The following is a 57,671-nucleotide window of genomic DNA, read 5'->3' on the forward strand; positions in this document are numbered from 1 at the left end:
GCCGATCCCTTCCTCACATTTTTTACGACAGTCCAATCTGGGTTAGTTTCATCACCGATGTTCTGTACTGTAAAGTTGCCATCACCATATTTCCGGTGACCTTCTGCCAACTTCTCCGTTAAATCATTCTCATTTGATCTCGCCATTTTTGCGCCATCTCCCTTTTTTATACAACCTTCTTAAACTGTCCAGCCAATCACACGTCCAGTCAATTGGAGATTCTCACTTTCCGCTTCTATTAATTGTAACACACTGCCGGGGATAAGTTCCGATAACGGCTGCTCAATCGTACTAGAATGGTAAAAAGTTTTATACCATTCTAAGTGATTAATTAGGGGAATCTGGATATGGATTTGAGTTCCATCATAAACCTATTGATTCTTTAAATTAAATAAGAGGAATAGGGCGCATAAATGGCGCTCTTTTCTTAATGTACTTCAATCTGTAATATATAATAATTATCATATATTACGTTATATTTTACACCTCTTGCACATACATCAATTTATAGACAAACAAAAAACCTTGTTATCAAAAGATAACAAGGTTTTTTTAGCGTCCCAGGAGAGATTCGAACTCCCGACCGTACGCTTAGAAGGCGTATGCTCTATCCGGCTGAGCTACTGGGACATGGAGCGGGTGAAGAGAATCGAACTCTCGACCAGAGCTTGGAAGGCTCTTGTTTTACCACTAAACTACACCCGCATATGTTATTTTATTTTTCTTCGTTAGCGCTGTTGCCCTATCGACAATATTTATTATATGTATAACCATACATAAAGTCAACACCTTTTTTAAAAGAGGATAATTTTTCTTATCCTCTTTTAAAAAGTGCTTGTTCAACTAGTTGTCCGTCTAATGTTTCAAAACGAACTTCCATTTGCTTTTCATCCATTTCTAATAAAGCAAATGTCTTTTCTACACGCTGACGTGGCAATAAAATACTGCCTGGATTAATAAATAATACGCCGTCGATTAATTCCGCACCTAATACGTGAGAGTGTCCGAAGCATGCAACTTGCGCCCCTACCTCTTCTGCATGGTACGCTAATGTTTGTAATGTCATTTTCACGTTATGACGATGTCCGTGCACAACTACGAAACGAATGCCATCTACATCAGTTACAATTTCATCTTGAAAGTTAGCATAATCACAGTTCCCTTTTACAACATGGAAACCTTGCAGCTCTTCATGAGCAGGCGTTAGCTCTGAATCACCGCAATGAATCATGACATCTACTTTTCCTTCATATTTCTCTTTCAACTGCTGTAATTCCTTCACAGAGCTATGACTATCGCTTACGATTAAAGCTTTCATCAATCTCTCTCCCTTATTCTCCTAAAAACCATTCAGGGATTTTTTCTTCTAGCTTACGAAGAGCACGTCCGCGGTGACTAATGGCATTTTTCTCATCTGAACTTAGTTCCGCCATTGCTTTTTTATATTCTTCCACATAAAAAATCGGATCATATCCAAAGCCGTTTTCTCCGCGGCGCTGTTCTAAAATATACCCTTCGCACGTCCCGTTTACAATGACAGGCTTTTTATCACCTTCAGGGAAAGCCACTGCTAATGCACAGTAGAAGCGAGCTTTACGCTTTTCAAACGCTACTTCATTTAATTCTTGTAATACTTTATCAATATTCGCTTGATCGTCTTTCGGCTCTCCAGCAAAACGAGCTGAATACACGCCTGGTTTTCCATTTAAAGCATCTACAATAAGACCTGAATCATCTGCAATTACGATTGCATTCAACTGTTTGCTCAGACTATCCGCTTTTAAAATCGCATTTTCTTCAAATGTTTCACCAGTTTCTTCGACTTCTTCAATATGAGGAAAATCATGTAATGATTTTACTTCTAAATCAAATCGCTCAAATAACTCAGCAAATTCTCGTACTTTCCCCATATTTTTCGTCGCTACAACAACTTGTTTCATACTTTCCACCTCTACTCTATATGAGATACGATGTCACCTAACGCTTCTTTTTGCATGTCAATCAGTTGGAAAATACCTTTTTCTGCAGCATCAAGTAATTCATTTAACTGCGCTCTGCTAAACGTCGCTTCTTCTCCAGTTCCTTGCACTTCAACAAACTGACCTTTTCCAGTCATAATTACGTTCATATCAACGTCTGCTTTAGAATCTTCTGCGTAGTTTAAATCTAAAACAACACCTTGCTCTTCAACAATCCCTACTGAAGTTGCGGCTAAATAATCTTTCACTGGAATTTTAGATACTTTTTCTGCTTGTAATAACTTCTCAAACGCTAATACCATTGCTACATATGCACCTGTAATAGAAGCAGTTCTCGTTCCACCATCCGCTTGAATAACATCACAATCAATCCAAACTGTTCTTTCACCAAGTGCTTCTAGGTCAACTACCGCACGTAATGCTCGTCCAATTAAACGCTGGATTTCCATTGTACGTCCTGTTACTTTCCCTTTACTTGATTCCCTTATTGTACGTTGTTCTGTTGCACGTGGAATCATCGCATATTCAGCTGTTACCCAGCCCTTTCCTTCTCCACGCATAAAGGGCGGGACACGCTCTTCAATTGTCGCTGAGCAAATTACCTTTGTATCCCCAACTTCAATTAATACTGATCCTTCTGGATTTTTTAAATAATTCGTATGAATATGTATACGGCGTAATTCTGTTTTCTCTCTACCATCTACTCGCATAAAAATAACCTCCTCATAACTACTTGTTAGTATAGCCAAATTTAAATGTATGATATGTATACAATAAAAGAAGAGGAACCCAAAAAGCAATTCCCCTTTCTTACTTAAGTATATCAAATTATTGACGATTAAAAACTACCTGTATTCACGTTTTCTGGACGATCGACAGGTTTTATTAACTTTCCGCCCTTTTCATCTATAAGATTTGCTTTACCATTTACTTCAATAGAAACACTTTTCACGCCTTTCTTTTCTGTTAAAGATAAAACTAACGACTTCAATACGTAATTTGAAACCATATTTTTATCTGGGTTTATAAATATATTTTCGTTAAAGTTTAATGTAAGATTTCCATCTTGTAATTTCGGGTTCGTAATAAGCTTAACTCCTGGATTAAAATCATTTAGAAGCGACTGATGAATCGGTCCTTTTACAAGCTCATCTATAATTGCTGCATAATCATTTTCTTTTCCTTCTACAACGCGGCGTGTTACCGGTACGTAGTATTGCTGTTTATTATTATTTTGTGCCATAAAATAAAGTGTAACCGGTTTTGTATTTGTTACATCCGCTACTTGCTCGTCATCGAAGTTGATACCGTTAGCACGGCTCACTCCTTCACCAAGCGGCGTACCCCCAACAGGCATCTTCGCCAATTTCTCACCATTTATTTGGAACTGCACTTGTTTTATTTCTTTAAATTGCGTCAACGTCCACGCTATTGACTCAACAATTTGACGTTCTTCTTCTTTTGCATAGTTTTTCATTTCATTAGAGAAATCAATGACTGCCGTCCCATCTTTTTTCAAATTTAGGGTCATCGATGTATTCGCTGGAATGACTGCACGGAACCCATTCGGTAATAAATTCGTTACCGGTCCATCTTTCACAAGGTACTCTAACGTTTGCTGAATAACCTCATTGACTTTTGGAGTAGGTACAGCTAACGTTTGCGGTACAACATAACCATTTTTATCAACAAGGTATAGTTCTCTATTTACCATTTGTCCTTGCTTATCTTTCTTAGCTACTTCTTTCTTTCCACCCTCTGTATACGTAACTTGTTTTGGCGGATCAATTTGTTCCGTTGCTTTCTCCTGATTTATAAAGCCACACCCTGTTAGTAAAACAGCGCTCACAGTAGCACCAACAACCCATTTAAAAGTGGATTTAGGCATGCCATTCCCCCCTAAAATCTAAGTTTGTACTATTATGTATACGAGCTGTTTCATGTTTTAGAACTAGCTGTCCGGCAAATAGCGGGATAAAGTGAAACTTTAATCAGTGGGGGTTTTCTCCATCCCCCACTGATTATTAGCCCTCACCAATCGGACTTTTATGGGCAGCCCGACCCCCACCTAAATTCTTTGCTTTCGCTGAATTTTGAGGTGGGGGTCTTACTGCCCATTAAAGCGTGATAAACAAAAAACTCCTGATTTCTCAGGAGCTCACTTATATAAATTCTACTATTATTCTTTTTCTAAATAAATATGTTTCACATTTTCAATCGGTTGACCGAACCATTTTGATGCAATTTCTTTAAATAGGCCTATTTTCCCTGTTGTTAAGAAGAGATGATCACTTTGTTCCTCTCCCTCATTCAACATTTTACTATGGTATAAAATTGTACTTACTTCGCGCGCCGTTTCATCACCTGAACTAATAAGTTGTACTTTATCTCCCATTACTTTTTTAATAACAGGGCCTAAAATTGGATAATGTGTACAACCTAAAATAAGTGTATCAATATCAGTATTTTTCAGTGGTTGCAACGTTTCTCTTACAACTTCATACGCCATTTCACTTTCAAAATTCCCACTCTCTACAAGCTCAACAAAAGGCGGACACGCTAAACTTTCTACCATAACACGGTTATTAATAGACTTTAACGCTTCTTCGTATGCACCACTTTTCACCGTTCCAATCGTTCCAATAATCCCAACATGATATGTGTTTGTCACTTTTAAAGCTGTACGCGATCCTGGGTGAATAACTCCTACCACTGGAATTGGTAATTGTTTCTGCATCTCTTCTAATACAACCGCAGTTGCTGTATTACACGCAATAACTAACATTTTGATATTTAAATCTAGTAAATGCTCCGTCATTTCCCACGTAAATTGACGCACTTCTTCTCGAGAACGCGGACCATAAGGGCAACGCGCTGTATCCCCTAAATATATAATACGCTCTTTCGGCAACTGACGAATTAATTCCTTCGCTACTGTTAAACCGCCAACTCCTGAATCGATAACACCGATTGCTCTATTCAACTTCATCACCCGTTTTCTCATTCATCATGTTATTTTATCATTATATTTTACACACTTTACGTTCGCTCACTTAAACTGCTTCTGTATGAAAATTTTCATTTGTACCTGTATAGACTAGGACCTTTTTTATTTTGCTCCTTTTTTTCAGAATTTGCAAGACAGAAAAATAACCGACCTTCTATACGAAAGTCGGTTTCTTCTATATAAAGTGAAACTTTAATCAGTGGGGGTTTTCTTCATCCCCACTGATTATTAGTTGAACCAATCGGACTTTTATGGGCAGTTGATCCCCCACCTAACTTCTTTGCTTTCGCTGAATTTTGAGGTGGGGGTCTTACTGCCCATTAAAGTGGGATAAAGTGCATATTTATTGCTCCATCTTTTTTTGGAAAGAAGACATTCCTATTAATAAGAAGAAATGAGCAGAAATTAACATGACGATTAAAATAAAATTCAAACGATAACTATTTGTAGATTCCATAATTTTGCTCGCTACAGCTGGTCCAAATGCCATACCGAAAAAGTTAATTAAATTATATAAACCAAGACCGACTCCAACTTTAGCTGGATGTAATGTTTTCGGTATAAATGTGTTTACTGATACTTGAATGGCTGAATAACTCATAAATGTTAAAATAATCGCCACTAAAATAACAATTAAGTTCCCATTCGGAACAAGCCCTAAAATTAAAAAGCCAACAATCATAATGACAGACGCTACATAAATCATATTCACATTTCCAAACGAAGGGACAATTTTCCCAGTAATAAAACTAGATACAATACCAAAGAGTGATGCAATAAACAATGCAACTCCGATAACGAATGGAGACAATCCGTGCTCTCTTCCTAACAGTAATGGTAATAATAATAAACTAGCACATAGCGCCACATTCATTATAAATCCGACCGCTATTAAACGAAGAAATGGTTTATTTGTAAACAACTCAATATCAATAAATGGATGCTCTGCGTTCTTCATACGAACCGTGAATAAAAATAAGAAAGCTACCGATAACACAAATAGCCAACTATTAATATTTACGCCTAATAAAACAGTCGTAATGAATGCAAATAATAACGCCGCTCCAATGTAATCAAAATGAAACGCTTCATCCGTATGCTGCGCTTCTTCTGGCATAAATTTTATAAGCAAGAAAATCCCAACTACTGAAATAACCATAAATAAAAATAAATATGGCCACCCCAGTGTATTTGTAATAGCCCCGCCAACTAAAGGACCAATACCTATTGCTAATGCAATAGAAGAACTAATCATCGCTAACGCACCAGGCTTCTTATCAGGAACAACTAATTTTGCCACTGCAATCATACTAAGCGCAATAAACGCCGCGCCCCCACTTGCCTGCACTAATCTTGCAAGAATGGTAATCGCATAAGAGTGATTCATAAATCCAATAATAGAACCCGCTACAAATATGATAATTGAAATAATTAATAGTTTTTTTACACTATAACGATCAGCCAGCTTCCCATAGATCATCGAACCAATACCGACAACTAAGGAATACCCTACTACAACCCAACTTACTTTCGATTGACTAATGGATAAATCGTTAGCCATATCTTCTAACGCTACATTAAATAAAACCGCATTCATTGGTCCTAATAAAACGATAAAACATAGTGTAAGAACAAACCATTTTGAATGGTTACTTATATCTTTCCCCATGTGTAACACCTCTCCTGATTATAGTAACTGTAAATGAAATATAAAGTTGTTTAGCTCCGCTATCACCACTAAACAACTTCATCAAATGTATACATTCATCGCGCGACAAACTGAATTCGAAACGAAGCATGTATGTTGTTCGATATTCATGGAACTATCATAGTTTTAGCATTACAGTTTGTCAACGAAAAATATACAAAGTAAACTAATTTAGTGTTTTTAGTTTACTTTGTCCAAAAATTGTTATACACTAATTTCGAATCCGATATAAGGAGGACTGACATGGTTATTCAAGTTTGCAATTTCTAACTTAATAAAGTGAAACTTTAATCAGTGTGGGTTTTGTTCATCCCCCACTGATTATTAGTTGAACCAATCGGACGTTTACGGACAGTTGATCTCCCATCTAACTTCTTTGTTCCAACTGAATTTTGAGGTGGGAGTTTACTGTCCGTTAACGCGGGATAAAACCAAATAAATAAAGAACTTTTATATAGAAGAAATATTACAGGAGGATTATGATGAAGAAAAAAATGTTAGTCGTATTAACGGGCGTAGAAAAATATCCAAATTTAAATCGAGCTACTGGTCTTTGGCTTGGTGAAGCTGTCCATTTCGTTAAAAAAGTTGAAGAAGCTGGTTATGAAGTAGATTATGTTAGCCCACAAGGTGGTTATACACCGATTGATCCGCATAGTTTAGCAATGGCGGAGAGCATCGATTGGGAATGGTATCAAAAGAAAGAATTTATGAATCGTCTCGGTTCTACAATGAAACCGAGTGAGGTGAATCCAGAAGACTACGCTGCGATTTATTACGCAGGCGGTCACGGTGTAATTTGGGACTTCCCAGAAAATAGAGAACTTCAAATGATTAGCCGCAACATTTATGAAAATGGCGGAATTGTTTCCTCTGTTTGTCACGGAGCTGCTGGTTTATTTCACATCACATTAAGTAATGGGAAACGTTTAATTAGCGGTAAAAAAGTCACAGGATTTTCAAACGAAGAAGAGAAGCTAGCCGAACTAGATCAATTCGTCCCATTTTTAACAGAAGATGAACTCATTAAAAATGGAGGCCTTTACGAAAAAGCTCCGCAGCCTTGGGAAGCTTTTGCTATAGAGGATAATCGTGTTATCACTGGTCAAAACCCAGCTTCAGGTGGTCCAGTAGCTGAATTAGTATTACAACACATAAAAAATAACAGGTAATAAAAAAGCAGGTTTTCCATTACTATAGGAAAACCTGCTTTTTTACGAAATCATTTGCAAAATAGCAATGACTTCTTTTTCAACTTCAGAATCATCAATTGCTTCTATATACTCTGGTTTAAACAGTTGATACTTCTTTAATTGATAAAAATCAAGTATCGCTTTCTTTAACGTAATATCGTACTGAATACAAAAAGAATGATCTATAATACGTCTTAACATCACATCATCTTGTACCATAAATAATTGTGCGTTCATTTTATTAAAGTAGCCTTGTTCCATACCAGCTTCAAAAAACATTTGCAAATTATGATTACGATTTTGTTGTGCAGCGACTAACTGATCAGATAAGTGCGGATATGCCTCTTTCAAATCTTGTAAAAAGACATCAGAAATATATGTCACACATTTTAATGAGTGAATAAACGTCTTTTGGAAGCGTTCTGTAAAAGACATACTTTCATCTTGATTATCCGCATCTCCTTCAAGAAGATAGTTTATAAAATCTTCTACCACCGCTTCAATAATCTCATCTTTCGAAGAAAAACGTTTATATAAAGTAGCCTTACTAATATCCATATATTTCGCAATTTCATCTATTTTCAATTGGCTAAAACTCGTTTTTCTAATAACGGGCTTTATTTTATTAATATAAGTATTTGCACACGCAACTTTTCTCATTAAAAGAGCCTCCCCTTTTGTCCATACAAAATAGTATAGCAAATTCACGATTAATTATAAATGAAGTCATTATACTCAATATATCTTTTTAGTTTAAGGGACTTTTCATTTACACTATAGCAAAATGCCCGCTATCTTTGTGAGTAGCGAGCACTTTTTCTATAATGTATTAACAGCTCTTCTTATAGCTTTACCTATTTCCATACTAGACTGCGGGTTTTGCCCTGTAATTAAACGCCCATCTACTACTACATGCGGCGTGAAATTTGGAGCAACATAAAACAAAGCCCCTTCTTCTTTCAATTTACTTTCTAATAAAAACGGCACTCGCTTTTCTAAACGTACAGCTTTTTCCTCATCATTTGTATAACCTGTTATACGCTTACCGGCAACAAAAAACGATCCGTCCTTATTTTTCACACCGACTAAAGAACTTACTCCGTGACAAACAGCCGCTACAATCCGGTTATTGTTGTACATATTCACAATTAAATTTGCAACATATGGATTACCTGGAAAATCTACAATTGCCCCGTGCCCACCACCCAATAAAACCGCATCATAATCCGAAAAATGAACATTTGAGATCGGCTTCGTATTTTGCAATAAAGAAGCAACATGCTTAAATTCACGAGGTATACCGTTCGGAATAGACACTCTGTCAATAGGGACTCTACCGCCCTTTATCGATACAATATCAACATCGAACTTAGCCTTTTTAAACACATGATAAGGAGCTGCGAGCTCTTCCAGCCACAAACCAGTCGAGTGTCCATTCATATCATGAGCGCTTGTTGAAACTAACAATATCCTTTTCAACATATCCCCTCCTTACTACCTATCTATGTATGGAGTGTTCTTATCATTCTTATAGAACATGAAACAGGCAGAAAAATAGCCGACTCTTCATATAAAAGTCGGCTTTCTTTTTATAGTTCGAGCTCTCCCATGCGAAGAAGCTCAACAACTGCTTGTGAACGTCCTTTAACTCCTAGCTTTTGCATTGCGTTTGATATGTGATTGCGTACTGTTTTTTCACTGATAAAAAGTTCACCTGCAATTTCCTTCGTTGTTTTATCTTGAACCAGCAATTCAAATACTTCTCTCTCTCTCTTTGTGAGTAACGGTTTAGATTGATACGCTTTTTCCTTCAACTGGTATAACCCTCCTTGCTTAAGCCAGAGCCGTGTATGTGTAAGTTGGGTGTTTATTTAGTCAAGATATTGTATGAACGAAATGTGCGGGTGGTGAATGAAAATGGGCTTTATTTCACATGTTATTTTAGACTTTTATACAGTGCGCACACTCTTTGTATCCACTCACTTCTCAGTACGCCATATTTGTTCTAGTAATATACTGATAACTGTACCTACGAACAATCCATTTCCGAATATATATTGCATAACAGACGGCAGTGATTGGAGTGCTCCAGACGGTAAAAACATAACACCGCTTCCAAATAATACAGCAACTCCTAAAACCGTTACATTCCGTTCGCTCATTGACACTTGTTTGATATTATGAAAACCAATTCCAATTAGCTGTACGAACGAAGCCATTAAAACCGCAGATGCGACTGCAGATGGTAACGATGCTAAGTAACGAATAATATTTGGAAACAGCGACATTATGACTAGTAACAGACATGCTAGTAAGAACGATCGTATATATTTTTGTTTCGTTAAACGTATAAATCCTGCCGTTGCTGGTAACGGCACGACACCTACAGTTGAAAATATAGAAGAAATGATATGTGAAATCCCTCCAACCCACGTACCATCCTTCAACTGCTTCTGTTCAATAGTCCCTTTTTGAATAGTAGCTTGATTGATCGCTATAATAGCTGCCACTGTATTTGAAACTAAAATACATACCATAACGAAACTGGATACAGCCATACCTTCATTCCACTTTGGAAGTCCCCAAGCAAATATTTGCGGAAATTGCACAAAATGAGTTACTTGAGATGGAATCGTCACTTTTCCTGCAATTAGAAAAAGAATCCAGCCACTAATTAATCCTATTAAAACTGCATAACTTTTGACAAAACCTTTCCCGAAGTTAGATAGTATAATAACGAAAAGAAATATACTAAACGCAATTATCGCTGTAAATCCATCGATTTGAGCAACAGTAGTTGTAATTCCTAACATTCCTTTTAGGAATACACCGCTTAATTGTAAACATAATAAAAGTAAAAACGTCCCTGTCACAAGCGGCGTAAATAAAAATAAAATACGCCCGATAAAACCAGTGACTCCTAACCCTATTAAAATAACACCAGAAATTATCATTCCTAATTCTAAAATTTGCAACGTACTATGTAATTGATCTTGCCCGGCAGTTGCGTATGCGAGTACGGTAAATACTCCAACCCAAGATCCAGCTGGTCCATCCGCAATTGGTAGTCTATGTCCAAGCCACCCTTGTAAAAAAGAAGATATACCAACTACAAAAAATGTACGCTGCATTAAATAAAATATTTCTTCCGTCGTAAGATGAAATAATCCGCCAACGACAATTGGTAGTGCGATTGAATTCGCTAATAAAAATATAAACCATTGCAAAGTTCCCATAATATGATTTTGATTATGTTGATTGTCCAAATTTTTCATCCCTTCTAGCTTTCCTAAAAAAATATGTTGTAAGCATAAAAAAGAAAGGTTCTACACTCACAATTAGAACCCTCCTCAAAACAGTCAAACGATTCTTTTACACAAGATTATTTAATCCCACCTCATTTAAACTGCCAACAACAATATTTCCTTTATGCACGACTAAACACTTCTCTGTTTGACGCGCTACCGCTTCAGCAGTACATGTTGCATTCGTCAAAACAAAACTCGCTTCATCTCCTACATTCGGCCATGTTCGCTTCCCTTCATTGTTTAACGTTTCTTTTCCTCCCGTAATAAAGCGAAGAGCTTTTCCTAAAGACCTTTCGTCACTCCATCCAAAACGTTCCGCTAATCGATTTGCCTTTTGCAGCATATCCCCCGTTCCAAACGGTGACCAATGATCAGTAATACTATCATTTCCTAACGAGACTTTCACACCTTTCTTATCTAATAACGGAATTGGGATTACTTGTTTCCCAATTGGAACGGTTGAAGTAATATCAATGTTTAAAGCAGCTAGTCTTTCCGCCACTTCTTCAGCTTCTTTATCCGTAACACCACCGAGTCCAAGCGCATGACTAATCGTTACGCGACCTTGCCATCCCGCTTCTTCTGTTAGACTTGCCAATCTCTTCATTGTAAACGTTCCAAGATTATTCGCATCATGCAGGTGAATATCAACATCTGCATTAAATTCTACTGCGATATCCATAATAGTATGTAATGATTTTTCAATATCGTTATCCACTGTAGCTGGATCCACACCACCGACTAGATGCGCTCCCATACGCATCGCATCTTTCACAAGTTGCACAGAATTACTGCGCAATAATCCATGTTGCGGAAAAGCAACGATTGTACCAGAAACCTGATTTTTATATGTTTCCAACGCTGCTAACGTCGCCTCCAAATTACCAAGTCCAATAATTGGATCAACATTACAATGCGTTCTTATATTCGTTGCACCATTTCGAAGCAATAACGCTAGCATATTTTCCGCCCTATCTTGAGCAGTCGCTAATTGCTTCGGCAAAATTTCCTCTTCTTCATGAAAACGTGTGAAAATATTCTCTGCTGGCATACAAGCTTTCCAAGGACCACTATAATACGTCTTATCAATGTGAATATGCATCTCTTCGAAAGCAGGCAAAATCAATAAACGATTAGCATCAAGAATTAGTACCCCTTCCTCTTGAACAGCTCCTCCTATCATTTTTTTAATTCGTCCATCTTCAATGAGTAAACTACATAACTCTGTTTCTGTTTGGGAAATCCTTCCCTCTTCATACGTATAGCCTGATTCAAGCATTACATTAGTCAACCAATATGCTGTCATCTCTATTCCCCCACCCTTTATTAAAAGTTACCTCTTACTATAAGTTTAATATCCACTGAAAATTAAGACAATTAATACGACTGTTCTCTAAAAAAAATGTAATACAACCTCATAGTCTTCTCATAAATTTCCATATAGAATAGAAGTATATAGCTTGTCATAAAAAGGAGTGGATTGGAAGATGTCAAAAAGATTATATAAATCCGAAACTGATAAAATGCTATTTGGTATATGCGGTGGTTTAGGAGAATATTTTGATATTAGCTCTACTCTCATTCGCATACTTTGGGTCATTGCTATTTTATGTTTTGGGACGGGGTTTTTAGTTTATTTCATTTGTTTATTACTTATGCCACGCTCTTACTAATAACATTCTTTCATTTATTTGAGCATAGCGCACAAAAAATCTCCTATAGAAAATCTATAGGAGATTTTTTCATGAAGAGTATTTCATCGTTAAATGTAATACTGCTACTTCATCTTCTTCATTTTTATAACTATGTTTCTTATTTGCTTCAAATTGAATAGAGTCAAACTCATTCAATTCGTATACATCGCTTTCTACTTGAATCGATACTTTCCCTTTCATCACTGTTACAAGCTCAATCGCACCTTCATGATGAGCTTCTGGTTCATATATACTATTCGATCTTAAACAAGCACGGTGCATCTCCATCCCTGTTTCTTTCGTATAACGGAACATCGTTTCTAAGTGCCATGCTTGTCCTGCATCTACTGCAAATCCTTCACCGCAGCGCGCCACAGCTACAGGTTCTCCAACAACCATCAATCTCGATAAAGGAATCGATAAGCCTTTCGTTATTTTCCAAATGACAGCTAACGTCGGATTCGTTTCGCCTCTTTCAATCTTTCCTAATGTTAATTTACTAACCCCTGTTTTTTGAGCTAATTCTTCTAAACTTAATTTTTGTTCATTTCGAATTTGTCTTAATAGCTGACCTACTTGCTGAATGACTTCTTTCGTTTGCATATCTTCATGTTCTTTCATCTATAAAACCACCTTAAAGTATAAAATAGTTTACTTTTATTATTTTTAAGTATATTATACTATACATAATTATCAAATTCCGAAAGGAGTGCTATACTTCATGCGCGCAATTTTATTAGGCCTTTTATCATCAGCCTTTTTTTCCGCAACCTTTATTATTAATAGAGCGATGAATGTATCTGGAACGAGCTGGGCCTGGACAGCTTCCTTCCGCTTTTTATTTGCTCTCCCTATTTTATTCCTTATCGTTTTATTTCGCAAAAACTTAAGGGGTTTATGGGAAGAATTAAAGAAACATCCATTAGCTTGGATCGGATGGGGTTCCGTTGCTGGTATTGGTTTCTATTCTTTATTAAGTTTCGCAGCTGTCTTTTCTCCGGCTTGGCTCGTTGCTGGAACTTGGCAAGTTACTATATTAGCAGGTTTACTTTTATCACCATTATTCTTCATTAAAATAGAAACGAAATCAGGCACAAAACTTGTACGTGGAAAAATTCCACTTCGTAGTTTATATGTCGCATTATTTATTTTACTTGGTGTAATTTGTATGCAAGCGACTGCAGCAGGTCATATTACAATGACTCAGTTCATTTCAGGTTTTTTACCTGTCGTAGTAGCAGCCTTCTTATATCCGTTTGGCAACCGAAAAATGATGGAACTTGTTGGCGGACGTCTCGATACGTTCCAACGTGTATTAGGAATGGCAATAGGAAGTCTACCTATAACAATTTTACTTGGTATATACGGATTTTCTACTACTGGTATTCCAACATCCAGCCAAATGTTGCAAGGATTTTTGTTAGCATTATGTTCTGGCGTGATTGCGACGATGACATTTTTCTTTGCTACTGACTTAGCAAAAGATAACTTCGCTCTACTTGGAGCTGTTGAAGCAACACAAGCTGGCACGATGGTCTTTACCGTACTTGGCGAAATTGTTTTCTTAAATGGTTCATTCCCCGGTGGCCTTTCCCTACTTGGAATGATTATTATTATGTTGGGAATGGTTGCAAATAGCATTTTTAATCGTTCTGTTCCAGTCGTTAAACAGAAAAAAACAGCATAAAAAAGAGTATGGTTCTATACAAAAGAACCATACTCTTTTTTTATTGCCCCCCTATTCCGCCTTATCAGAATAGTATTTCATTAGCTATTTATACTAAAACCTATGTTATAATACGTTTCATGTGCAATAATAGGAGGTAAATTATGTTAAAAAAAGCAATCGCTGAATTTATTGGTACATTTGTACTTGTATTATTCGGAACTGGAGTAGCTGTCATTGGCGGCGGAATTGAAGGAATTGGAACATTAGGAATCGCTATGGCTTTCGGTCTATCTATTGTGGCTATGGCATATAGCATTGGAACAATTTCTGGATGTCACATTAACCCAGCAGTATCAGTAGCTATGTTCATCAACAAAAGAATGAACGCTATGGAACTTTGTTATTATGTATTAGCTCAAGTTTTAGGTGGTTTATTAGGAACTGCAACATTGGTGACAATTTTACAATCTGCTAAAACACCTTTAGATAATTTAGGACAAAACGGTTTTGGAACTCTTGGTTTATCTGGAGCATTTCTAGTTGAATTTATTTTAACTTTCGTATTCATTTTAGTTATCGTTGCTGTAACAGGTAAAAAAGGAAGTTCTTCTCTAGCAGGATTAGTAATTGGTTTCACATTAGTTTTAGTTCACTTATTAGGTATTCCGTTAACTGGAACTTCTGTTAACCCAGCTCGTAGTATCGCACCAGCTTTATTCGCTGGCGGAGAAGCACTTTCTCAACTATGGGTATTCATCGTTGCACCAATTCTTGGTGGTATCGTAGCAGCTATCGTAAGTAAATTCATTTTAAATACTGAAAAATAGAATTTTCAATATTTCTGAATAAAAAAAGGCGAGCCCTCATTATGAGGATGCTCGCTTTTTTACTCTTTCATTTTAGACTTTAAGTTTGTAACTAATTGATCTACCGTTACATTTGCAAGTACGTTTTCCATCGCTTCTTGCGCTTGCATTAAAATAATTTCTAATACTGATTGAATATTAGCTCCTACTGGACATTCAATGTTGGGATTTTCATGGAAAGAAAATAGCTGTCCTTCTTCTACAACTTCCACTGCTTTATATACATCAAGTAATGTAATTTCTTCTAAATCACGAGCAAGTGTCGTACCACCTTTACCAGCTTGTACATCAACAAGTCCTGCTCTCTTCAACATTCCTGTAATGCGACGAATCACAACCGGATTTGTATTCACACTACCAGCAATCCATTCAGAGGTACAGCGAGAGTTTCGATCAATCGCAAGTAACGTTAACATATGAACACCTACTGTAAAACGACTACTAATTCCCATCTGCACACCCTCCTTTGCATTCATTCTATTAAAAGACGACTCTTATTATTATATACTATTTTTAATTTATACATAAAGAAAAAGCATGATTTCAATAGGAAATCATGCTTTCTCTCATTATTGACGCTTTATAAATTTCGCTAAGTCTTTAAATTTCACTTTGTCTGAGTAATTCATTACGCCGTTTACATAAATGCGGCTTGCAAGCATATTGATGATAACGATAGTCACCAATAAAATTACTAACGTCACACCAATTTCTACAGCCCCAGCTTCACCAGCTACAAGTCTTGAAAATGTAACCATAGGTGTAAAGAATGGAATATATGAACTAACTACAGCTAATGTACTATTAGGATCAAATAATGATTTAATACTAATGAAAAATGCTGCTACACCTAACATTGTAATTGGGAACGAAAGAGATTGCACATCCTCAATTTTTGATACAACAGCCCCAACCGCTGCATATAACATTGCATATAGTAAGTAGCCCGTAACAAAATATACAACGAACATACTAATTACTACCGCATCCAATTTAGAAAAGTCTAGTGTAAGTCCTATTAAAGATGCGTTTTCTAAATCTACCCAACCTAATAAATATGGTACAAGAAAGCCGAAGGAAGCAATAACTAGTAATAGTAAAGCACTAGAAACAATTGCTAAAATTTTAGCATGTAGCATTGTTAATGGTTTTACTTTCGGAAGCATTAACTCCATAACACGAGATGACTTTTCAGATGCTATCGTCATCCCAATTGCAGTTCCAAACACAATAATAAACATATATAAGGCAAACGAGAAAACATAACCAATTCCAAAGGAAGATGCATGATCCTTTACTGCCTCTTGCTTTAACGGAATTTCCATCTGTAACTGTTTGGCTACTTCTGCAGATACATTATTTTTTTCAATCATTACCGCTGTATACTGTTCCTTTAAATAACTTGCCATAAGTGTAGCCGTTGATTGGCTCGGAAAACCACTATACATATACGTCACTTCTGGAATACCATTCTTTTCTGTAATATGGAATAAACCGTCTAAATCCCCATCTTCCACTTGCTTACGTAGCTCATTAAATTTATCCTTATTTTCTACAGTTACTTTAGCAGACGGAAGTAACTTTGTTACATCACTTTCTTGCACTTTATAAGTATCGCTTTCAGTTACTACCGCAAATTTATCTTTTCCTTTATCGTTATCAGCAGTGAAATGATTAAATGCAAAAATCCCAAACACTACTAAAAATAAAATCGCACTCGTAATTAATGATTTTTTAGATAAAAATGCTTCTCTAAAATAAAATGAAAATACGTGAGAAAATTTACGCATCGTTATTTCGCCCTCTCTACAAAGATTTCGTTTAACGTCGGCTCTAACATTTTAAATTGTCGTAGGGTAACACCTTGTTCTTGCAATTTTTGTAAAATCTTTAGAGCTTCTGCATCATCTTGTACTTGCACATAAAGAAGGCCTTGTTGCTTTTCATACGATACATGTATAGCTTCTAATCCCTTCTCATTCTCTTCTGTATCTTCAATCGTTAAATTACGGAAACCGTATTCTTTTTTAATATCGCTTAACTGACCTTTTACAACTGCTTCACCTTTTTTCAAAATACATACATGTTGGCAAAAAGCCTCTACTTGTTCCATACGATGACTTGATAAAATAATTGTCTTTCCGCTCTGTACTTGTTCTTCAATAATGCTAGCTAACATCCCCGCATTGACTGGGTCAAGTCCGCTAAACGGTTCATCTAAAATGAGAAGTTCAGGATTATGAAGAAGAGCAGCAATTAATTGGATTTTTTGCTGGTTTCCTTTCGAAAGCTCTCCTGCCGTTTTAAATTTATATTCCGGTATTGCTAATCGCCCTAACCAGTGATCAATAGCAAGATCTACTTCTTTTTTCGTCATCCCTTCTAATCTACCAAAATATCGCAGCTGGTCTATTACTCTACTTTTTGTATATAAACCTCTTTCTTCTGGTAAATATCCAATCGTTACTCCGCTAGTCCCAAATGATTTTCCATCCCATGTAATAGAGCCTTCATTAGGCGTTAATAATCCGAGCAGCATTTTGATTGTCGTTGTTTTCCCTGCACCATTTCGTCCAAGTAATCCTAGCACTTCACCTTTTGGTAACGAAATTTGCAAGCTGTTAACTGCTTTTGATTCCCCAAATACTTTTGTTAAGTTTTGAATTTGTAAACTCAAAGTGTAAAGCCTCCCCTTTAGTATCATTCATACTCTCTTTCAAAGACTATGTTTATGCAGGATAAAATATAGCACTACGCTTCATCCTCTTAATCCATCATTTGTTCTATTTAGTTAAAATTGTAAATAATATCATAGTATTTGTCAATTATAATTGTCATTCCGACAATTAAACTTGTCAAAATAATTCCCATCATTTTTTCTCATCTTTCTAATATAGGACATACTACTATATATACAAAAGACAATATGCAAATGTTCATAAAAAAATTTTATATTTTAATATATAATATAAAATGATTTTCTAACATCAAGGAGGATACATATGAAAATGAAGAGGGGTATTACCACTTTATTATCTGTAGCGGTTCTATCTACATCGCTTGTAGCATGTTCAGGAACACAAGAGAAAACTGTGGTGAAAGAAGAGAAGGCAAAATTAACAGACCAGCAATTAATGGCTGATTTATGGTATCAAACAGCTGGTGAGACGAAAGCACTTTACTACCAAGGATACAATATCGGTCAATTAAAGCTCGATGCAATTCTTGCAAAAGGGACAGAGAAAAAACCTGCTATCGTACTGGATTTAGATGAAACTGTTTTAGATAACAGTCCTCATCAAGCAATGAGCGTAAAGACAGGAAAAGGCTATCCTTACAAATGGGATGATTGGATTAATAAGGCTGAAGCTGAAGCCCTTCCAGGCGCAATTGATTTCTTAAAATATACGGAGTCTAAAGGTGTAGATATTTACTACATCTCAAATCGTAAAACGAACCAACTAGATGCAACAATTAAAAATCTTGAGCGTGTAGGTGCTCCTCAAGCAACGAAAGAACACATATTACTACAAGATCCGAAAGAAAAAGGAAAAGAAAAACGCCGTGAACTCATTTCTCAAACACATGATATCGTCTTATTCTTCGGTGATAACTTATCTGATTTCACTGGTTTTGATGGAAAATCTGTAAAAGATCGAAATCAAGCAGTAGCAGATTCAAAAGCACAATTTGGTGAGAAATTTATTATTTTCCCTAATCCAATGTATGGCGATTGGGAAGGCGCGTTATATGATTATGATTTCAAAAAATCAGATGCAGAAAAAGATACAATCCGTCGTGACAACTTAAAATCATTTGATGCAAAATAAAGAGGATGGCATTCGCCATCCTCTTTATTGCATATTTCTCGTTAAAGGTAAAATAAACACTTCTACACGTCTATTTTTCGCCTTTCCTTCTTGTGTATCGTTTGGAGCAATCGAACGGTATTCTCCGTAACCAATCGTACTAAATTTTTCTGGTTGTAATTCTTTATTTTGCAGTAATACTTGCATAAAATTAACTGCCCGCTGCGTACTTAATTCCCAGTTTGACGCAAACTGCGCATTGGCAATAGGGACATTATCCGTATGACCCGATACTGTAATTTCACGAGGTGACGCTGAAACAAGTAAGCTAGACATCTCTTTTGCAATCCCTAAAGATTCTAATTTCACATCTGCTTTCCCCGAATCAAACAGTATATTCTCTAATATTGTCACCATTAATCCCTTTTCAGTTAATTTAGTTTGAAAAGAAGAGGATAATTGTTTTTCATTAATATATTGATCAATCTTTTTTTGTAATGCTTTCAATTCATCCATCTCTTTTTTTTCTTTCGCTCTAGCTTCTTCTTGTTTTTTTGCTTGTTCTGCCTCAAGACTACTTGCCGATAACTCTTTCTCTTCATTCGGCTTTTGATCACTCAAAAATTCTTTATTTCCTGTTCCACCGGCTAATTCACTTCGAAAAGCTACTGCCATCTGTTTGAACTTCGCAGCATCTATACTACTCATCGCAAATAACACGATGAACAATGCAAATAACAACGTTAACATATCAGAATAAGGGATTAACCAAGTTTCATCGATATGTTCTTCGTGTTTTTTCTTTTTACGTCTTCTATTTTTTTTACTCCGCATTTTTTTCTGCTCCTTTTTCTAACTTTTTACGTTCAGTTGCAGAAAGTGCACCTAAAATGCGGTTCTTCATAATAAACGGGTATGTACCCTCTTGTAACATTAATAAACAATCAATAATTAAACGTTTTTTCTCTAATTCAGCTGCCGATTTTTGCTTCAATTTATTTGCAAATGGATGCCATAGTATATAACCTGAGAAAATACCAAAAATCGTTGCAATAAACGCACCCGAAATAGCGTGACCTAACTTTTCAATATCAGTTAAATTGCCAAGTGCAGCTACAAGACCAATAACAGCACCTAAAACCCCTAATGTCGGTGCATATGTACCAGCTTGAGAAAAAATTGCAGCTCCTTTTGCATGCCTTTCTTCAATTGCTTCTAATTCAGCTTCTAAAATCTGTTCTAAATCTTCGGCAGATACGCCATCAATCACAAATTTCATACCACGTAAAAGAAATTCATCTTGAATTTTGTCTAACTGTTGCTCTAAAGACAAAATACCGTATTTTCTACTTTCAGATGTCCAATGAACAAACAACTCTAGCAACTTTTCATAACTTAAATCTTTTTTATTAGAACCAAAAAGAATTTTAAATAATTTGGGAATCTTTTTTAGTTGATTCATTGGAAATGCTATACATACTGCAGCAAATGTACCAACGAAAATAATTAATGCTGCGGCAGGATTAACTAAGGCCATTACGTCAGCGCCCTTGACGACCATCCCTACTACTACCGCTAATACTCCTAAAATGATTCCAATAAGTGTTGCAAAATCCATTCCCATTCACTCCTAGTCTATACAAGAAGTTCTTTATTCTCGATAATCGCTACATCTTCTTATGTATATATATTACATAAAAAATGAATTTCATGAAAGATAAGAAATGAATTATATGAAAAAATACTACATTTTCACACATTTTCTGACATTTTCTTTGCATTTCTATTACGTTACGACTCTTATATTTCTTTTTCAGTAAACTAGACTTATAATAAAAAACGATACATATTTTATTAAGAAAGGACTGTGATTACAAGGCATCATGAAAAAGATAATTATTATTTCTGCCACTACTATTGTAATCGGTATCACTTCTTTCGCTTACTTTGATTCTAAATCACCACTACAAAACAATGCGAAAGCTGTCGAAAGTCAACAGCATAGTAATCACCAAAAAGAAGAGATTCCAGCTTTTCCAAAAGCTGATCATAATGCAAAGAAGCTAGACAATGATTTCTCCGTTGTAACAAATCCAGAGTCTAATCTTGTTTTAGTTAATAAACATCGTAAACTACCAGACGGATACACACCTGAAGACTTAACAAGACCAAACGTACCATTTACTAGTCCAAAAGATAAAGAAAAAACGTTGCTGCGCAAAGATGCTGCAAATGCCCTTGAAAATATGTTTGAAGCGGCAAAGAAAGAAGGACTTGAACTTACAGCTGTATCTGGTTATCGTTCATACAAACGCCAAAAATCATTACATGATACATATGTTAGACGTCAAGGAAAAGCTGAGGCTGATTCAGTAAGTGCCATTCCTGGTACGAGTGAACATCAAACTGGTTTAGCAATGGATATTAGTTCAAAATCTGCTAAATTCCAATTAGAGCCTATTTTTGGAGAGACAGCCGAAGGAAAATGGGTTGCAGAACATGCTCATGAATTTGGCTTTGTCATTCGTTATTTAGAGGATAAAACAAAAACAACAGAATATTCATATGAACCGTGGCATTTACGCTACGTTGGTAACCCATACGCTACATACATATATAAACATCATTTAACATTAGAAGAAGCGATGGAAGACAAAAAATAAGAGAGCAATTTGCTCTCTTATTTTTCTTTCACTCTATCATTGTAGTAATTTTTTCTTCCACTCTTCAGGCCACGGTTCGCCTCTTCCCGTTTTCTTCGATGCTTGAACCATCATTCCACGACCGACTAAACAAACTTTCCCTTCTGCATTCTTCACCATGTAATGCAAATCTAAAGAAGAATTCCCAACCGATCCCGCTTTTACATATACCTTCAACTGTTCATCAAAATATATTTGCTTAATAAAATTACATTGTAAATCTGCAACAACGATCATCGTTTCTGAAGATTCATGCGTCCATTCTTGCATAAATCCAAGTTCTTTAAACAATGCGATACGTGCTTCTTCAAAATAGGTAAAGGCAACGACATTATTTACATGCCCAAACATATCTACTTCACCAAAACGAACTTTTACAGGATTGTAAAATGAAAAACCACTTTCCCATTGCTCAAAGTCTTCAATATAAGAAATCCTCTTCATTGTTTCCTCTCCTTTTCGCCTTCAAAATAAACAGAATAAACAGAAAAATAAAGTTATAAATATTGCCTCTTCAACATGAAGAGGCAATATTTATTAATAGTTATTGTCGCTACCAAAGAAATCTTTAAACGATTGAATTGTTGTATCACGGTTTAATGCCGCAATTGAAGTTGTTAATGGAATACCCTTTGGACATGATTGCACACAGTTTTGAGAGTTACCACAGTTTGCAAGTCCTCCATCTCCCATAATTGCACGTAGGCGATCTGCTTTATGCATTTCGCCCGTTGGATGTGAGTTGAATAAACGAGCTTGTGATAACGGTGCTGGTCCAATAAAGTCAGATTTACTATTTACGTTTGGACATGATTCTAAGCAAACACCACATGTCATACATTTTGAAAGCTCATAAGCCCATTGACGTTTCTTCTCAGGCATTCTTGGCCCTGGTCCTAAGTCATACGTACCATCAATTGGAATCCAAGCTTTAACACGTTTTAGAGCGTTAAACATGCGACTACGGTCAACTTGTAAGTCACGTACAACTGGGAATGTCTTCATCGGCTTTAAGCGAATTGGTTGTTCTAACTGGTCAATAAGAGCTGTACATGATTGACGTGGTTTTCCGTTAATCACCATCGAACATGCGCCACATACTTCCTCTAAACAGTTCATATCCCATGCAATCGGAGTCGTTTGGTTTCCTTTTGAATCAACAGGATTACGACGAATTTCCATCAGTGCCGAAATAATGTTCATATTTGGACGATACGGAATTTCAAACTCCTGGTCAAACTCTTGTGCATCTGGTCCATCTTGTCTCGTAATGATGAGGCGGATTGTTTTCTCAGACATGTTGCTTATCCCCCTTCTCTTCACCCTTAGCAGCTACATCATGTTTTGAGGAATAGTCACGTTTACGTGGTTTAATTAATGAAACATCCACTTCTTCGTAATGGAATGCTGGTGCTTTTCCTTCTCCCTCAAATTTCGCCATCGTAGTTTTTAAGAAGTTTGCATCATCACGATTTGGGAATTCTGGTTTGTAATGTGCTCCGCGGCTTTCATTACGGTTATATGCGCCAATTGTAATAACACGTGCTAACTCAAACATATTTGCAAGTTGGCGTGTAAATGAAGCACCTTGGTTACTCCATCTCGCTGTATCGTTAATGTTAATGCGTTTGTAACGCGCCATTAACTCTTCAATTTTCGCATCAGTTTCTAGTAGCTTTTTATTTTCACGAACTACTGTAACGTTATCTGTCATCCATTCTCCAAGCTCTTTATGAAGAACATATGCATTTTCGTTACCATCAAGCGTTAAAATATTGTTAAATTTCTCTGTTTCGATTAATTCATTTTGCTCATATACAGTAGATGAAACAGCATCAGATGATTTAGAAAGACCTTTCATATACTCAATCGCGTTCGGTCCTGCTACCATACCACCGTAAATTGCTGATAATAGTGAGTTCGCACCAAGGCGGTTACCACCGTGCATAGAATAATCGCACTCACCTGCTGCAAATAAACCTGGAATACTTGTCATCTGCTTATAATCAACCCATAGTCCGCCCATTGAATAGTGAACTGCTGGGAAGATTTTCATTGGTAGTTTACGAGGATCATCACCTGTAAACTTCTCATAGATTTCAATAATTCCACCAAGTTTAATATCTAGTTCTTTCGGATCTTTATGAGAAAGATCTAAGTACACCATGTTTTCACCGTTAATACCTAGTTTTTGCTCTACGCAAACGTCAAAGATTTCACGTGTTGCAATATCACGAGGTACAAGGTTTCCGTAAGCCGGATATTTTTCTTCTAGGAAGTACCATGGTTTACCATCTTTATATGTCCAAACACGGCCACCTTCACCACGTGCAGATTCACTCATAAGACGTAACTTATCGTCTCCAGGAATTGCCGTTGGATGAATTTGAATGAACTCGCCGTTTGCATAATATGCACCTTGTTGATATACAGCAGAAGCTGCTGTACCTGTATTAATAATAGAGTTAGTTGATTTTCCAAAGATGATACCAGGGCCCCCTGTTGCCATAATCACGGCATCAGCTTGGAAACTTTTAATCTCCATTGTTTGTAAGTCTTGTGCAACGATTCCTCGGCACACACCTTCGTCATCCACAACAGCTCGTAAGAAATCCCAACCTTCATATTTCGTTACAAGTCCTGCTACTTCGTGACGACGTACTTGCTCATCTAATGCGTATAGTAATTGCTGTCCAGTTGTTGCACCAGCAAATGCTGTACGGTGATGTTGCGTTCCACCAAAACGACGGAAATCAAGAAGTCCTTCTTCCGTACGGTTGAACATAACACCCATACGGTCCATTAAATGAATGATACCAGGTGCTGCTTCACACATTGCTTTAACTGGCGGTTGGTTCGCTAAGAAGTCCCCACCATAAATTGTATCGTCAAAGTGGATCCATGGAGAATCCCCTTCACCTTTCGTATTTACGGCACCGTTAATCCCACCTTGGGCACATACAGAATGTGAACGTTTTACTGGTACTAAAGAAAATAGTTCAACATTTACTCCTGCTTCTGCCGCTTTAATCGTTGCCATTAAGCCGGCCAAGCCACCGCCGACTACTATAAGTTTCCCTTTCATGCTCTCCCACTCCTTACTGGTTTGCTAGCTGTGGATCGATGAACGCTAATAATGCACTCACACCTACATAAGATAGACCTAAGAAAATAGCTAATGTTACATAAGTAGAGATTCTTTGTGAACGTGGAGATACTGTAATTCCCCAGCTTATGCAGAATGTCCATAGTCCATTTGCAAAGTGGAAAATCGTTGAAACAACACCAACTAAATAGAAACCAAACATAAATGGATTGTTTAAAATATCTGCCATCATATCATAGTTTACCTCTTTACCTAACATTGCTTGAATACGAGTTTCCCAGACGTGCCAAGAAATGAAGATCAGCGTAACGATACCTGAAATTCTTTGGAAGACGAACATCCAGTTACGGAAATAACCGTAAGATACCGCATTGTTCTTAGCTGTAAATGCAATATATAAGCCATATATAGCATGGTACAGTATAGGTAAAAAGATGATGAAAATTTCTAGCGCATACCGGAATGGAAGGAGCTCCATAAAGCCTGCAGCTTTGTTAAAAGCCTCTGCTCCTCTTGTTGCAAAGTTGTTTACAATTAGATGTTGCGTCAAAAAGACACCAACCGGGATGACCCCCATTAATGAGTGCCACTTACGAAACGTATACTCGCGGCCTTTCATGTCCCCATTACCCCCTTGAATGTTTGACTGCTGTTTTCAGATTAATTTACAACAATAATGTTTTTTCACTATTGGCATAAGAAAAACTGAAAAAATTATTCGAAATATTTCAGCATAATTTGATAACAAGTTCATTTTACCCCTATTTTTGTCGAAGCGTCAAGAAAACGTATACATAATTTGCATATAATTTGCCAATTCTTTTTCCCTTCTTATATATTCAGATTTCCCCAAAGAAAAATCTGTTTTTATAAACGAGAAATGTTATATAATAATCCCTATAGAAAGAGGGGAATATTGTGAGTAAAAATACAATCGATACAACATCTTTAGAAGATGTTTCATTGAACGCCTTCGCTTATGAATTGCTACGTGAAGAATTACTACCTGATTTAATCGGTAACGATTTAGATGGTATTTTATACTGGTCCGGTAGAAACCTTGCAAGAAAATATCCACTAGAAACAATTGAAGAAGTCATTCAGTTCTTTGAAAAAGCTGGCTGGGGCACTTTAAGCATTATTGAACATAAGCGTCGTGAAATGCAGTTCCAACTTAAAGGCACACTCATTGCTGAACGTCAAAAACAAAACAGACATTCTTCTTATCAATTAGAAGCTGGATTCATCGCTGAACAAATTCAAAAGCAACGAAACGTCGTTGCAGAGTCCTACGAAGAAAAGAAAAAACGTTCAGACTCTATTACATTTCTTGTGAAATGGGATATAAAAGATCTCATTGAAGTGTAGCATTACCTACAGTCAACTAGACATATAAGTTTAGTTGACTTTTTTATATTTTCATTCAGTTAGGTTTATTTTAAATCTTCAGAAATTATACCAGAAAATAGAAGACGTTGTAAACTACAACGTCTTCTTATCCGCTAAATAAGTATAAATCGTCTCTGCGACATTTTTCGGCATACCCGCTTCGACAAATTCCGTTACAGAAGCTTCTTTCATCTTTTTTAGAGACCCAAAATGTTTTAATAATATCTTTTTTCGTTTATCCCCAATTCCAGGAATATCATCCAGTGCTGATTGAATGACAGATTTCCCGTGTAATTGACGGTGGAATGTAATCGCAAATCGATGCACTTCATCTTGAATGCGCTGCAATAAATAAAATTCTTGGCTATTTCTCTCAAGCATCACAGGTTCAGGTGGATCTCCAATAATTAAATGGGAGGTTTTATGTTTGTCATCTTTTACAAGCCCTGCCATCGGAATATATAAACCGAGTTCATTTTCTAGAACATCACTTACAGCTGCCAGATGACCTTTTCCACCATCAATAATGATTAAATCTGGTAAAGGCAAACTCTCTTTCAATGCCCTTGTATAACGCCGCCTCACAACTTCTCTCATAGACTCATAATCATCTGGTCCTTGAACCGTTTTAATTTTATATTTCCTGTATTCTTTCTTAGCTGGTTTCCCATCAATAAAGGCAATCATTGCAGAAACAGGATTTGTCCCTTGAATATTTGAGTTATCAAACGCCTCAATACGATAAGGTGTTTCGATCCCAAGCTGCTTCCCTAAATGATCTACCGCTTTAATCGTTCGCTCTTCATCACGTTCAATTAAGTAGAATTTCTCTTCAAGAGCAATCTTGGCATTTTTATTTGCTAATTCTACAAGATCTTTTTTCTTACCACGTTTCGGCTGTGTCGCTTCAACTTCTAAAAAGCGCTCTACTAACTCTGAGTCTATACTTCCTGGAACGACAATTTCCTTCGGCTTAAAATGACTGCTGTTCTCATAAAATTGACCGATAAACGTTAAAAATCCCTCTTCTGGTTCATCGTAGATTGGAAACATAGAAACATCACGTTCAATTAGCTTTCCTTTTCGAACGAAGAAAACTTGAACACACATCCATCCTTTATCAACTGCATACCCAAACACATCACGATCCACTAAGTCACTCATAATCATCTTTTGTTTTTCCATAATCGCATCAATATGCGCAATTTGATCACGTAACTCTTTTGCGCGTTCAAATTCTAGTTTCTCTGAAGCCTCATACATCTTTGTTTCTAATTCTGAACGAACTTCTTTATGTCCACCATTTAAAAACTTAATAATTTCATCTACAATTTCTTTGTTTTGTTCTTCCGTCACTTCTTTCACACAAGGTGCTAAGCATTGACCCATATGATAATATAAACAAACTTTATCGGGCATATTTGAGCACTTACGAAGCGGATACATACGATCTAGCAATTTTTTCGTTTCATGAGCTGATTGCGCATTCGGATAAGGACCAAAATACTTTCCTTTATCCTTTTTTACGTTTCGCGTAATAAGTAATCGCGGCTGTTTTTCAGCTGTAATTTTAATAAAAGGATATGTTTTATCATCTTTTAATTGAATATTATACTTTGGATCATGTTTTTTTATTAAATTTAACTCTAAAATGAGAGCCTCTAGATTTGAGGAGGTTACAATATATTCAAAATCTACAATTTCCCCTACAAGCCGAAGTGTTTTTCCATCATGCGAACCAGTAAAGTACGAGCGCACACGATTTTTAAGCACTTTTGCCTTTCCGACATATATAACCGTTCCTTGCTTATCTTTCATTAAATAACAACCAGGTTGATCTGGTAAAATAGCCAACTTCTCTTTTAAATGTTCGTGCACTCGTCACCCTCCATTTCTACATGCTTAGCATTTTTATTTTCACATGAAAACATACTATGCCAAAACACCCAACATACGTTCTTTTATTGTAACGGAAAGGTGTAAAAAAGGAAAATAAAAAAAGCTACCAAATGGCAGCCCCTTTATTTTAGAAGTGTTTAGAAACTAATTCTACTAACGCTTCTTTCGGTTTGTAACCTAACGCTTGATCAACTACTTTACCGTCTTTTAATACGAAAAGAGCTGGAATGCTCATTACTTCGAATTGACGAGCAGTTTCTTGGTTTTCATCCACGTCTACTTTTACTACTTTTACTTTTTCGCCTAGTTCTGCATCAATTTCCTCTAATACAGGAGCGATCATTTTACAAGGTCCACACCAAGGTGCCCAGAAATCTAATAATACAACACCTTCGCTAGTTTCAGCTGCGAAGCTTTGGTCATTTGCGTTTACAATTGCCATTTTATTTCCTCCTTCAAGTATATTCTACCAAGAGTATATCATTAACTCATATACGTGGCGAATAATATGTATCGTTATGTATTGTAACAAAAAAGTGTTCCTTTATACTATATAAAAATACGGATTAAATACTAAAAAGATGAGAGACAGGGGATCTCTCATCTTTTTCTATATATAGGGGTACTTCACTTGGAACTCAAGGGTACTCAAATCATGAATGTACTTTTAACTTTTTAAACTCTTCTGTTAAAAGAGGTAAGACTTCAAATAAATCGCCAACAATACCATAGTCAGCTACTTTAAAGATACTTGCTTCTGGGTCTTTATTAATCGCAACGATTATTTTCGAGTTAGACATACCAGCTAAATGCTGAATCGCACCAGAAATACCGCATGCAATGTATAAGTCTGGCGTAACAACTTTACCAGTTTGACCAATTTGTAATGAGTAATCGCAATACTCAGCGTCACAAGCACCACGAGATGCTCCAACAGCGCCGCCCAATACATCAGCTAACTCTTTTAATGGCTTGAATCCTTCTTCACTCTTCACACCGCGTCCGCCAGCGATAATAACTTTCGCTTCAGAAAGATCAACACCTTCTGCAGTTTTACGGACGACATCTTGAATGATTGTACGTAGGTCTTTCACATCTACTGTAATAGAAGATACGTCACCACTGCGAGACTCATCTTTTTCAAGCGTTGCAATGTTATTTGGACGCACTGTCGCAAATAAGATACCGTCTGTTACAATCTTCTTCTCAAACGCTTTACCAGAGTAAATTGGACGAGTGAAGATAATATTTCCACCTTCAACATCTAAAGCAGTTACATCAGAAACTAGACCAGCTTCAAGCTTCGCTGCTAATTTTGGTGATAAATCTTTACCAAGTGCTGTATGTCCAAATACAATACCCTCTGGCTTTTCTTCAGCATGTACAGCTAAAAACGCTTGTGCATACCCATCAGATGTATATGATTTTAATTTATCATTTTCAACTGTCACAACGCGATCTGCACCGTAATGAATCAATTCATTTGCAAAAGAGGCAACGCTGTCTCCAACTAGAAGACCTACTACTTCACCGCCTTCTGCAATTGTTTTTGCTGCTGCTACCGCTTCAAACGAAACGTTACGTAGCGATCCATCACGAACTTCACCCATTACTAATACTTTACGAGCCATAGATTTTCCCTCCTGCATATATAATTTCGTATTTTATTAGATTACTTTCGCTTCTGTATGGAGCAACGATACAAGTTCTTTCACTTGATCTTGCAGCTCGCCTTGTAACACTTTTCCTGCATCTTTCTTAGGAGGCAAATAGATTTCAATTGTTTTTGTCTTTGCTTCCACATCATCTTCTTCTAAATCTAAATCATCTAATTCTACTTCTTCTAGTGGTTTTTTCTTCGCTTTCATAATACCTGGAAGCGATGGATAACGAGGTTCATTTAAACCTTGTTGTGCTGTTACTAAAACTGGTAATGAAGTTTCAATCACTTCCGTATCACCTTCAACATCACGCTCAATCTTCACGTTTGTACCGTCAATTTCAAGTTTTGTAATTGTCGTTACGTACGGAATATTTAACGCTTCTGCTACGCGTGGACCAACTTGTCCAGATGCACCATCAATTGCAACGTTCCCGCCTAAAATTAAATCTGCATCTTTATCTTTTAAATATTCAGCAAGTACTTTTGCTGTCGTGAACTGGTCACCATTTTCAACATCATCTTCGATATTAATTAATACCGCTTTATCGCAGCCCATCGCTAATGCCGTACGAAGTTCTTTCTCACTATCTTCGCCACCGACTGTTACAACAGTAACTTCTCCACCTTGTGCGTCTCTTACTTGAATTGCTTCTTCAATCGCATATTCGTCGTAAGGGTTGATGATGAATTCCGCTTCGCCATCGTAAATTGCACCGTTTTTAATTACGATTTTTTCTTCTGTATCAAATGTTCGTTTCATGAGTACGTAGATGTTCATTCCATTTACCCCCTTGTTTTTCAGAAAGATTCTATCAATTTTAATTTTCTGTTAATTTATATTAAAAAAATAATTGAACTACCTGCCACTAAATGAAGGTTTACGCTTTTCTAAAAACGCTGCTACACCTTCTCTTCCATCTTCACCCGTAAATACTTCACCAAAGATTTGTGCTTCGCGTTGTACACCTTCATAATAATGAGACGATTTCGTCGTTTGCAATAACTCTAGTACAGCACGAGTCGTCGCTGGACTTTTTCCAGCAATCTGTTTTGCAACTTTAAGCGTATCATCTAAAAATGTTTCTTCAGCAAAAACTCCGTTAACAAGTCCCCATTTTAATGCTTCTGCACCAGTAATCGGTGTACTTGTTAACATCATTTCACAAGCTTTCGCTTTCCCAACATAACGTGGTAATCGCTGTGTACCTGCAAATCCAGGAATTAATCCAAGTGTTAATTCAGGTAAACCAAGTTTTGCACTTTCAGTTGCAAAGCGCATGTGGCAAGACATAGCAAACTCAAGGCCGCCGCCAAGTGCCGCTCCATGAATTGCCGCGATAACTGGTTTTGAACATTTTTCAACACGCTCAAACGTAACTTGTCCAAGCTGCGCTAATTCAGTCGCTTGCTTCGCTTCAGTAACAGATGTAAATTCTTTAATATCTGCTCCTGCTGAGAAGAAACGTCCTTCACCGTGAATTACAACAACACGAATGTTATCATCCTTCTCCACTTGATCAATTAATTCAGTAACGTCATGCATAACTTGTGAAGACATCGCGTTAGCCGGCGCATGATTTAACGTCGCCACCGCGATATGATCTTCAACTCTTACAGATAGGAATTTCAACATGATCCCTCCCATTATTGACGATAACCACAAGCTGCAATAAGTAGCCCATGTACCGTTTTTGAAAGTGCGACCAGATCATACTTATGATCGCTCATTACCCAATTGGTCACAACTTCATCTACTGTTCCAAAGATCATTTGTCTTGCCACGCGAACATTTAAATCCGCTTGGAATTCACCTTGCTTTATACCTGTCTCTAAAATCTCATCCATAACTTGTAAGTAGCCTTTTAATACTTCATTTATTTTCAGGCGTAAGTCTTGATTGGACTGTCTTAGCTCTAATTGCGTAACGATAGCAAGAGGATCATTTTGCGACAACAGCAAGAAGTGCGTTTCTACCAACATGAACAATTTCGATACAGCGCTTTCAATTCCTGCTGTTTTTTGACGAATTGTTTCGACAAATTCTCCCATCTTCTCTTGGAATAAGGATATTAATATATCTTCTTTATTTTTAAAATATAAGTAAATCGTGCCATCAGCTACCCCAGCTTGCTTTGCTATTTTAGAAACTTGCGCTTGGTGGTACCCATTCTCCGCAATCACAATGACTGCCGCATCAATAATTTGATTGTATTTCGGTCTATTTTTCTTCACTTTACTGTCCCCTTCAAGAAGATGACTGAATGAATAGTCATTCATATTCTTATAATACTGACTATTTAGAAAAGTGTCAATCCTATTTTTTTCAAAAAGAAAGGGCCTTAGCCCGTTTGCTCATCCTCATTCTTTCTTTTCTCTTCATCTATTAGGACACGGCGTAAAATTTTTCCGACTGTCGTTTTAGGCAGTTCATCTCTAAACTCATATACTTTCGGCACTTTATAAGCCGCTAAATATTTACGCGCAAACTGGTTTAATTCTTCCTCAGAACACTCCGCACCTTCTTTTAACACAACAAATGCTTTAACTGTCTCTCCCCGGTACGGATCGGGAACTCCAATTGTCACTACTTCTTGCACTTTTTCGTGCTCATATAATACTTCTTCTACTTCACGAGGATACACATTAAATCCACTCGCAACAATCATATCTTTCTTACGATCTTTCACATAGAAAAATCCATCTTCATCCATGTAACCGACATCCCCTGTATGGAGCCACCCGTCTTGTAATACAGCTGCTGTTTCTTCAGGCTTATTCCAATACCCTTTCATAATTTGAGGACCTTTTACTACAATTTCACCGATTTCTCCCGGTGGTAATGCCTCACCAGTTTCAAGCGACATAATTATTGCTTCTGTATCTGGCCATGGAACTCCAATGCTACCTGGTACTCGCTTTTCCCATAAAAAGTTACTATGTGTAACTGGGGATGATTCCGTTAAACCGTATCCCTCTACTAGTTTACCACCTGTAACTGTTTCAAATTTTTCCTGTACTTCGACTGGGAGCGGCGCTGAACCACTAATACAGGCACGAATAGAAGAAATATCGTATTCTTTTAAAAGTGGGCTATTTAAAAGAGCGATATAAATAGTTGGTGCTCCTGGAAACAATGTCACTTTATGCTTCTTAATCGCTTCAAAAACCATTTTCATATCGAACTTTGGAATAAGAACCATTTTGTATCCTTGCATAACACTCAAATTCATAACAGCCGTCATACCGTACACGTGGAAAAATGGAAGAACCCCAAGTACGACTTCTTCTCCTTCTTTACAATTATATAACCAATGAACCCCCATCAACGTGTTAGAAACGAGGTTTTTATGCGTTAACATCACGCCTTTCGGAAATCCAGTTGTTCCTCCTGTATACTGTAAAAGAGCTAGATCATTTTCAGGATCACAAGGCACTTCAACATCCGTATTCACTTCTTTTTCTACTGAATTCCAAAGGTGAATCGTTTCACTTTCTGATACTTTCACAACTAAATTCGACTGTTTTTTCTGCACAAATGGATACAATAGATTTTTAGGGAAGGGTAAAAAGTCAGCAATACGAGTTACGATAATATGTTCAATTTTTGTAGCAGATTGAACATTCGTTACTCTTGGAAATACTAAATCGAGGCAAAGAATTACTTTTGCTCCCGAGTCATGAAGCTGGTATTCTAACTCTCTTTCTGTATACAGTGGATTTGTTTGTACTACGATACCTCCCGCAAGTAATGTACCGTAATAACCAATTACAGCCTGCGGACAATTCGGCAACATAATAGCAACTCGATCACCCTTTTCCACACCGAGCTTTTGAAGATAATTTGCAAACCTCTTCACCTTATCATGGAAGTTTGAAAATGTAATATCCTTCCCTAAAAAGTGAAGCGCTTTCTTTTCTGGATAGCGAGAAGCCATCTGTTCTACATATCTATGAAGCGGCTGAATATCATAAGAAATCGTACTTGGAATTTCCTCTGGATAACTTTTCAACCATGGTTTTTCCACCTTCATTCCCCCTTCAAATACATAAAAAATAAATGAATGTTCATTCATGATGGTTGTGTTCATTATATTATAGTCTCCATAACGTTACAATCATAATATTCTGACTTTTATATAACTATGCTTCACTCCATTAACTTCTTATTATATGTACAAACTCTCCTAATCTATAAAAAATAAGAGAGTTATTATTTAGCTTAATCTTATTATCGTTAACACAGCTCCTGGTGTAGTCGTTGATAATGTTGCAACGGCTAACAAACCAAATAATTGCAAACTAATGGCACTTCCAGCCGCAAGAGTCGTAATAATTGTTGCACTAAATGATGTAGTTGCTAACGCGGGGGAATTAATAGTCCCCGCAAGCGGGGCACCATTAATTGTAATTCGTGAACTAACTAATAACGAAGCGGTTATATTAATTGTATATGAAATATAATAATTCCCTGCATTTGCAGCCGTAAATACTGTATTTCCCCCAGACACCGTAATTCCCGGACCAATATTCTGATTGTTTGGAAGCGGGACATTCGTTCCACCAAGAAGTACCGATATTGCTGAACCCGACGTATTATTTGCAAACGCGTATGTTGCCGTTATACTTGTGCCAGTTGCTCCGGTTTCGCCTGTTAGGCCTGTCGCTCCTGTTGGACCTGTCGCCCCCGTTATTCCTGTTGCTCCCGTTGGACCCGTTCCCCCTGTTAGGCCTGTCGCTCCCGTTGGACCTGTTGCCCCCGTTATTCCTGTTGCTCCCGTTGGACCCGTTCCCCCCGTTATTCCTGTTGCTCCCGTTGGACCCGTTCCCCCCGTTATTCCTGTTGCTCCCGTTGGACCTGTTGCCCCCGTTATTCCTGTTGCTCCCGTTGGACCCGTTGCTCCTGTTAGGCCGGTCACTCCTGTCGAGCCCGTTGGACCTGTTGGACCTGTTGGACCCAGCTTAGGAACTGTCCCATCACAACTAAAACAGCATGAATCAACATGTACACCATTTTGATTATTACACCCACAATATCCATTTATATTATTGCCCCATGAAGACATGTTGATCACTTCCTTTACATTCGATCTTTTAAGTACAATCACCGAGTTAGAAAACACCTATCTAAATAATAAAGAAATACTTTACCCAGTGGGGATAAACACAGATTTATTCCATACATTCTAGTAATTATTACATGCAATTTGCTCTCTTTTTGCTTGTACTTTCGCCCCATCTCCACTGATTATTAACCATACACATCACACTTTCTCACACAGTCAAGTTCCCATTTAAACTCCCCATATTCGCCAATCTTTTTAATAAAGAGACTTATTCTCCATAAATAACGACTGTAATATATGAAAATCCGCATAATTTGTTATTTTCCGTCAAAATTTTAAAAATATATTGACACCTAAAATATCCTCATAGTATGATTTGGGTGTTGTAATTGATAACCGTTTTCACTTGTAGTGTTAATTACAAAAAATACTTTATTTCGGGGGCAGAAGATGAAGAAAATTCTTAGTATTTTCATAGTTGTTCTTCTATTCGCTGTTGGATGCGGACAGCAAAAAGAAGAGAAAAAAGAAACAAAGACAGACGATAAAAAACAAGCTATAACGATTAAACATGCTGAAGGAGAAACAAAATTAGATAAACCAGCGAAAAAAGTTGTTGTACTTGAGTGGGTATATTCAGAAGACTTATTAGCACTTGGTGTTCAGCCAGTAGGGATGGCAGACATTAAGAATTATAATAAATGGGTAAATACAGAAACAAAACCAAGCAAAGATGTTGTAGATGTAGGGACACGTCAACAACCAAACCTAGAAGAAATTAGCCGTTTAAAACCAGATTTAATTATTACAGCTTCATTCCGTGGTAAAGCAATTAAAAATGAATTAGAACAAATCGCTCCTACAGTTATGTTCGATCCATCAACAAACAATAACGATCACCTTGCTGAAATGACAGAAACATTTAAACAAATTGCAAAAGCTGTTGGAAAAGAAGAAGAAGGTAAAAAAGTATTAGCTGATATGGATAAAGCATTCGCTGATGCAAAAGCAAAAATTGACAAAGCAGACTTAAAAGATAAAAACATCGCAATTACTCAAGCATTTACTGCTAAAAATGTGCCAACATTCCGTATCTTAACTGATAATTCTTTAGCTTTACAAGTTACAAAAAAATTAGGTTTAACAAATACTTTTGAAGCAGGAAAATCTGAGCCAGACGGTTTCAAACAAACAACTGTGGAATCATTACAAAGTGTACAAGATTCAAACTTCATTTACATTGTAGCTGATGATGATAATATCTTTGACAATCAACTAAAAGGGAACCCTGCTTGGGAAGAATTAAATTTCAAAAAAGAAAACAAAATGTATAAATTAAAAGGCGATACTTGGATTTTCGGTGGTCCTGAGTCTGCAAAATCTTTAGCAACACAAGTAGCAGACGTACTGACAGCGAAGAAGTGATTACAAGATGAATAGCTTACAACATACACTTCGAGCAAGTCTTGTATTCGGAGGAGGAGCAGCTCTCTTGCTCCTCCTTTTCTTTATTCATATTGGACAAGGTCAAGCAAACATTTCCTATAGTATGATTATGGATGCTCTTATCTCACCGAACCAATCACTAGAGCATCAAACTTTAATTATGCTTCGATTACCTAGAGCCGTAATTGCTATTTTAGCTGGAGGTGCTCTTGCTGCATCTGGGGTTATTTTACAAACGTTAACGAAAAATCCACTTGCTGAATCCAGTACAATGGGTATTCACTCTGGCGCATATTTCTTTCTAGTAGCGGCTACAATTTTCTTACCGAAAGGTCTGCAAATTAACTCACTTCTTTTCACATTTATCGGTGGTGCTATTACTGCTTTATTTGTATACCGTATTTCTGGTGGAAAAAAGGGAACCCCACTTAAAATGGCACTAGCTGGTATGGTCGTTACGTTAATGCTTTCTGCCTTTACTGGAACGATGCAGCTTTTCTATGAAAATGAAACAGCTGGTTTATTTTTATGGGGAGCCGGATCTCTTATTCAAAATAACTGGGATGGCGTTCAATTTGCTTTTCCATTTATCATTATTTCTTTCCTAGTTTTACTATTTATGTCTCGTAAACTCAACATTCTCTTACTTGGTGATGATGTCGCTGTTTCTCTTGGTGAAAAAACAGCAGTAACACGTCTTATCGCCTTCATTGCTGCAATCTTTTTAACAGCAGTAATTGTTACTGTTGTTGGACCAATTGGGTTTGTCGGCTTAGTCGCACCCCATTTAATGCGCCTTATTGGCTATCGTCAGCATTTCACTCTTCTTCTCTCTTCTTTCTTATGGGGGGCAGTATTATTACTCGGAGCAGATGTTGCCGGTAGATTAATAGATCCAACCGGTGCTGAACTTCCTGTTGGGGCAGTCACGGCAATGATTGGATCACCTTGGCTTATTTATTTAGTGTATCGAATGATGAAGTCGAAACAATATATGAATGATAACGGAGCGAATGCAGCTGGAGCTAGTTCTCGCTATTACTCTTATAAAAAGGTAATCATTATATCTATCACACTTTGCATTGTGATGATTGCTCTTGGTGTTACAATCGGTAGTAATGCTTATATCGAAAGCATTACAAATGTTATATCAGGACAATTAACACAATTTGATAAAAATATGATGATGAACCTTCGTTTACCAAGAATGCTCGTTGCTGCTATTGCTGGCGCATGCCTTGCAATAAGCGGCCTTGTTTTCCAAGGTATATTACGAAACCCACTCGCCGACCCTTCTATTATTGGTATTTCATCGGGAGCTGGTGTTGGTGCTTTAACTATTATGTACGTCTTTCCTGCACTTCCTGGCTTCTTCCTACCAATCGGTGCATTTATCGGCGGACTACTCGCAGTTGGAATTGTCCTTTTCTTCTCATGGAAATCAGGATTTAGCCCGACAGCCCTTGCTTTAATAGGGATTGGTATTTCCGCACTTGGCTCAGCAATTATTCAAATCTTTATCGTTAGAGCAAATTTGAACGTTGCTGCTGCTTTAACATGGCTATCAGGTAGTACGTATGCAAGAGGATGGAATCACTTAGAAAATATCATTCTATATCCATCACTTATTCTCGTACTCATTATCTTTTTCTTAATAAAACAACTTGACGTTCTCGTACTTGGAGACGATTTAGCAACGGGGCTCGGGCAACCAGTAAATAAAACACGCCTAGCTCTGATTGTGTTAGCAACACTACTTGCATCTGTAAATATCGCAGCTGTCGGTACGATTGCCTTTCTAGGTCTTGTAGCACCTCACTTAGCACGAATCGTCGTTGGTATGAATCATCAAAGATTATTCGTTTGCTCCGCACTGTTTGGAGCAATCCTTCTTGCCATTGCTGACTTACTCGGACGAACAATTGCATACCCGAAAGAAATCCCTTCTGGTCTTGTCGTTGCTGTACTTGGAGCACCTTATTTCTTATGGTTGATGAGGAAGAGTGGGAAGAAGGTAAGTTAATAAAAAAGAGGCTTCTCATATGAGAAGCCTCTTTTTGTATTCGTTCACTTAGCTAAAGGAAACTATCTTTTTTTCACGAATGTAACCTATGAACATAACTAGGAGGGATAAATATGTACCAAACTATTGAAGGCTTCTTGCAATCATGGACATACGAGGCTGAGTCTACTCAAAAGATGCTCGATGCATTAACCGACGAATCTTTGTCACAAGAAATTGCACCTGGGCACTGGACGTTAGGTAGAGTTGCTTGGCATATCGTGACGGCAATTCCAGTTATGCTATCTGGCACAGGGCTTAAGTTTGAAGGAGAAACGAAAGATTATCCTGTACCAAGTTCTGCAGCAACAATTGCAGATGAGTATCGCAAAGTGAATGCGGCTTTCGTTGAAGCACTTCAAGGTGCATGGACTGATAAAGACTTAGCTACTATTAATGACTTCTTCGGTCGTCCTATGCCGAATTCTATATTTTTAATGACACTCATTAATCATCAAAATCACCACCGCGGGCAAATGACTGTTTTAATGCGACAAGCTGGCTTAACAGTCCCTGGCGTATATGGCCCTGCAAAAGAAGAATGGGCTGCAGCTGGAATGGAAGCTCCTAAAATGTAACTACAGAAAAAGACAAGATGTTTACACATCTTGTCTTTTTCTGTAACTTGTTTCATGTGAAACTATTTTTTCTTATTCTTGTCATACAGTTACATCTTCCTTCTCTATATTTTTAATTCCGTAATATGCAATCGCAACTCCAATTGCCGCAAGTACTAGTTGAAGGGGAAGAAAAGTTGCTGTAGAAAACATTGGGGTGTTATTAATTGCAATTGATACAACGATAAGAGATGAAACAATTGTAGTTGGCACCGAACGTTTACGCATTCCGAAATATAGAGGGATTAAACTTATTCCCGCCGTTGCAATTGCTAAAGGAACAAGATTTACTCCTTCTTGCATCAATTGATCTACTGTGAATGAATTAGGAAGAATTGAAAAATAGCTATCTATCCCAAAGAAAACTCCTACTACTAAAATGTTAGATAAAATAACTGTTATAAATGTTACTATCGCTGTAATAGCCAACTTACTAGCCATCATTTTCTTTCGGTTAATTGGATAAGAAAACATAAGTAATATTGTTTTGTTTTTATATTCACTAATTATTAACCTTGCGATTAACACACTACCAAAAATAATAAATGTTGCCCTTACTACTGTACTGGCCATCAACAAAATTGTCTGTGGATCCCTCATTTCCGGATCACCTTCTACTTGAGCAACGATGCTCGTAAAGATCATTAATGCCAGTATAGCGATATTTGCAATAATCGCTCCCCTTACATACCATCCAAGCTTAAACTTTTTCAATTCTAGCTTCATAAGACGTAGCATAATAGTCCTCCTTCCATTTACATTTTAATCAATATAAATGGCTCCTGTTTTACTTAAAATCTTCACTTCGTTTTTTGCATCACCAATCGTTCCTTCTTTTATCTTTTCTGTATTTTTATCTTTTTTAATTCCATTTACATTCACCATTACGTCGGACGAATTACTTTTAGCTGTAAGTTTTAAAGAAGTCGGAACCCCTTTATACCGTACACCAATATCTCCTGATTTTGTTTCTACAAATAATGATTCTCCTTCTTTCATATCTTTCAGTAATACTTCACCAGATGTTGAAGTGATGTTCATATTTGCGCTATTTACATTTGTTATATAGTTATCACCAGTCTTAGATTTTATATTTAATTCTTGTACTGAACTATCTTTTACAGCTAACTATCCACTTTGCGATATGAATTCACCTTTCTCGGCTGATAGTCCTACAACCATTTCATCTCCAGACTTGCTTTTTGTCACGATACTTTTTACTACTATATCGCTTATTTTCACATCACCCGATTTATTATTTAATACAATTTTATCTATTTCTTTCTTCGGAATAGCTATAGATATACTATTTTTCTTCCTAAACGTAAAACCACTAAAAAATCTGGTTACCTTTTGTTTTTGCTTAATCACAATTTTATTTTCGTCATTTTCTATTTCGACGGGATCTATCTCTTTGTCTACTTGTTGACCTCGGGCTAAAATTACTATTTTATTAGAATCTGTACTTTTAAATTCAATATCCCAATTTTCATTGTCTACTTCTATTTCTTTTATATTATTTATCTCAAAAGACTTTTCTTTCTTAAAATCTTTCCCCTGAAATACCTTAAAACCAAAAACCGCACTAGCAATTGTCAGAAATAAAATTGCAATTACTATTATTTTTTTCACCATTCATACCCCTGTTGTTGTTTTAAGCTTGCTTCACGCCACATCAATCTTGTCGATTTTACGATACGATAGATAACTAATGAAAATCCCTAATAAACAGAGCACTATTGGGATAGCTATAAAATTAAACATACTTACTTGACCGTTTCCAAGACCAACGTTACTGTTCATTAGCATCCCAATTATTACTGCAGAAGTAATCGTTGTCGGTGTCGATTTTTTTCTCATCCCAAAAAATAAAGGAATTAAACTTATACCAGATATCATAAATGCACTTATAAAAGTAGCTGGAACGGTAGCTATTATTTCCCCCATCGTAATAGGTGTTTTAATTAGCCCTATCATTGGGTTCATAAAAAATATGAGCAAACTAATAGTGAACGTAGCGATAATCATGCTCACAAAACAAAAACTAAAAACAATTGTTAATTTCGCTCTCATTAACTTTTTCCTTTGCAGTGGATACATAAACAATAGTTGCATTGTTTTATTCTTATACTCATCAATTACTAAACGCGATAAAATGACCGCACTAAAAATAAGGAATGTTATCCTTATAAAGATGTTTGCGAAATTCATATATTTTGCAAAATCAGTAAGTGCGACCTCTTCTTCAGCCTTCATCCCCCATCCCATAAGACTTACCACAGCAAAAATTGCTATAATACAAATGGCTACCCCTTTAAAGTAACTAGATAATTTATGTTTCTTCCATTCGAGCTTCATTAATTTAAACATATAAACCACGCCTCCATTACTGACATAACTATCTCTACGCTACTAACATTCTAATTCCAGCCGTAACTACGCTTAACATTCCGATCACTAGTAAAATTAACAACCATTTCCGCTCAGGTTTTCTATAATATAAAATCCCAATTATGAACATTACGATCAATCCACTTACTAGATTCACTAACAATCCATTAAGCATGAATGCCCTCTCCATCCATTACATGTAAGAAATATTCTTCTAAGGAACTATGTTTCTTATTAATACTTTCAATTTCTACATCGTTCATAATAAGTGCTTTTGAAATAGCTTGCTGAGACGCTGCCGTATCATACACACGAATCATATTTCCGCTCATTATTTTGTAATTTTTTATACCGAGTTTATCTTCTAAAATATAAGCTGCATGTTTCACATCAGGAACAGTGATTTCAATGTACTCTGTTTGTTTTCCATTAATACTCTTCATTGAAACTTCTTTTATTAGTTTTCCATTTTGAATTACACCAATTGTATCTGCCATTAGTTCCATCTCTCCTAAAATATGACTAGAGACTAATAACGTAATGCCATATTCTTTACAGAGCATTTTAAATAAGTCTCTTAATTCTTTAATACCAATTGGATCTAAACCGTTAATTGGCTCATCTAAAATGATTAATTCTGGCTTCGTCATAATCGCCCTTGCAATACCAAGTCGTTGCTTCATCCCTAATGAAAAGTCTTTTACTTTTTTATCATCTATACCGTGCAGTTTCACTAAATGTAAAGCATGATCAATTGCATTTTTATCGTAATAGCCCATATATTCACAATGTAATTCTAGGTTTTCCTTCGCCGTTAATTTATCATAAAAGATTGGATATTCGATAATTATCCCCATGCGCTTTAACAATTCATAAGATGTATCCGTTAACTTCTCACCAAAAATTTCAATATCACCACTCGTCGGTTTTATTAAATTTGTGATCATTTTCATAATCGTTGTTTTACCTGCACCATTCGGCCCTAAAAAACCGTATATCTCTCCTTTTTTCACATGCATGTTAACGCTAGAAATAACTTCTTTCCCTTTAAACACTTTCGTTAACTGATTCGTTTTTAATATATATGTCATGTCACTGTCTCCTTTCGCACTACCTTATACTTCTATAATAGACAACGGAAATCTCTTTTTTCTTACCCGTTCCTTACAAATTCCTTACGCTGAAAAAAAGCTTGTAGAATTTACTTCTCTACAAGCTAAAACAGCATCTTTTTTAATACAACTGTAAAAATTGTTTTGTCATACGGCCTACTAGAAAGATGTATTTTTCCATCCATCGCTTCCACAAGTCTTTTCGTAATCGTTAACCCTAAACCGCTCCCTTGGTACAATCTATTTCTGGAATCTTCAAGTGTGTACATACGCTCAAACACTTTATCAATATGAGATTCATCAATTCCTTTTCCTGTATCCCATACATCTATATACACACTCGTTTCATCACCTCTTAACGTCACACCAAGTGTCTTTCCATCGTCTCCATATGTAATCGCATTTGATATTAAATTATTCAATACTCTACCTAATACTTCTACATTTCCAAGTGCAAATATATTTCTTTCTGGTATATCAATATGAACTTGAAACCCTTTCGTCGTCACTAAATCATAAAAAGACAAAATCTTCTCCCGACAAACTTCATTCATATTTACTTTTGTCATCTCGATTGCCTTGTCACCAGATTCTAATTTTGCTAAATCAAAAAACTTGTGGATTAGCTCCATCACTTCTAGTGTTTTTGTATGTACTTTTTCAAGTAATATTTGCTGTTCTTCTTTATTCATCGTTTTATCCTTATTTAACATTTCTGTATATCCAAGAATAACTGTTAGTGGCGTCTTTAAATCATGTGAAATATTTGAAAGCATCTTTCTCATCGAAATTTCTACTTTTGCATGATCTGCATTCGTTTTCTGTTTTGCATCTAATAATTGATTAATTGCCACTAATAATTTTTGCAATTCTAGATCATCTGTCATAACGAGTAACTTCTCGCCTGTTTGTCCATTTACAATACGTTCTAACTTTTCATATGTGTATCGTAAATTTTCACTACTATTTTTTCTTATTTTATATTGTATGTAAATGATACATAACAATATAGAAATAATACCTAGTAACAAATTGACCATATTACATCACTTCCAACTTATAGCCGATGCCCCATAACGTTTTAATATATTCTGGATTAGATGGATCACTTTCGATTTTCTCACGCAATCTTCTCATATGAACATTAATAACGTTATCGTCACCGTAATACTCTTCGTTCCAAACTAACGTATAGATTTGTGCTTTCGTAAATACACGATTTTGATTCTTTACGAATAGCTTTAAAATCTCAAATTCTTTTAAAGTAAGTTTGAGCGATTTTCCGTTTTTTTCAACCGTAAAATTAATTGGATCAATTGCTAAATCACCAATTTGAATCATCTTTTCTGTTTCTTCTGTAACTGAATATTTCGTAGATCTCCGAATACCTGCCTTTACACGTGCAGCTAATTCAATCATAGAAAACGGCTTACAAATGTAATCATCTGCTCCAAGTCCTAATCCAACAGCTTTATCAACATCTGTATCTTTTGCCGACATCATTAAAATCGGAACGGCACTCTTTTCTCGAATGATTCGCACAACCTCTAAGCCATCTAGCTTTGGCATCATAATGTCGAGGATAATCAAATCAAATGAACCTTTTAAATATGTGTTCACACCCTCTTCTCCATCAGACGCAATTGTTACTTGAAAGCCTTCTTTTATTAAATACTTTTCCACCATCTCTTGAATTGAAATATCATCTTCAACTAATAAAATATGATGTGACATATGTCTATCCCCTTTTTTACAAACATTAACATTTTAATTGTATCGTAACGACTGAACACTGTGAAGAATTATATGAATTTTCAAACCAACTTCCCTTCCTTCCATAACAATGATATGATGAAATTTACTACGATAGTTCATAATTAACTTTATATAAAGGAGACTTTATCATGTCAGAAAACAACAAAGTAAGCTTAGCTGATTTAATGCGCGAACAACTTGCAAAGAAAAAGCAAGGTAACGGTAATGGTCAAAATGCAAAAAACCAAAGCCAAGAAACAAAAAAATTACAAAACCAACAAACGAAGAAAACAAACAACCAACGTAGACGTACAGGTGTATAAATGAACGGACAAAAACGTTCTAATATCGCACCCGGCCTTGAAGTTGATATTGTCTTAAAACAAGATCAACGAACAGGCAAACTAACACGTGGAATTGTAAAAGATATTTTAACAAACTCCCCTTCCCATCCGCATGGTATTAAAGTGCGATTGCAGGACGGGCAAGTCGGTAGAGTACAAAATATCGTTCAATAAGAAAAGGAGCTCAAGTAAACTCGAGCTCCTTTTTCTTTATTAACCTTTAATTTTTTCGATGAAAACTACTTTTAAATAGTCTCCTTCTTTAAATTGATCAATGGTACGGAAATCTTCTGGTAATGAATGTTCTTCTAATATTTTATATTTGCCATTCATTTCTTTAAATGCCGTATCGATAAAGCCTTTAAACTTTCTCATATCGAACGCACTACAATTTGTAGAAGCAACGATAATCCCGTTATTTTCTGTAATGGCAATTGTTTCTTTTAATAAGTTTTTATAATCTTTCGCTGCACTAAATGTATATTTTTTTGAGCGTGCAAAGCTTGGAGGATCCAGTACAACCATATCAAATTTCATCTTTTTCTTAGCTACATATTTGAAGTAAAGAAATACATCTTCTACAATAATATCTTGCGCTTCATAATCAACTTCATTTACACTAAACTGCTCAATCGTTTTACTTAAACTACGATTTGCAAGGTCGACACTCGTCGTTTTACTCGCTCCGCCAAGCGCTGCAAACACAGAGAAAGCACCTGTATAAGAGAACATATTTAATACTGTTCTCCCCTTTGCATATTTATCACGAATTTGTTTTCGAACGTTACGCTGATCTAAAAATACACCAACCATCGCTCCGTCATTTAAATAAATAGCAAAGTTCACACCGTTCTCTTTTACGATAAGCGGGAACTCACCGCGCTCTCCTGCTACGAAATCATCGCCTTCAATGTATTTCCCTTTCGTATCAAAACGCTTTTTCTCATAAATACCTTTAAAGTTTGCTACTTTTTGAAGAGCTGCTATAATCTCATCTCTGAAAGTATAAATCCCTTCACTATACCAACTGACTACATAATAGCCGTCATAATAATCGATAATTAAGCCTCCAAGACCATCACCTTCACCATTTAGGGCACGGAATGCTGTCGTATCACTTGATTTGTAAAATTGCTTTCGTTTATGTAAGGCAGATTTGATTTTACTTTCAAAGAAAGATTGATTAATTTGTTCACTTTCTTTTCTCGTTAAAATCCAGCCGTACCCTTTATTTTGTTTTCCATAATAACCTTTTCCAATGAATTGGTTCTTCTCATCTACTACTTTAATGATTGTTCCTTCTTCCTGAACATCATTTAAATTTTGAATCGCATCTTTTAAAATAAGCGGATATCCACTTTTAATTTCTTTTATAAATTTCGGTTTTATTTTTACAGTTACTTCTGATCGCATATAATAACTTCCTTTCCATTTCATGCTTTCTAATTCGTAGGAAGCATATAAAAAACGAGGCTAAAAATAACCTCGTTTCACTATACCATATTATTGCTTTGCTAGTACAACTCGCTCATTCTCCCGCTTAACCGCCACATATTTACTACATTTTGAAATGAAAATCTTACTGTCCAAAATAATAAAAAAAACTTATATATTTCACATTTACCATTGACAATGATAATGATTTTCATTATCATTTAATATATATGAGTTCTCGAAAATAAACTCTATTATAGGAGGAATAAAACATGATTATTGTTACAAATACAGCTAAAATTACAAAGGGAAATGGACATAAATTAATTGATCGTTTTAATAAAGTAGGTCAAGTTGAAACGATGCCAGGCTTTTTAGGATTAGAAGTTCTTTTAACGCAAAATACAGTTGATTATGATGAAGTAACAATTAGCACACGCTGGAATGCAAAAGAAGATTTCCAAGGTTGGACGAAGAGCTCAGCATTTAAAGATGCTCACTCACATCAAGGCGGGATGCCAGACTATATTCTCGATAATAAAATCTCTTACTATGATGTAAAAGTTGTACGTATGCCAATGGCTGCAGCACAGTAAACATATTTCTTTTTTAAAGTATAGAATATGAGAAGCTTTACCACTTCTCGTATTCTATACTTTTTTTACTGTCTTTTTACTAGTTTCGCATGCACGACTAACCTTCCTGCTTCCGGATCAAGTGCATAGTCACAAGTCGAAAGTGTTACGATTTGATCACTCGCTGTCAATGTTGTATCCGTTTTGTAAAGCGATTTTTCTTGAATTTTCTCCAAAAATGATGTGTATTCCGTATCACTGCTAAAATCCGTTTCAATGTAATAAAAATCAGTTGTTGTTGTATACACCGAGAACACTTCAAGATCATACCCTTCAAATAATGTATCGTAATATAATTTACGATGCGACATGAAGAAATCTTCATCTAACATTTTCTTTAAACTTCCAAACATAGAACCATCTTTCATACGGTGACCATATAAAATAGTATTTCGATTTTGAGATTTCACATCATTACGATAGTCCATAAAGATGCTTCCTGCTCTCATATCTTCACCTTTATAATTACGAAATAAATAGTAATCATTGTCTTTCGCTTGAACGATTGGATAATTAATTTGTGTATCGTCCATCGTAATCCATCCAACTATTTCTTGGTTAATTTGCTGCAGAGCTTTGAACTGTTTACGTACTTCCCCGTCTTGTGATTGCTCTTCTATCGGACTTTTTTCATAAATGTTTTGCGCTTCGGCCATTACTTTACGATTTTCATAGTAATCCATGAAAATATCACCTAATTCATATACTGAATAGAAAAAGGTACCTAAAAAAACAACTGTAAGTATTCGTTGAAAAAAAGAATTCTTCTTCCTTTCTTTTTTACTACTCAAATTATCACCTCAAAACGGATTGTTCGTATATTCAAATGCCCATTGGGACCATATACAACCCTGTATCTTCATCTTGCTTTACAACGACATCTACACCGTATATCGTCTTTATCATACTTTCTGTCACAACATCATCCGGATTACCTTTCGTAACAATTTCACCGTCTTTCATAACGATGATATGATCACTATAGCGAATCGCCTGATTAATATCGTGTAATACCATAACAATCGTCAATCCATGTACTTCATTTAACTCTTTTACTAGCTCTAATATTTCAAGTTGATAATAAATATCTAAATAGGTTGTCGGTTCATCTAAAAAGAGCATTGGTGTTTTCTGCGCTAACGTCATGGCAATCCAAACACGTTGTCTTTCTCCACCAGATAAAGCATGAATCTCTTTATCACGTTTACTTAGCAAATTCGTACATGCTAAAGCCCTTTCGATCGCTTCTCTATCTTCTTCGCTTTGCGAAGAAAAAATATTTTTATGAGGCATACGACCAAAACTTGTTAATTTCTCCACCGTCATATCTGCCGGTGCTTCATTTTGTTGATGGACAACAGCTAACTTTCTAGCAAACTCTTTCGGTTTATATTGGCTAATCGCCTTCCCATCCAGTATTACCTCTCCGCTACGAGGATCGTGATTTCTTGACATTACGCCAAGTAATGTCGATTTCCCGCAACCGTTTGGACCAATAATTGTTGTAATTTTACCAATTTCTATTTCACTACTAACCGACTTTAATCGATCCGTTACATTATCATACGAAAAGGTTACATTTTTAATTTCCATGAACTTTATCACTCTTTCTAAGCAAGAATATTAAGAATGGCCCACCAATAACTGCCATAATCGTCGCCGCTGGAATTTCGTTAGGCGGCACAATTAACCTTCCAATCGTATCCGCCGTCAAAATTAATAACGCTCCTGCAAGAGCAGAAAATGGAATTAATACTTTATGATCTGAACCGACTAGTTGCCTTGAAATGTGCGGAACGAGTAATCCTACGAAAGCGATAACACCTGCAATCGCTGTTGATACTGCCGCTAAGAGTACTGCAATAGCAGAAATAATAAGACGAACTCTCGTCACGTGTAAACCTAAATTTTTTGCAGTCTTGTCTTGTAGCGATAATAAGTTACACCAAGCTCCTACAAACAGAGCAAGAATAAGACCAATCGTTCCATACGTAACCATTATTTCTACATCACCCCACGTCTTCATCGTTATATTAGAAGTCGTCGTTTGCTTAATACTCTTAATGAAATATCCGCAAATCGTAATGAACGATTCATTTAATCCAGTGAACATCGCATTAATAGCTATACCAACTAAAATAATGCGAAGTGGACTTAACCCTGACTTCCATGAAAATGCGTAAACGAGATAACATGCAAACGCACCACCTAAAAAGGCGAATACTGGTGTCCAGAAAAAGAATTGCGGGAATAACGTAATAATAACAAGTGTCATAAAACTTGCTCCTGAAGATATACCGATCACTCCAGCATCAGCGAGTGGATTTTTCATAACAGCTTGAAAAAGCACACCTGAAACAGCAAGAGCCGCCCCGGTGAACAGCGCAATAATAATACGCGGGAAACGCAAATCTTTAATTACTTCAACATCTTCATTGGCCCCTGTAAATATCCCTTGCACAAGATCCACTATCCCTATTTCTAAACTTCCTTTCGTTGCTGACAATGACGTCATAACAATAAGTAATGCAGTAACAATGAGGAAACTCCAAGTTTTTTTATTCATTCCACTCTTCCTTTATATTAAAATGCATCACGGATACATCATTTTTTTCAATTCATCTAACGCTTCAATTGCTGCTAAATTGCCTGTCGTCCCAAATAAACGCTCTTCTAAATCGTAAACACGGTTATTTTTAACTGCAGCGAAGTGCTTCCAAATGTCATTTGTTTTAAATTCTTTATCAAACATTTTTACCACTTCATCAGGCATACCATGCGCTGCTCGTAAAATAATATCTGGATCAGCTTTCTTTAAATACTCTGTATTAGAGGCTAAATACTCTACTTGCTCACCTTGTACAATGTTTTTACCACCTAATTGTTTCACTAAATCTCCAATGTAAGAATGCTCTGTTGCTACTAAATAACTCCCCGGCACACCCAATAAAATAAGCACTGTCGGTTCTTTCTTTCCCTTTACTGCTTTTTGAATCTCTGTAACTTTGTTATCTAACTTCGTTACAACTGCTTCCGCCTGCTTTTCACGTCCATATTGCTTACCTAAATTACTAATGGTATTTTGCATGTTTTTTAAACTAGTTAAGTCTACAAATTTTGCTTTCATGCCCACACCATCAAAAACTGGCTTTAATTCATATTCAAGTGTTGTCACGGATAATACTTCTGACGGCTTTAATGATTTTACCTTTTCCATATCAGGACTCATCGGATTCCCAACTTCAGGTAAACCTTTATATCTCTTTGGTAAATCTTTCGTACTTGTTGGAACACCAACTAAATCTACTTCTAACGCATCCATAATTTCAGTAACAGCGACTGTCGTGGCAACAACTCTCTCTTTACTCTCACTCTTTACCTGTTTTGCTGCTTCTTTTTTGGGCGTCGAGCATCCAGCTATACTCACTAATAAAATGATAGCCATTAGTACACTAGCAATTTTCTTCACTCTCAATCACCACTCCTTTCCAAACAATATGAAACAAGTCTTGATGCATGCGAACATGCATCAAGACTCCAAAAATTACAATCTTCCTGCTCTATATTTACGAACTAGTAAAGCAAGTGATCCAAGCAGTAGCACCATGTATAAACCTAGTTGTGCTGTATCTGCTGTTTTTGAGTTTTTCTCTTTTTTCGGATCATTTTTTTGGCCTTCTTTTTTCTTCTTATCATCTGCATTTCGGTTAAAATCAGGATTATCTACTTTTTTTACATTATCTACTTTCGGTGTAATCACTGGATTGTTCGGATCATTTTTCGGATCTTTTTTAATCGTTCCTAACGCACCAATATTATTTGTATCAAATTGAATTTGGACATCGTAGAAATGATGGTAGTTCATTTCGTTGATATCAACTTTTACTTTTGCATTTAATTTTGCAAATAAATCACTTACTTCAAATTGCACTACTCTCGTATTTGCATTTTTATCTTCGCTTACTACTTTCGCATCAGCAAAAAGACTGTTATTTTCCGTTTGGAATTTTGTAATCCATGCACTATTTTTCAGCGTCATCTCAATGTACTTTTTACCATCTTTAACGATTAATTTTGCTGGATGTACAGTATAGTCATGCATCTTTGAAAGCTCATTTGTTTTATCTTTTAACACTTTAAATGGAATATCATATTCGCCATCTACTAAATTTTTCGGATCAACTATTACTTTTGGGTTATTATTTCCGCCTTGGTTATCGTTTCCACCTTGGTTGTTGTTTCCACCTTGGTTATCATTTCCGCCTTGGTTGTTGTTTCCACCTTGGTTGTCGTTTCCGCCTTGGTTATCGTTTCCGCCTTCGTTGTCGTTTCCACCTTGGTTACCTAAAGCTTTAATACTATTTTCATCAAATACAAATTGAACATCGTAGAAATGGTGATAATTCATTGCATCAATATCCACTTTTACTTTTGCATTTAATTTTTTCGATAAATCATCTACTTCTAACTCTACTACTTTTGTATTTTGCTCTTTATTCTCACTTAACACTTTTGCGTTAACAAAAGAACCATTCTTCTCAAACTCAAACTTTGTAATCCATGCACTATTCGTTAATGTAAACGATACATACTTCTTACCATCTTTCACTTTTAGTACAGCTGGACTCTTTGTATATGTGTTCATGATTGAAATTTCTTCTGTTTTATCTTTTAAAACTTTAAAGCCAATACTGTAGTCACCATCTTTAAGAGCTTTTGGATCAATGGTTGTGTTGTTATCTTGGTTATTATTTCCGCCTTGGTTATTGTTTCCGCCTTGGTTATTGTTTCCGCCTTGGTTGTCGTTTCCACCTTGGTTATTGTTTCCGCCTTCGTTATTGTTTCCGCCTTCGTTATCGTTCCCGCCTTGGTTGTCGTTTCCACCTTGGTTATTGTTTCCGCCTTGGTTGTCGTTTCCGCCTTGGTTGTCGTTTCCACCTTGGTTGTCGTTTCCGCCTTGATTATCGTTTCCACCTTGGTTGTCTAACGGTTTAATGCTACCTTTATCAAATGCAAATTGAATGTCGTAGAAATGGTGATAATTCATTGAATCGATATCTACTTTTACTTTTGCATTTAATTTTTCCGATAAATCATCTACTTCTACTTCCACTACGCGTGTATCAGCTTTCTTATCTTCACTTAATACGCTTGCATCAACAAATGAACCATTTTTCACAAATTCAAACTTTGTAATCCATGAGCTATTCGTTAATGTGAATGATACGTATTTTTTACCATCTTTCACCTTTAACACACCTGGACTCTTTGTATACGTGTTCATCATTGAAATTTCTTCTGTTTGATCTTTTAAAGCTTTGAAATTGATGCTATATTCACCGTCTTTAATTGTGTCAGCATCTGGATTCTTGTTTTCATCTGGTTTTTCTACTTCCGGCTTTTTATCACCGTCTGGTTGCTTTTCTTCATTCTTAATTGGCTCAAGTTTATCTTGATTAAATTGAAGTTGTAATTCATGCGTTTGTTTATAATTTTGTGATGCCACTTCAATAAATACTTTTGTATTTAACTTTTTAGATAAACTGTCTACTTCAAATTCTACTACTCTTGTATTTTTCTCTTTACTTTCACTTACTACTTTTGCATCAACAAATGAACCATCTTTTTCTGTTTGGAAATTTTTAATTGATGCGTTATCTGTTAATGTTACAGTCGCTTTTTTCTTACCGTTTTCTACTTTTAATACTGCTGGACTTATTATCTTATCTTTCATTCTAGATTCTTCATCTGTTTTATCTTTTAACACTTTAAATGGAATGCTGTACTCTCCATCTTTAATTGTTTCAACATTTGGTTTTTCTACTTCCGGTTGTTTCTCTTCGTCTTTAATTTGTTCAAGTTTGTCTTGATCAAATTGAAGTTGTACACTGTGTGTTTGCTTGTAACCTTGTGATGCCACCTCAATAAATACTTTTGTATTTAATTTTTTAGATAAATCGTCTATTTCAAATTCTACTACTCTTGTATTTTTTTCTTTATCTTCACTCACTACTTTTGCATCAACAAACGAACCATTTTTTTCTGTTTGGAAATTTTTAATTGATGCGTTATCTGTTAATGTTACAGTCGCTTTTTTCTTACTGTTTTCTACTTTTAATACCGCTGGACTTATTATCTTATCTTTCATTCTAGATTCTTCATCTGTCTTATCTTTTAACACTTTAAATGGAATGCTATAATTTCCATCGTTAATTGTGTTAGAATTGGGTTGTTGATCTGGGTCAGGCTTTTGGTCGGGCTTCTGACCTGGATCCGTAGTTTCATTTGGATCTGGCTTATTAGCTGGGTCCTCTTTGTCATCTGGTTTTTCTACATGAATTGGTGTAATACTATTTTGATCAAATACAATACGAACGTCATATTCATGATGATAGTTTAAAAAATCAATATCTACTTTTACTTTCGCTTTTAATACCTTCTCTACATCTTCCACATCAAATTCTACTACTCTTGTATCTTTTACTTTATCTTCACTAATTACATTTGTCTCAACAAGCTGACCTGCCTTTTCTGTTTCAAACTTCGTAATCCATGAACTATTTTTTAATGTAAAGGACACTTTATTTTTCCCATCCTTCACTTTTAAAACCCCTGGACTTTCAGAGTATTCATTCATCATGGATACTTCATCCGATGTATCTTTAAGTACTTTAAAACCAATTGAATATTCACCATCGGCTAATTTAGTAGCTGCTTGAACTGCAAGAGGTTGTAATGTTGAGACGAATGTAAATACCATTAAAAACATAGCAACAATAATTTTTACATACCTGTTCAATGGAACGACTCTCCCTTTTCGAAATTTTTTAATTATTTAATACTGTTCCCATCAAATACAAAACGAATATCATATGAAGCATTATAATTAATAATTGGGATATTAATTTTCACCTTGCCATTTAGTTTTTTTGACAAGTCAGCAACTTCAAATTCTACTACTCTAGTATTCTCTTTTGTATTTTCACTTAACACAGTAGCTTCTACGAATTGACCATTTTTTTCTACTTGTAAACTTTTAATAGAAGTACTATCTTTCACCTTGAATGAAACATATTGTTTTCCATCTTTAACTGTTAATGTTGCCGGACTTTCAAAATAACTATTCATTCTAGATGATTCATCTTTATCGCCTTTCCATACAGTAAAAGCAATATTATATTTTCCATCAGCCAATTTTGTAGCAGCCTTTGTATCTTGTAAACCTAGTGTTGCTATAAACGTAAATAAAACAGCAAATACGGCAATAATCATTTTAAATTGTTTAAACATATATTCATCGCCCTTCAAAAGATTTATTTATTTACTTAACTTCACTTTACGAATTAAGAAAACACCTGAAATTAGAATTAGCACTGCAAACAATCCAATACGTGCTTCATCGCCTGTTTTGGGGTTATCTGTTTTTTCAGCTTTTCCATTTTCATTTTTTGTTTCTTTGTTCGCTTCTTTAGCTGTTTCCTTACTCTCTACTTTTGTTTTCTCTTCTTTTACTTGTGTATCTGTTTTCACTTGATCATTATTTTTTGTTGTAGCAGCTACACCGTTATCGCCACCTACCGCTTTTACATTTGCATCAAACGCAAAGCGAATTGTGTAATGATGGTCATAATTCACATCTGGTACAACAACATGAATTTTTGCAGCTGCTGGTTTAGATAAATCATCTATTCTAAACTCTACAGTTCTTTTATCTGCTGATTCATCTTTACTAACAACTTTTGCATCAATAAAATTCCCGTTCTCAGGTGCTTTAAATTCTGTAATCCAAGCACTATGATTCATCGGAATTTGTACTCTCATTTCGCCATTTTTCACAACTAGCTTAGCTGGTTTCTCAAAATAATCATTTGCCATAGATGCTGAGGCATTTTCCGCTTTTTGAATGACATAGTTAATATCATACGTACCGTCAGCTAGTTGAGCTGAAACTTTCCCATATGGCATGACAAGAAAAGCTAGCATACATACGAACGTTATAATAAAAGCGGGTAATACAGAAATCTTTCTCATTTGGCTTACTTCCTCCTTGTTTATCCTTTATCCATACTTTTTTGAAAATGATAATTATTCTCAATTTATAAGAAAAAAATAATAATCCTCTATCATTATTTAATTGTAATTTTTTTATGTAATGTAGATATTATTGATTATCATTCTCACTACATGTTAAAAATAATATCCCTCCTTATTCCTTATAAAGAGCGATTCACATTTTAACATAAGTTCCTATTTATTCTGTTGATTATCATTCTCAATAAATCTCAAAAAAAATAACGCTTACCATTCTCCTACTCTATCACCTCTATTTACAAAATGATATCGTTATAGAAAACCTTATACCTTTCACTCCTCACTTTCCTTCCAATATTTCCACAACTAAGTCAATCTTAGCCTAATGCTAATTTTTTTGTCAACTATATTACGTATAAAATTTTTAATATCTGAATTTCCCTATATGCAATTTTTTCTACAAAAAAAGAGACTTTCTTTCATAGAAAGCCTCTTTTCACTATTTTTCTACAGCAACTTCTTGCTTTTGGAACAAGGAAATGACATATCCAATGACAATACCTACTAGAGCAGGAACTAACCAACCAATCCCTACACTATATAACGGAATTTTATTTAAAATAGGTGCTAATGCCGCAATTTGAAGATTTGCATTGTGCAATCCATCAAAGAAGCTGATCATGAATGCTCCTACAATACCACCTACATACATTACTAAAGGAAGACGAATGTAGTTTTCAACAAGTGATAATACAATCAGCACGATACCAATTGGGTAAATTGCAATTAAAATCGGTAATGCTAATGCATTTAACTGAGTTAACCCAAGATTCGCTACCATAAATGCTAATACACAGAAAATGAAAACGACTTTTTGATAAGAAAGCTTTGGTAATAAGGAAGAAAAATATTCCCCACAAGCTGCAACAATACCTACAGAAGTTGTTAAACATGCTGCTGTAATTGCAATTCCTAATAATAAAGTTCCATAACTACCAAACAAATGATTTACAACGTTTGTTAAAATAATTCCTCCGTTTGCTCCCATTCCAAGAGACACACTAGATGCTCCCAGATAAGCAAGTGCTAAATAAACAAGTAGTAAACCGAGCGCTGCAATAAATCCTGCAAAGATTGTTACTTTCGCAATGCTGTTCTTATTTGTAACACCTTTTGCTTTTAAAGCATTAATAACAACATTTCCGAAAACAAGTGCTGCAAGTCCATCTAAAGTTAAATATCCATCAATAAAACCTTTAAAGAGCGGAGCACTATATGCTTCTGTCGGTGCACCAAATTCTCCAATTGGTGTAATAATTGCTTTCACTACAATAATTGCAATAACAGCTAATAAAATCGGAGTTAATACTTTACCGATGCGGCCCACTAATTTCGATGGGTTTAAAGCTAAATAGAAAGTTACGGCAAAGAAAATGAATGTAAAGATAACAAGTGGATACGATTGACTAGCTATCTCACTTGGTAAAAACGGTGCAACACTCATTTCATAAGCAACTGTTCCTGTACGTGGAACACTTACGAATACACCTAAACACAAATAAATTGCAGTGATAAAAACAAGTGCGAATACAGGGTGTACACGTCCCGCTAGCTCATTAATATCGCCCTTTAGAGCTATAACAATTACCCCTAATAAAGGCAATCCAACACCTGTTACGATAAAGCCAAATAACGCGATCCATACGTCTGTTCCAGCACCTTGCCCTAAAGCCGGCGGAAAAATCATATTGCCTGCACCGAAAAATAGTGCAAATAACATTAAACTTATTGCAAACATCTCAGAAAACTTTAAAGATGATTTCATTTCTACTAACCTCCTAAATAATTTTTTATTAACAAAATATTCTGAATTAAATACCGTCACATATCCTCTTTCAAGCATACTTCCCCGTAAAAGAACGCAAAAAACACCCGTCCCTAACAAAGGGACGAGTGTTGAAATCGTGGTTCCACCCTTATTCTAATAAAATGAATTTATAACAAAATAAGCTCATTTTATAGCTCGTGTAAATTGATAACGGTTTTATCCGCCAAGAATTACAATGCATCATGCAGTTCACTCTTGAAGTTTAGAGGTGGTAAGTTTGCCTTTCCGTATTAGGAAGCTCACAGCCTAAGGCTTCCCTCTCTGAGAATCGTCAAAAACAACTCATGTCCTCATCATTACTTTTATAAAATATCTTGTCGAAACTTGTTGTTTTTTTATTATATGGGCTATTTTTTAAAAAATCAATAGTTTTATTTTTTCTGACAAAAAAATATAGGGAGAAAATTTTTCCTCCCTATAACTGCCCTATTAATATTTCTAATTCCTCAGCTGTAATGTTCCGCCATTTTCCCACATCAAGATTGTCTAGCTCTATATTCATAATACGAACTCGCTTTAACTTTGTTACAGTAAACCCGAAAGCACGGCTCATTCTGCGAATTTGTCTGTTCATTCCTTGCGTTAAAATGATGCGAAATGTAGATTGATCCACTCTCGTCACTTTACATGGCTTCGTCATTCCATCTTTAATCTTTACACCGTTGGACATTTCATTAATAAACCAATCTGTAAACGGCTTATCGACAGTAACAACATATTCTTTCTCGTGCTCATGATCACCATGTAAAATTTGATTCGCAATCCCGCCGTCATTCGTTAATAAAATAAGTCCTTCCGACGCTTTATCTAATCGTCCAACAGGAAAGATACGCTCTGGATAATTAATATAATCAATAATATTATCTTCAATATGATCGGCTGCTGTACAAGTAATGCCAAC

General features: G+C 36.0%; 59 protein-coding genes, 2 tRNA genes, 1 pseudogene and 1 other annotated feature (2 of these 63 running past the window's edge). Of the genes and pseudogenes, 13 read left to right on the forward strand and 49 right to left on the reverse strand.

From position 1 onward, the window contains the following. The 9 genes from ACTFOB_RS05275 to ACTFOB_RS05315 all read right to left on the reverse strand — a co-directional run. Positions 1-146 carry the 5' portion of a cytoplasmic protein gene (locus tag ACTFOB_RS05275; RefSeq protein ID WP_151633448.1) on the reverse strand. Its footprint begins 55 nt before the window's first position, so the window shows 146 of its 201 coding nt (coding positions 1-146); its start codon is at positions 144-146; its stop codon lies off the left edge, out of view. A 410-nt stretch (positions 147-556) separates the two neighbouring features. Next, a tRNA-Arg gene (locus ACTFOB_RS05280) sits at positions 557-630 on the reverse strand. A gap of 1 nt (position 631) precedes the next feature. After that, positions 632-705, reverse strand: a tRNA-Gly gene (locus ACTFOB_RS05285). 109 nt (positions 706-814) lie between these two features. After that, the gene (locus tag ACTFOB_RS05290) at positions 815-1,318 is read right to left on the reverse strand and encodes a metallophosphoesterase (RefSeq protein WP_440024889.1); all 504 of its coding nucleotides are present in this window, start codon (positions 1,316-1,318) and stop codon (positions 815-817) included. Between the two features lie 13 nt (positions 1,319-1,331). After that, the gene (locus ACTFOB_RS05295; RefSeq protein WP_440024890.1) at positions 1,332-1,940 is read right to left on the reverse strand and encodes an XTP/dITP diphosphatase; all 609 of its coding nucleotides are present in this window, start codon (positions 1,938-1,940) and stop codon (positions 1,332-1,334) included. A gap of 11 nt (positions 1,941-1,951) precedes the next feature. After that, positions 1,952-2,689: a ribonuclease PH gene (rph, locus tag ACTFOB_RS05300; RefSeq protein WP_440024891.1), complete on the reverse strand. Its 738-nt coding sequence runs from the start codon at positions 2,687-2,689 to the stop codon at positions 1,952-1,954. 128 nt (positions 2,690-2,817) lie between these two features. After that, positions 2,818-3,867, reverse strand: coding sequence for a spore germination protein GerM (gene gerM / locus ACTFOB_RS05305; protein ID WP_440024892.1), 1,050 nt, complete (start codon positions 3,865-3,867; stop codon positions 2,818-2,820). Between the two features lie 291 nt (positions 3,868-4,158). Next, complete coding sequence (gene racE / locus ACTFOB_RS05310) at positions 4,159-4,968, reverse strand: glutamate racemase (RefSeq protein WP_000774001.1); 810 nt, start codon at positions 4,966-4,968, stop codon at positions 4,159-4,161. Between the two features lie 361 nt (positions 4,969-5,329). Then, positions 5,330-6,655 carry an MFS transporter gene (locus ACTFOB_RS05315; RefSeq protein WP_440024893.1) on the reverse strand — a complete coding sequence of 442 codons (1,326 nt, stop codon included), beginning with the start codon at positions 6,653-6,655 and terminating at the stop codon, positions 5,330-5,332. Positions 6,656-7,176: 521 nt separating this feature from the next. Here ACTFOB_RS05315 and ACTFOB_RS05320 point away from each other — a divergent pair. Continuing rightward, the gene (locus tag ACTFOB_RS05320) at positions 7,177-7,866 is read left to right on the forward strand and encodes a type 1 glutamine amidotransferase domain-containing protein (RefSeq protein ID WP_440024894.1); all 690 of its coding nucleotides are present in this window, start codon (positions 7,177-7,179) and stop codon (positions 7,864-7,866) included. Between the two features lie 42 nt (positions 7,867-7,908). On the opposite strand, the gene ACTFOB_RS05325 is transcribed toward ACTFOB_RS05320, so the two are convergent. The 5 genes from ACTFOB_RS05325 to ACTFOB_RS05345 form a co-directional block, all read right to left on the reverse strand. After that, positions 7,909-8,547 carry a TetR/AcrR family transcriptional regulator gene (locus tag ACTFOB_RS05325; RefSeq protein ID WP_440024896.1) on the reverse strand — a complete coding sequence of 213 codons (639 nt, stop codon included), beginning with the start codon at positions 8,545-8,547 and terminating at the stop codon, positions 7,909-7,911. Between the two features lie 159 nt (positions 8,548-8,706). Then, entirely contained in the window at positions 8,707-9,369 is a 663-nt protein-coding gene (locus tag ACTFOB_RS05330) for a type 1 glutamine amidotransferase domain-containing protein (RefSeq protein WP_440024898.1), read from the reverse strand. A gap of 107 nt (positions 9,370-9,476) precedes the next feature. Further along, a complete protein-coding gene (gene gerE, locus ACTFOB_RS05335) occupies positions 9,477-9,701 on the reverse strand; it encodes a spore germination transcription factor GerE (protein ID WP_000659484.1) in 225 nt (74 codons plus the stop codon). Between the two features lie 165 nt (positions 9,702-9,866). Beyond that, a complete protein-coding gene (locus ACTFOB_RS05340; RefSeq protein ID WP_440024899.1) occupies positions 9,867-11,162 on the reverse strand; it encodes a purine/pyrimidine permease in 1,296 nt (431 codons plus the stop codon). Between the two features lie 97 nt (positions 11,163-11,259). Then, a complete protein-coding gene (locus tag ACTFOB_RS05345) occupies positions 11,260-12,501 on the reverse strand; it encodes an amidohydrolase family protein (RefSeq protein ID WP_440024900.1) in 1,242 nt (413 codons plus the stop codon). A 181-nt stretch (positions 12,502-12,682) separates the two neighbouring features. Between ACTFOB_RS05345 and ACTFOB_RS05350 the strand changes: the two genes are divergently transcribed. Beyond that, positions 12,683-12,868, forward strand: a complete 186-nt coding sequence (locus ACTFOB_RS05350; protein ID WP_002129290.1) for a PspC domain-containing protein — start codon at positions 12,683-12,685, stop codon at positions 12,866-12,868. A gap of 69 nt (positions 12,869-12,937) precedes the next feature. Here the strand turns inward: ACTFOB_RS05350 and ACTFOB_RS05355 are convergent, their stop codons facing one another. Then, positions 12,938-13,510 (reverse strand): helix-turn-helix domain-containing protein, encoded by a 573-nt coding sequence (locus ACTFOB_RS05355; RefSeq protein ID WP_087957097.1) that lies wholly within the window; start codon positions 13,508-13,510, stop codon positions 12,938-12,940. Positions 13,511-13,610: 100 nt separating this feature from the next. Here ACTFOB_RS05355 and ACTFOB_RS05360 point away from each other — a divergent pair, with 100 nt between their 5' ends. Both ACTFOB_RS05360 and ACTFOB_RS05365 read left to right on the forward strand, forming a co-directional pair. Beyond that, the gene (locus tag ACTFOB_RS05360) at positions 13,611-14,576 is read left to right on the forward strand and encodes a DMT family transporter (RefSeq protein WP_440024902.1); all 966 of its coding nucleotides are present in this window, start codon (positions 13,611-13,613) and stop codon (positions 14,574-14,576) included. A 143-nt stretch (positions 14,577-14,719) separates the two neighbouring features. Next, a complete protein-coding gene (locus ACTFOB_RS05365; RefSeq protein ID WP_440024903.1) occupies positions 14,720-15,385 on the forward strand; it encodes an aquaporin in 666 nt (221 codons plus the stop codon). Between the two features lie 59 nt (positions 15,386-15,444). Here ACTFOB_RS05365 and ACTFOB_RS05370 read toward each other — a convergent pair whose 3' ends face one another. From ACTFOB_RS05370 to ACTFOB_RS05380, 3 genes are all read right to left on the reverse strand, one after another. Then, a complete protein-coding gene (locus ACTFOB_RS05370) occupies positions 15,445-15,876 on the reverse strand; it encodes an Rrf2 family transcriptional regulator (RefSeq protein ID WP_000512998.1) in 432 nt (143 codons plus the stop codon). A 117-nt stretch (positions 15,877-15,993) separates the two neighbouring features. Beyond that, complete coding sequence (locus tag ACTFOB_RS05375; protein WP_440024904.1) at positions 15,994-17,214, reverse strand: ABC transporter permease; 1,221 nt, start codon at positions 17,212-17,214, stop codon at positions 15,994-15,996. Positions 17,215-17,216: 2 nt separating this feature from the next. Beyond that, positions 17,217-18,101 (reverse strand): ABC transporter ATP-binding protein, encoded by an 885-nt coding sequence (locus ACTFOB_RS05380; RefSeq protein WP_440024906.1) that lies wholly within the window; start codon positions 18,099-18,101, stop codon positions 17,217-17,219. 325 nt (positions 18,102-18,426) lie between these two features. On the opposite strand from ACTFOB_RS05380, the gene ACTFOB_RS05385 reads away from it, so the two are divergent. Then, entirely contained in the window at positions 18,427-19,254 is an 828-nt protein-coding gene (locus ACTFOB_RS05385) for a 5'-nucleotidase, lipoprotein e(P4) family (RefSeq protein WP_440024908.1), read from the forward strand. A gap of 24 nt (positions 19,255-19,278) precedes the next feature. Here ACTFOB_RS05385 and motB read toward each other — a convergent pair whose 3' ends face one another. Together motB and motA are read right to left on the reverse strand one after the other, a co-directional pair. Continuing rightward, entirely contained in the window at positions 19,279-20,067 is a 789-nt protein-coding gene (motB, locus tag ACTFOB_RS05390) for a flagellar motor protein MotB (RefSeq protein WP_440024909.1), read from the reverse strand. Further along, positions 20,057-20,851 (reverse strand): flagellar motor stator protein MotA, encoded by a 795-nt coding sequence (motA, locus tag ACTFOB_RS05395; protein WP_440024910.1) that lies wholly within the window; start codon positions 20,849-20,851, stop codon positions 20,057-20,059. Before motA ends, motB begins: the two co-directional genes overlap by 11 nt. A 265-nt stretch (positions 20,852-21,116) precedes the next feature. Here motA and ACTFOB_RS05400 point away from each other — a divergent pair, with 265 nt between their 5' ends. After that, positions 21,117-21,896 (forward strand): M15 family metallopeptidase, encoded by a 780-nt coding sequence (locus ACTFOB_RS05400; protein WP_440024911.1) that lies wholly within the window; start codon positions 21,117-21,119, stop codon positions 21,894-21,896. A gap of 36 nt (positions 21,897-21,932) precedes the next feature. Here ACTFOB_RS05400 and ACTFOB_RS05405 read toward each other — a convergent pair whose 3' ends face one another. The 4 genes from ACTFOB_RS05405 to sdhC form a co-directional block, all read right to left on the reverse strand. After that, positions 21,933-22,379 carry an acyl-CoA thioesterase gene (locus ACTFOB_RS05405; protein WP_151633410.1) on the reverse strand — a complete coding sequence of 149 codons (447 nt, stop codon included), beginning with the start codon at positions 22,377-22,379 and terminating at the stop codon, positions 21,933-21,935. A gap of 93 nt (positions 22,380-22,472) precedes the next feature. Continuing rightward, on the reverse strand, positions 22,473-23,234 hold the full coding sequence (sdhB, locus tag ACTFOB_RS05410) for a succinate dehydrogenase iron-sulfur subunit (RefSeq protein ID WP_001291830.1): 762 nt from the start codon (positions 23,232-23,234) through the stop codon (positions 22,473-22,475). Next, complete coding sequence (sdhA, locus tag ACTFOB_RS05415; RefSeq protein ID WP_061677094.1) at positions 23,227-25,020, reverse strand: succinate dehydrogenase flavoprotein subunit; 1,794 nt, start codon at positions 25,018-25,020, stop codon at positions 23,227-23,229. The genes sdhB and sdhA overlap by 8 nt, the downstream gene beginning before the upstream one ends. Positions 25,021-25,033: 13 nt before the next feature. Beyond that, positions 25,034-25,660, reverse strand: coding sequence for a succinate dehydrogenase cytochrome B558 (gene sdhC / locus ACTFOB_RS05420; RefSeq protein ID WP_000678357.1), 627 nt, complete (start codon positions 25,658-25,660; stop codon positions 25,034-25,036). A gap of 299 nt (positions 25,661-25,959) precedes the next feature. On the opposite strand from sdhC, the gene ACTFOB_RS05425 reads away from it, so the two are divergent. After that, positions 25,960-26,409 (forward strand): YslB family protein, encoded by a 450-nt coding sequence (locus ACTFOB_RS05425; protein WP_000042225.1) that lies wholly within the window; start codon positions 25,960-25,962, stop codon positions 26,407-26,409. 114 nt (positions 26,410-26,523) lie between these two features. On the opposite strand, the gene uvrC is transcribed toward ACTFOB_RS05425, so the two are convergent. The 8 genes from uvrC to ACTFOB_RS05465 form a co-directional block, all read right to left on the reverse strand. Further along, positions 26,524-28,308, reverse strand: coding sequence for an excinuclease ABC subunit C (gene uvrC / locus ACTFOB_RS05430; RefSeq protein WP_000544269.1), 1,785 nt, complete (start codon positions 28,306-28,308; stop codon positions 26,524-26,526). Positions 28,309-28,456: 148 nt separating this feature from the next. Then, a complete protein-coding gene (trxA, locus tag ACTFOB_RS05435) occupies positions 28,457-28,771 on the reverse strand; it encodes a thioredoxin (protein WP_001018943.1) in 315 nt (104 codons plus the stop codon). Between the two features lie 211 nt (positions 28,772-28,982). Further along, the gene (etfA, locus tag ACTFOB_RS05440; protein ID WP_151633406.1) at positions 28,983-29,960 is read right to left on the reverse strand and encodes an electron transfer flavoprotein subunit alpha; all 978 of its coding nucleotides are present in this window, start codon (positions 29,958-29,960) and stop codon (positions 28,983-28,985) included. A 36-nt stretch (positions 29,961-29,996) separates the two neighbouring features. Beyond that, on the reverse strand, positions 29,997-30,770 hold the full coding sequence (gene etfB / locus ACTFOB_RS05445) for an electron transfer flavoprotein subunit beta (protein WP_001029031.1): 774 nt from the start codon (positions 30,768-30,770) through the stop codon (positions 29,997-29,999). A gap of 78 nt (positions 30,771-30,848) precedes the next feature. Then, positions 30,849-31,625 (reverse strand): enoyl-CoA hydratase, encoded by a 777-nt coding sequence (locus tag ACTFOB_RS05450; protein ID WP_000911294.1) that lies wholly within the window; start codon positions 31,623-31,625, stop codon positions 30,849-30,851. 11 nt (positions 31,626-31,636) lie between these two features. After that, positions 31,637-32,224 carry a TetR/AcrR family transcriptional regulator gene (locus ACTFOB_RS05455; RefSeq protein ID WP_000742223.1) on the reverse strand — a complete coding sequence of 196 codons (588 nt, stop codon included), beginning with the start codon at positions 32,222-32,224 and terminating at the stop codon, positions 31,637-31,639. Between the two features lie 107 nt (positions 32,225-32,331). After that, entirely contained in the window at positions 32,332-34,017 is a 1,686-nt protein-coding gene (locus tag ACTFOB_RS05460) for a long-chain-fatty-acid--CoA ligase (RefSeq protein WP_440024914.1), read from the reverse strand. 189 nt (positions 34,018-34,206) lie between these two features. After that, positions 34,207-35,055 carry a BclA C-terminal domain-containing protein gene (locus tag ACTFOB_RS05465; protein ID WP_440024915.1) on the reverse strand — a complete coding sequence of 283 codons (849 nt, stop codon included), beginning with the start codon at positions 35,053-35,055 and terminating at the stop codon, positions 34,207-34,209. Positions 35,056-35,505: 450 nt separating this feature from the next. Between ACTFOB_RS05465 and ACTFOB_RS05470 the strand changes: the two genes are divergently transcribed. The 3 genes from ACTFOB_RS05470 to ACTFOB_RS05480 all read left to right on the forward strand — a co-directional run bounded on the left by ACTFOB_RS05470 (position 35,506) and on the right by ACTFOB_RS05480 (position 39,141). Then, positions 35,506-36,480, forward strand: coding sequence for an ABC transporter substrate-binding protein (locus tag ACTFOB_RS05470; protein WP_440024917.1), 975 nt, complete (start codon positions 35,506-35,508; stop codon positions 36,478-36,480). Between the two features lie 7 nt (positions 36,481-36,487). After that, positions 36,488-38,524, forward strand: coding sequence for a Fe(3+)-hydroxamate ABC transporter permease FhuB (fhuB, locus tag ACTFOB_RS05475; protein ID WP_440024919.1), 2,037 nt, complete (start codon positions 36,488-36,490; stop codon positions 38,522-38,524). 113 nt (positions 38,525-38,637) lie between these two features. Next, the gene (locus ACTFOB_RS05480) at positions 38,638-39,141 is read left to right on the forward strand and encodes a DinB family protein (RefSeq protein WP_440024920.1); all 504 of its coding nucleotides are present in this window, start codon (positions 38,638-38,640) and stop codon (positions 39,139-39,141) included. Positions 39,142-39,222: 81 nt separating this feature from the next. Here ACTFOB_RS05480 and ACTFOB_RS05485 read toward each other — a convergent pair whose 3' ends face one another. The 7 genes and pseudogenes from ACTFOB_RS05485 to ACTFOB_RS05515 all read right to left on the reverse strand — a co-directional run bounded on the left by ACTFOB_RS05485 (position 39,223) and on the right by ACTFOB_RS05515 (position 44,417). Then, positions 39,223-39,918, reverse strand: a complete 696-nt coding sequence (locus ACTFOB_RS05485) for an ABC transporter permease (RefSeq protein ID WP_440024922.1) — start codon at positions 39,916-39,918, stop codon at positions 39,223-39,225. Positions 39,919-39,942: 24 nt separating this feature from the next. Further along, positions 39,943-40,815, reverse strand: a pseudogene (locus ACTFOB_RS05490) (DUF4097 family beta strand repeat-containing protein). 30 nt (positions 40,816-40,845) lie between these two features. After that, entirely contained in the window at positions 40,846-41,550 is a 705-nt protein-coding gene (locus tag ACTFOB_RS05495; protein ID WP_440024924.1) for an ABC transporter permease, read from the reverse strand. Positions 41,551-41,584: 34 nt separating this feature from the next. Continuing rightward, the gene (locus tag ACTFOB_RS05500; RefSeq protein ID WP_440024926.1) at positions 41,585-41,746 is read right to left on the reverse strand and encodes a hypothetical protein; all 162 of its coding nucleotides are present in this window, start codon (positions 41,744-41,746) and stop codon (positions 41,585-41,587) included. Continuing rightward, positions 41,739-42,662 (reverse strand): ABC transporter ATP-binding protein, encoded by a 924-nt coding sequence (locus tag ACTFOB_RS05505; protein ID WP_440024927.1) that lies wholly within the window; start codon positions 42,660-42,662, stop codon positions 41,739-41,741. The genes ACTFOB_RS05500 and ACTFOB_RS05505 overlap by 8 nt, the downstream gene beginning before the upstream one ends. Before the next feature lie 125 nt (positions 42,663-42,787). After that, positions 42,788-43,723, reverse strand: a complete 936-nt coding sequence (locus ACTFOB_RS05510; RefSeq protein ID WP_440024929.1) for a sensor histidine kinase — start codon at positions 43,721-43,723, stop codon at positions 42,788-42,790. A 1-nt stretch (position 43,724) separates the two neighbouring features. Further along, complete coding sequence (locus ACTFOB_RS05515; RefSeq protein ID WP_440024931.1) at positions 43,725-44,417, reverse strand: response regulator transcription factor; 693 nt, start codon at positions 44,415-44,417, stop codon at positions 43,725-43,727. A 170-nt stretch (positions 44,418-44,587) separates the two neighbouring features. On the opposite strand from ACTFOB_RS05515, the gene ACTFOB_RS05520 reads away from it, so the two are divergent. Together ACTFOB_RS05520 and ACTFOB_RS05525 are read left to right on the forward strand one after the other, a co-directional pair. Further along, positions 44,588-44,761: a hypothetical protein gene (locus tag ACTFOB_RS05520; protein ID WP_440024932.1), complete on the forward strand. Its 174-nt coding sequence runs from the start codon at positions 44,588-44,590 to the stop codon at positions 44,759-44,761. Then, entirely contained in the window at positions 44,762-44,956 is a 195-nt protein-coding gene (locus ACTFOB_RS05525) for a YwbE family protein (RefSeq protein ID WP_001014310.1), read from the forward strand. Positions 44,957-44,995: 39 nt separating this feature from the next. Here ACTFOB_RS05525 and ACTFOB_RS05530 read toward each other — a convergent pair whose 3' ends face one another. Further along, positions 44,996-46,195: a class I SAM-dependent rRNA methyltransferase gene (locus tag ACTFOB_RS05530; RefSeq protein ID WP_440024934.1), complete on the reverse strand. Its 1,200-nt coding sequence runs from the start codon at positions 46,193-46,195 to the stop codon at positions 44,996-44,998. 293 nt (positions 46,196-46,488) lie between these two features. On the opposite strand from ACTFOB_RS05530, the gene isdG reads away from it, so the two are divergent. Further along, complete coding sequence (isdG, locus tag ACTFOB_RS05535; RefSeq protein WP_087996694.1) at positions 46,489-46,812, forward strand: heme oxygenase; 324 nt, start codon at positions 46,489-46,491, stop codon at positions 46,810-46,812. A gap of 65 nt (positions 46,813-46,877) precedes the next feature. Here the strand turns inward: isdG and srtB are convergent, their stop codons facing one another. The 9 genes from srtB to ACTFOB_RS05580 form a co-directional block, all read right to left on the reverse strand. Then, complete coding sequence (gene srtB / locus ACTFOB_RS05540; RefSeq protein ID WP_151633377.1) at positions 46,878-47,642, reverse strand: class B sortase; 765 nt, start codon at positions 47,640-47,642, stop codon at positions 46,878-46,880. A gap of 31 nt (positions 47,643-47,673) precedes the next feature. Further along, positions 47,674-48,444 carry an ABC transporter ATP-binding protein gene (locus ACTFOB_RS05545; protein WP_440024935.1) on the reverse strand — a complete coding sequence of 257 codons (771 nt, stop codon included), beginning with the start codon at positions 48,442-48,444 and terminating at the stop codon, positions 47,674-47,676. After that, positions 48,434-49,417 (reverse strand): FecCD family ABC transporter permease, encoded by a 984-nt coding sequence (locus ACTFOB_RS05550; RefSeq protein WP_064474638.1) that lies wholly within the window; start codon positions 49,415-49,417, stop codon positions 48,434-48,436. The genes ACTFOB_RS05545 and ACTFOB_RS05550 overlap by 11 nt, the downstream gene beginning before the upstream one ends. A gap of 27 nt (positions 49,418-49,444) precedes the next feature. Further along, a complete protein-coding gene (gene isdE, locus ACTFOB_RS05555; RefSeq protein WP_440024937.1) occupies positions 49,445-50,326 on the reverse strand; it encodes a heme ABC transporter substrate-binding protein IsdE in 882 nt (293 codons plus the stop codon). A 69-nt stretch (positions 50,327-50,395) separates the two neighbouring features. Then, positions 50,396-53,650 carry an NEAT domain-containing protein gene (locus ACTFOB_RS05560; RefSeq protein WP_440024939.1) on the reverse strand — a complete coding sequence of 1,085 codons (3,255 nt, stop codon included), beginning with the start codon at positions 53,648-53,650 and terminating at the stop codon, positions 50,396-50,398. A 32-nt stretch (positions 53,651-53,682) separates the two neighbouring features. Continuing rightward, the gene (locus ACTFOB_RS05565; protein ID WP_048544307.1) at positions 53,683-54,141 is read right to left on the reverse strand and encodes an NEAT domain-containing protein; all 459 of its coding nucleotides are present in this window, start codon (positions 54,139-54,141) and stop codon (positions 53,683-53,685) included. 27 nt (positions 54,142-54,168) lie between these two features. Further along, positions 54,169-54,882 carry a heme uptake protein IsdC gene (gene isdC / locus ACTFOB_RS05570; protein ID WP_440024941.1) on the reverse strand — a complete coding sequence of 238 codons (714 nt, stop codon included), beginning with the start codon at positions 54,880-54,882 and terminating at the stop codon, positions 54,169-54,171. 499 nt (positions 54,883-55,381) lie between these two features. Continuing rightward, a complete protein-coding gene (gene brnQ6, locus ACTFOB_RS05575; protein ID WP_440024942.1) occupies positions 55,382-56,707 on the reverse strand; it encodes a branched-chain amino acid transport system II carrier protein BrnQ6 in 1,326 nt (441 codons plus the stop codon). A gap of 117 nt (positions 56,708-56,824) precedes the next feature. Continuing rightward, positions 56,825-57,076: a binding site (T-box leader), on the reverse strand. A 109-nt stretch (positions 57,077-57,185) separates the two neighbouring features. Next, positions 57,186-57,671 carry the 3' portion of a 23S rRNA pseudouridine(2604) synthase RluF gene (locus ACTFOB_RS05580; RefSeq protein ID WP_440024943.1) on the reverse strand. Its footprint extends 204 nt past the window's final position, so the window shows 486 of its 690 coding nt (coding positions 205-690); its start codon lies off the right edge, out of view — the gene reads right to left on this strand; the stop codon is at positions 57,186-57,188.

It is taken from the genome of Bacillus cereus group sp. MYBK79-1 (genome assembly GCF_051915365.1).
Classification (GTDB): domain Bacteria; phylum Bacillota; class Bacilli; order Bacillales; family Bacillaceae_G; genus Bacillus_A.

Excerpts from the sequence above, each read along its gene's own strand:
- motA (WP_440024910.1), bottom strand. The coding sequence starts at position 20,851 with ATGGATTTTGCAACACTTATTGGAATCATTTTAGGAGTATTAGCGGTA.
- ACTFOB_RS05365 (WP_440024903.1), top strand. The coding sequence starts at position 14,720 with ATGTTAAAAAAAGCAATCGCTGAATTTATTGGTACATTTGTACTTGTA.
- ACTFOB_RS05340 (WP_440024899.1), bottom strand. The coding sequence starts at position 11,162 with ATGAAAAATTTGGACAATCAACATAATCAAAATCATATTATGGGAACT.
- ACTFOB_RS05465 (WP_440024915.1), bottom strand. The coding sequence starts at position 35,055 with ATGTCTTCATGGGGCAATAATATAAATGGATATTGTGGGTGTAATAAT.
- isdG (WP_087996694.1), top strand. The coding sequence starts at position 46,489 with ATGATTATTGTTACAAATACAGCTAAAATTACAAAGGGAAATGGACAT.
- ACTFOB_RS05360 (WP_440024902.1), top strand. The coding sequence starts at position 13,611 with ATGCGCGCAATTTTATTAGGCCTTTTATCATCAGCCTTTTTTTCCGCA.
- sdhB (WP_001291830.1), bottom strand. The coding sequence starts at position 23,234 with ATGTCTGAGAAAACAATCCGCCTCATCATTACGAGACAAGATGGACCA.
- ACTFOB_RS05510 (WP_440024929.1), bottom strand. The coding sequence starts at position 43,723 with ATGGTCAATTTGTTACTAGGTATTATTTCTATATTGTTATGTATCATT.
- etfA (WP_151633406.1), bottom strand. The coding sequence starts at position 29,960 with ATGGCTCGTAAAGTATTAGTAATGGGTGAAGTTCGTGATGGATCGCTA.
- ACTFOB_RS05355 (WP_087957097.1), bottom strand. The coding sequence starts at position 13,510 with ATGAAAGAACATGAAGATATGCAAACGAAAGAAGTCATTCAGCAAGTA.
- ACTFOB_RS05325 (WP_440024896.1), bottom strand. The coding sequence starts at position 8,547 with ATGAGAAAAGTTGCGTGTGCAAATACTTATATTAATAAAATAAAGCCC.
- ACTFOB_RS05525 (WP_001014310.1), top strand. The coding sequence starts at position 44,762 with ATGAACGGACAAAAACGTTCTAATATCGCACCCGGCCTTGAAGTTGAT.
- ACTFOB_RS05315 (WP_440024893.1), bottom strand. The coding sequence starts at position 6,655 with ATGGGGAAAGATATAAGTAACCATTCAAAATGGTTTGTTCTTACACTA.
- etfB (WP_001029031.1), bottom strand. The coding sequence starts at position 30,770 with ATGAACATCTACGTACTCATGAAACGAACATTTGATACAGAAGAAAAA.
- ACTFOB_RS05350 (WP_002129290.1), top strand. The coding sequence starts at position 12,683 with ATGTCAAAAAGATTATATAAATCCGAAACTGATAAAATGCTATTTGGT.
- ACTFOB_RS05505 (WP_440024927.1), bottom strand. The coding sequence starts at position 42,662 with ATGACATATATATTAAAAACGAATCAGTTAACGAAAGTGTTTAAAGGG.
- trxA (WP_001018943.1), bottom strand. The coding sequence starts at position 28,771 with ATGGCAATTGTAAACGCAAATGACCAAAGCTTCGCAGCTGAAACTAGC.
- ACTFOB_RS05480 (WP_440024920.1), top strand. The coding sequence starts at position 38,638 with ATGTACCAAACTATTGAAGGCTTCTTGCAATCATGGACATACGAGGCT.
- ACTFOB_RS05545 (WP_440024935.1), bottom strand. The coding sequence starts at position 48,444 with ATGGAAATTAAAAATGTAACCTTTTCGTATGATAATGTAACGGATCGA.
- fhuB (WP_440024919.1), top strand. The coding sequence starts at position 36,488 with ATGAATAGCTTACAACATACACTTCGAGCAAGTCTTGTATTCGGAGGA.
- gerM (WP_440024892.1), bottom strand. The coding sequence starts at position 3,867 with ATGCCTAAATCCACTTTTAAATGGGTTGTTGGTGCTACTGTGAGCGCT.
- ACTFOB_RS05450 (WP_000911294.1), bottom strand. The coding sequence starts at position 31,625 with ATGTTGAAATTCCTATCTGTAAGAGTTGAAGATCATATCGCGGTGGCG.
- ACTFOB_RS05515 (WP_440024931.1), bottom strand. The coding sequence starts at position 44,417 with ATGTCACATCATATTTTATTAGTTGAAGATGATATTTCAATTCAAGAG.
- ACTFOB_RS05345 (WP_440024900.1), bottom strand. The coding sequence starts at position 12,501 with ATGACAGCATATTGGTTGACTAATGTAATGCTTGAATCAGGCTATACG.
- sdhC (WP_000678357.1), bottom strand. The coding sequence starts at position 25,660 with ATGAAAGGCCGCGAGTATACGTTTCGTAAGTGGCACTCATTAATGGGG.
- ACTFOB_RS05290 (WP_440024889.1), bottom strand. The coding sequence starts at position 1,318 with ATGAAAGCTTTAATCGTAAGCGATAGTCATAGCTCTGTGAAGGAATTA.
- ACTFOB_RS05330 (WP_440024898.1), bottom strand. The coding sequence starts at position 9,369 with ATGTTGAAAAGGATATTGTTAGTTTCAACAAGCGCTCATGATATGAAT.
- ACTFOB_RS05370 (WP_000512998.1), bottom strand. The coding sequence starts at position 15,876 with ATGGGAATTAGTAGTCGTTTTACAGTAGGTGTTCATATGTTAACGTTA.
- brnQ6 (WP_440024942.1), bottom strand. The coding sequence starts at position 56,707 with ATGAAATCATCTTTAAAGTTTTCTGAGATGTTTGCAATAAGTTTAATG.
- ACTFOB_RS05500 (WP_440024926.1), bottom strand. The coding sequence starts at position 41,746 with ATGCTTAATGGATTGTTAGTGAATCTAGTAAGTGGATTGATCGTAATG.
- ACTFOB_RS05565 (WP_048544307.1), bottom strand. The coding sequence starts at position 54,141 with ATGTTTAAACAATTTAAAATGATTATTGCCGTATTTGCTGTTTTATTT.
- ACTFOB_RS05375 (WP_440024904.1), bottom strand. The coding sequence starts at position 17,214 with ATGCGTAAATTTTCTCACGTATTTTCATTTTATTTTAGAGAAGCATTT.
- ACTFOB_RS05550 (WP_064474638.1), bottom strand. The coding sequence starts at position 49,417 with ATGAATAAAAAAACTTGGAGTTTCCTCATTGTTACTGCATTACTTATT.
- rph (WP_440024891.1), bottom strand. The coding sequence starts at position 2,689 with ATGCGAGTAGATGGTAGAGAGAAAACAGAATTACGCCGTATACATATT.
- ACTFOB_RS05470 (WP_440024917.1), top strand. The coding sequence starts at position 35,506 with ATGAAGAAAATTCTTAGTATTTTCATAGTTGTTCTTCTATTCGCTGTT.
- sdhA (WP_061677094.1), bottom strand. The coding sequence starts at position 25,020 with ATGAAAGGGAAACTTATAGTAGTCGGCGGTGGCTTGGCCGGCTTAATG.
- ACTFOB_RS05495 (WP_440024924.1), bottom strand. The coding sequence starts at position 41,550 with ATGTTTAAATTAATGAAGCTCGAATGGAAGAAACATAAATTATCTAGT.
- ACTFOB_RS05295 (WP_440024890.1), bottom strand. The coding sequence starts at position 1,940 with ATGAAACAAGTTGTTGTAGCGACGAAAAATATGGGGAAAGTACGAGAA.
- motB (WP_440024909.1), bottom strand. The coding sequence starts at position 20,067 with ATGCGGAGTAAAAAAAATAGAAGACGTAAAAAGAAAAAACACGAAGAA.
- isdC (WP_440024941.1), bottom strand. The coding sequence starts at position 54,882 with ATGAGAAAGATTTCTGTATTACCCGCTTTTATTATAACGTTCGTATGT.
- ACTFOB_RS05405 (WP_151633410.1), bottom strand. The coding sequence starts at position 22,379 with ATGAAGAGGATTTCTTATATTGAAGACTTTGAGCAATGGGAAAGTGGT.
- ACTFOB_RS05485 (WP_440024922.1), bottom strand. The coding sequence starts at position 39,918 with ATGCTACGTCTTATGAAGCTAGAATTGAAAAAGTTTAAGCTTGGATGG.
- ACTFOB_RS05385 (WP_440024908.1), top strand. The coding sequence starts at position 18,427 with ATGAAAATGAAGAGGGGTATTACCACTTTATTATCTGTAGCGGTTCTA.
- ACTFOB_RS05320 (WP_440024894.1), top strand. The coding sequence starts at position 7,177 with ATGAAGAAAAAAATGTTAGTCGTATTAACGGGCGTAGAAAAATATCCA.
- ACTFOB_RS05400 (WP_440024911.1), top strand. The coding sequence starts at position 21,117 with ATGAAAAAGATAATTATTATTTCTGCCACTACTATTGTAATCGGTATC.
- racE (WP_000774001.1), bottom strand. The coding sequence starts at position 4,968 with ATGAAGTTGAATAGAGCAATCGGTGTTATCGATTCAGGAGTTGGCGGT.
- ACTFOB_RS05520 (WP_440024932.1), top strand. The coding sequence starts at position 44,588 with ATGTCAGAAAACAACAAAGTAAGCTTAGCTGATTTAATGCGCGAACAA.
- ACTFOB_RS05530 (WP_440024934.1), bottom strand. The coding sequence starts at position 46,195 with ATGCGATCAGAAGTAACTGTAAAAATAAAACCGAAATTTATAAAAGAA.